We start from the raw sequence: 55,929 nt of genomic DNA on the forward strand, positions 1-55,929 counted from the left end.
GCAGAGAGGTCACACCCGTTCCCATACCGAACACGGAAGTTAAGCTCTCTAGCGCCGATGGTAGTTGGGACCTTGTCCCTGTGAGAGTAGGACGTCGCCAAGCAACTAAAACACGAGTCATTTGACTCGTGTTTTTTCGTGTTTCTTTTTATAATTCATAGTAATTTAAAAAATCTTTACTTAAAGAATCGTCCTTTTGATTAAAGACAGGGAAATGTGGCTAGGATAGTGAATAAGCAAAAGAGTTGCAAATTTTTTTAATACGTATATAATTATAGTCAAAGATAGTCAAAGTCAATAAAGGTGGCGGATAAATGAGAAATATATCTGATATCATTGAGAAATATCTAAAGCAAGTTATTGACTTAAGCAATAATAATGCGATTGAAATCAAGAGGAATGAGGTCGCTGATCGATTCGATTGTGTGCCGTCTCAAATCAATTATGTAATCAATACCCGTTTTACGTTAGAAAGAGGATTCGTAGTAGAAAGTAAACGAGGTGGAGGAGGTTACATTCGCATTATAAAAGTCAAACTGCATGATGATATAGACATTATTGATCAAATGCTTCATATGATTGATCATAGCGTTGCACAAGGAAATGCAGAAAGCATGATTATACGTTTAATAGAAGAGGGTATTATAACAAATCGTGAAGCTAAACTTATGTTAAGCGTACTAGATCGTTCTGTATTATTAATGGATGTTCCTTCTCGAGATGAACTTAGGGCTCGAATATTATGCGCAATGTTAAGAACACTGAAATATAAATAAATATAACTTTTGTTAAGAATAATAACTAAGATAATGCAGTTTAATATTGTAGGGATTTTGAAAGATGACATGTGCTTTTACTAAATGGATTAAGGAAAGAGAACAATCTAGTAATGTATGAAAAGTATCATGAGATAGATCGTTCCTGTTGTAAAGGTGGGGGATAGCGATGACTTGTCAAAACTGTAATATAAGACCAGCAACTTTACATTATACAAAAGTAATCAACGAAAAAAAGGCGGAAGTTCATCTTTGCGAGCAATGTGCAGAACAAAGTGGCTATACGTCTTTCTTTCAATCACCGCAGTCTAATTTTTCATTCCATGACCTATTAGCCGGATTATTGCATGGTGAACCAACAATGTTTGAAGAAGGGCAAGATGCATTTTCAAATACAAATATATCAAAATGTCCAAATTGTAAGATGACATATGAACAATTTACAAAAGTGGGACGTTTTGGATGTGCTGCTTGTTACGATACATTTAAGGGGCATTTAAAACCATTGTTAAAACGTCTTCACGGTGGGCATACAGATCATTGTGGAAAAATTCCTGAACGTATAGAAGGAAATATCTACTTAAAGAAAGAATTAGATGAACTAAAACTCAATCTGAAACAATATGTACAGAAAGAGGATTTTGAGAAAGCGGCTGAAGTACGAGATAAAATTCGATCTCTTGTAAATCAGCTTAGTGAGCATAGAGAGGGGGAATAGTTCTATGTCACTGGACAGAATCATGAATGAAGCGATTAGTCCATGGATGAAGGGGGATGGCCCTGATTCTGATATTGTTTTAAGTAGTCGAATTCGTTTGGCTCGTAATTTTAAAAAATATCAATTCTCTACTATGCAAAACGAGGAAGAAGCTAAACAGATTCATGAGTTATTTAAGAAGAAGTTTATAAATAAACCTGTAGAACCTTTTGGGGAGTTTGAACTATTAAAAATGAATGAATTAAATCCTCTTCAAAGGAGAGTTTTAGTTGAGAAGCATTTAATTAGTCCAAATCTTGCAGGAACAGAATACGGAGCATGCCTACTATCAGAAAGTGAACATATAAGTATCATGCTTAATGAAGAGGATCATGTTAGGATTCAGTGCCTATTTTCAGGTTTACAGTTATCAGAGGCGCTTCAAAGTGCCAATCAAATAGATAACTGGATCGAGGAACAAGTTGAATATGCTTTTGATGAATCGCTTGGATATATTACGAGTTGCCCCACTAACGTCGGTACAGGATTAAGGGCTTCGGTAATGATTCATTTGCCGGGACTGGTTTTAACGAAAAGAATTAACCGTATTATACAAGTAATTCAAAAATTAGGGTTAGTAGTAAGAGGAATATACGGTGAAGGTAGCGAAGCGTTAGGTAATATATTTCAAGTGTCAAATCAAATGACACTAGGGAAATCAGAAGAAGATATTATTGCAGATTTAAAGAGTGTCATTCAACAAATCATTCATCAAGAAAAAATGGCTAGAGAATTAATTGTACAAAATTCAAGTATTGAGCTTGAAGATAAAGTATATCGTTCTTACGGAATACTAGCTAACAGTCGTTTAATTCAATCTGCAGAAGCAGCCACTTGCTTATCAGATGTACGACTTGGTATTGACTTAGGATATATACAAGGTATATCGAGAAATATTTTAACTGAGTTAATGGTTCTTACTCAGCCAGGCATTTTACAACAATATGCAGGAGGACCTCTAGGACCAGAAGAAAGAGATTATCGAAGAGCAACCTTAATCCGTGAGCGATTACGAATTGAACAAAATTAAGCGCAAGTAGGAGGCGATTTCTATGATGTTTGGAAGATTTACAGAACGAGCACAGAAAGTATTAGCTTTATCTCAAGAGGAAGCAATTCGCATTGGGCATAATAATATTGGAACAGAACATATTTTACTTGGGCTTGTACGCGAAGGTGAAGGAATTGCAGCAAAAGCGTTAATTGCTCTTGGATTAAGTCCAGAGAAAGTTCAAAAAGAGGTAGAAGCATTAATTGGACGTGGAACGGAAGCTTCTCAAACAGTACATTACACACCTCGTGCTAAAAAAGTTATTGAGTTGTCTATGGACGAAGCTCGTAAATTGGGCCATTCCTACGTTGGAACAGAACATATTTTACTTGGTTTAATCCGTGAAGGTGAAGGTGTAGCAGCACGTGTTTTAAATAATTTAGGTGTAAGCCTAAATAAAGCAAGACAACAAGTGTTACAACTCCTTGGAAGTAATGAAGCTAGTTCAGGTCACCAAGGTGGTTCATCAACAAATGCGAATACACCTACACTTGACAGTCTAGCACGTGATTTAACAGTTGTTGCACGTGAAAATCGTTTAGATCCTGTTATTGGACGTAGTAAAGAAATTCAACGTGTAATTGAAGTGTTAAGCCGTAGAACAAAAAACAATCCAGTATTAATTGGAGAACCTGGTGTAGGTAAGACAGCAATTGCGGAAGGATTAGCACAGCAAATTGTAAATAATGAAGTTCCTGAAACTTTAAGAGATAAGCGTGTTATGACATTAGATATGGGTACAGTTGTTGCTGGAACAAAATATCGTGGTGAATTTGAGGATCGTTTAAAGAAAGTGATGGATGAGATTCGCCAAGCTGGTAACATCATTCTATTTATTGATGAGCTTCATACGTTAATTGGTGCAGGAGGGGCGGAAGGTGCAATTGATGCATCGAATATTTTAAAACCATCTTTAGCACGTGGTGAATTACAATGTATTGGTGCAACAACTTTAGACGAATATCGTAAATATATTGAAAAAGATGCAGCATTAGAAAGACGTTTCCAACCAATTCATGTTGATGAACCAAACTTAGAGGAATCAGTTCAAATTTTAAAAGGTTTACGTGACCGTTATGAGGCGCATCACCGCGTATCTATTACAGATGATGCAATCGATGCGGCTGTAAAACTTTCAGATCGTTACATTACAGACCGTTTTTTACCTGATAAAGCAATCGATTTAATTGATGAGGCTGCATCAAAAGTGCGCTTACGTTCTTATACAACACCGCCAAACTTAAAAGAGCTTGAAGTGAAGCTTGAGGAAATTAGAAAAGAAAAAGATGCAGCTGTACAAAGCCAAGAATTTGAAAAAGCTGCTTCCTTACGTGATATGGAACAACGTTTACGTGAAAAGCTAGAAGATACAAAGCGTCAGTGGAAAGAGAAACAAGGACAAGAAAACTCAGAAGTAACAGTAGAAGATATTGCAAATGTCGTTTCCACATGGACACGTATTCCAGTTTCTAAACTTGCACAAACAGAGACAGATAAATTATTAAACTTGGAATCAATTTTACATGATCGTTTAATTGGGCAGGATGAAGCAGTTGTAGCTGTGGCAAAAGCTGTTCGTCGTGCGAGAGCGGGATTAAAAGATCCGAAACGTCCAATTGGCTCATTTATTTTCCTAGGACCTACTGGTGTAGGTAAAACAGAACTAGCAAGGGCATTAGCGGAATCTATGTTCGGTGATGAGGATGCAATGATCCGCATCGATATGTCTGAGTACATGGAAAAGCATTCTACTTCTCGTTTAGTTGGATCTCCTCCAGGATATGTTGGATATGAAGAAGGTGGACAATTAACAGAGAAAGTTCGTCGTAAGCCATATTCAGTTGTCTTATTAGATGAAGTAGAGAAAGCTCATCCTGATGTGTTTAATATTTTACTACAAGTATTAGAAGATGGCCGTTTAACAGATTCTAAAGGACGTACAGTTGATTTCCGTAATACAATTGTTATTATGACGTCTAATGTTGGTGCAGACGCATTAAAACGTAATAAACATCTTGGATTTAACGTACAAGATGAGAGCCGCGATTATTCAGATATGAAAGGTAAAGTAATGGATGAATTGAAAAAAGCATTTCGTCCAGAATTCTTAAACCGTATTGATGAAATTATCGTGTTCCATATGCTTGAGAAAAAACATATTCAAGAAATTGTAACTCTTATGGTGAATCAGTTAGTGAATCGCTTAAAAGAACAAGAGATTGAATTGCACTTAACAGAAGGAGCAATTTCAGCAATTGCTGATAAAGGATTTGATCGAGAGTACGGTGCTCGTCCGCTTCGTAGAGCAATTCAAAAACATGTAGAAGATAGACTATCAGAAGAACTGTTAAAAGGTGCTATTGAGAAAGGACAAAAAGTTATCTTTGATATAGAAGGAGAATCATTTGTCATTCATAGTGCGGAAAAGGTAAAATAAGTATAGACAAACAAAGAGGGCTACGCGATAGCCCTCTTTCTTGTACGAGAAGGATAAACGTTTGTAGATGAAAGTGAAGTGAACTATAAAAGATATGGCTAAAAAGAAAACAAAATTTACATGTCAAGAATGTGGTTATCAGTCGCCAAAATATATGGGGAAATGTCCTGGATGTGGTCAATGGAATACGCTTGTTGAAGAGATGGAACCAGTTGTATCATCAAGACGCCTTAATTATGCCAATGCAATTCAATCAGAAGTAACAAAACCAAGACGCTTAACAGAGGTAGAAACAAAGTCTGAGGCGCGTATTGAAACGAAATTTCAAGAGTTTAACCGTGTACTTGGTGGCGGGATTGTAGATGGATCTTTAGTACTTATTGGTGGAGACCCTGGGATTGGGAAATCAACATTGTTATTACAAATTTCATCGCAATTAGCAGATTCTTCATATGATGTACTATACATATCAGGTGAGGAGTCAGCAAAGCAGATCAAACTTCGTGCAGATCGTTTGCATGTAAAGGGTAGTAATCTATTTGTTGTAGCAGAGACTGATTTACAGAGAATTGCAGCGCACATTGAAGAGATGAATCCAGCTTTTGTTGTTATTGACTCCATTCAGACGATACATTTACCTGAAGTGACGTCAGCCCCAGGGAGTGTAACGCAAGTACGTGAATGTACAGCGGAATTAATGAAACTTGCAAAGACGAAAGGGATTCCTATTTTTATCGTCGGACATGTGACAAAAGAAGGGGCAATTGCAGGACCACGTATGCTAGAACATATGGTTGATGCAGTTCTTTACTTTGAAGGAGATCGTCACCATACATATCGTATTTTACGAGCTGTGAAGAACCGTTTTGGTTCCACAAATGAAATGGGTATCTTTGAAATGAAGGAACTAGGTCTTGCAGAAGTACTAAATCCTTCTGAAATTTTCCTTGAGGAACGTCCAGTTGGAGTTGCAGGATCCACAGTGGTTGCTTCAATGGAAGGAACAAGGCCGGTTTTAGTAGAAATACAAGCATTAATCTCCCCTACTAGTTTTGGAAATCCTCGAAGAATGGCGACGGGAATTGATCATAACCGCGTTTCACTTATTATGGCAGTGCTAGAAAAAAGAACAGGTTTATTGTTGCAAAATCAAGACGCATATTTAAAAGTTGCGGGTGGCTTGAAATTAGATGAACCAGCAATCGATTTAGCTGTCGCCTTAAGTATTGCTTCAAGTTTCAGAGATAAAGCTACTGCACCAGCCGATGCGGTAATAGGAGAAGTAGGCCTAACTGGAGAAATAAGAAGAGTATCAAGAATTGAACAACGTGTACAAGAAGCAGCGAAATTAGGATTTCAACGTGCTATTATTCCTAGAAAAAATTTGGGAGGATGGACAATTCCAGATGGGATTGAGGTAGTAGGTGTTTCTAATTTAGGAGAAGCGCTTCGTTTGACATTAGGAGGCTAGGCTATGGAGGAAAACAAGCAACGTGTCAAAAGTATGATTAATATTCTACAGCTTGTTGCCCCAGGAACACCACTACGCGAAGGGATAGATAACGTACTTCGTGCACAAACTGGAGGGCTAATTGTTCTTGGGTATAATGAGCAGATTAAAAGTATTGTTGATGGAGGATTTCACATTAATTGTGCATTCTCACCGGCTAGTTTATATGAATTAGCAAAAATGGATGGGGCACTTATTTTAAATGAAACTGGGAGCAAAATTTTAATTGCAAATGCACAATTAGTTCCAGATCCATCCATTGATTCTATTGAAACAGGTATGCGTCACCGAACGGCAGAGCGTGTAGCAAAGCAGACGGCTAGCCTTGTTGTGGCTATTTCACAAAGACGTAATGTAATTACACTATATCAAGGGAACTTACGTTATACACTAAAAGATATAGGTGTAATTTTAACAAAGGCAAACCAAGCTATTCAAACGTTAGAAAAATATAAAGCTGTATGGAATGATGGGATTACGAATTTGGGCATTCTAGAATTTGAAGAGGTCGTTACAATGTCCGAGGTAGTTCACGTTTTACATAGTGTTGAAATGGTACTGCGTATTAAAAATGAAATAGTGAGCTACATTCATGAGTTAGGAACGGAAGGGAGGTTAATTCGTTTACAACTTACAGAATTACTAGCCGACTTAGAAGCAGAGGCAGCGTTATTAATTAAGGATTATTATCAAGAAAAAACGCAGGATCACCATCAAATTTTGAAAAAGTTACAAGATCTTGCAAATACACAGCTTTTAGAGGATAGCGATTTAGTTAAATTGCTCGGCTATCCAGGGCAAATGAGCTTAGAAGAAAGCGTGACACCGAGGGGATACCGAATCGCAAGCAAAATTTCTCGTGTTCCACCACTTATCATTGAAAATTTAATTAATCGATTTAAAACATTGCAAGGTGTTTGTCGTGCAACTATTAATGAATTGGATGATGTGGAAGGAATTGGGGAAGTTAGGGCGAAGAAAATACGGGAGGGCCTAAAAAGAATTCAAGAGCATCTCTATATGAGTAGACACAATTAAGAATATTACATTGATTCCATAATATAACGACACTAGAACATTTTTGTTATATGATATGGTATATTGGTAAATAAAACTATTTACAAAAAAACACGTCCGCTTTTGCATTCGGCGTTTTGATTAGCAAAACAATGGTTAATAATGAGTAGGAGGTGGTTGGATGTTAAAAAGGATCGTACAGCTCTTCTTTTTAGTGATCGGGGGAGCGTTAGGGATTTTTCTAATCCCAAAAGTTATTAATGTATTGGACGTCGGTGCTGTTCCTTGGCTTGAGGGATCGTACGTTCGTGCAATTATTGGTGCAATTATTTTATTTTTAACAACATTTTGGCTTGTGGATTATATTGTTCAACTTATTAAACATATCGAAGAAGCCCTTGTAAAGGCACCGGTAGCGGATGTTTTATTTGGTACATTAGGGTTGATCTCTGGTCTTATTGTTGCATATTTAATTTTGATACCAATTCGTGAATTCACGATTCCAGTCATTAGTACAGTATTACAAGTGTTCTTTACTCTTTTACTTGGTTATTTAGGATTCCAAGTAGGATTTAAAAAGAGAAATGAATTGCTAGGATTATTTACATTACCCCAGCGCGGAGGTAAGAAGAAAAACAATAGCGAGAACGAAGAGGTAGAGGTAGAAGAATCTACAACTCATTGGAAAATTCTCGATACAAGTGTAATTATTGATGGACGTATTGCAGATATTTGCCAAACGAAGTTTTTAGAAGGAACAATTGTGATTCCACAATTCGTATTAGAAGAGCTTCAGCATATTGCCGATTCTTCTGATGCTTTAAAGCGTAATCGTGGTCGCAGAGGATTAGACATTTTAAATCGTATTCAAAAAGAGCTACCAATTCCGGTGGAAATTTATGAAGGCGATTTTGAGGATATCCAAGAGGTGGATAGCAAGCTTGTAAAGTTAGCTAAAATCACTGGTGGAACTGTTGTAACAAATGATTTCAACTTAAACAAAGTTTCTGAACTACAAGGAGTAACAGTGTTAAACATTAACGATTTAGCAAATGCAATTAAACCAGTCGTACTCCCTGGTGAAGAATTAAGTGTTTATGTTGTGAAAGATGGTAAAGAACAAAATCAAGGTGTTGCATACTTAGATGATGGCACGATGATTGTAGTAGAAGACGGTAGAGAATATGTCGGCTCGCAACTTAATGTACTAGTTACAAGTGTGTTACAAACATCGGCTGGTCGTATGATTTTCGCAAAACGTAAATTATTAGAAAAAGCATTATAAGTAGAGGATTATTAATATGTATACATTAATTATTCCGGCAGCGGGTCAAGGGAAACGGATGGGTGCTGGTAAAAACAAGTTGTTCTTACTTATAAATGGAGTACCTATCATTGTGCATACATTACGTGCTTTTGAAAAAGATAAAGCATGTAAACGTATTATCATGGCAATTAACGAAGAGGAACGTCCTTATTTTGAGGAGTTAATGCAGAAGTACCCGGTTGAAAAGCAGGTGCAATTTATTCAAGGCGGGGCCGAAAGACAAGATAGTGTGTATAATGCTCTTCAGTATGTGAGCGGAGTTGAGTATGTTCTCGTACACGATGGTGCGCGCCCGTTCGTAACGAATAAGATGATGCAAGATGTATTAACTGTAGCAGAGAAATATGGTGCTTCCATTTGTGCAGTGCCAGTGAAGGATACAATTAAGAAAGTAGAACAGGGTGTTGTTGTTGAAACGGTAGAACGTTCTCAGCTTAAAGCGGTTCAAACACCGCAAGGATTTTCTGTTCCTCTTTTATTAGAAGCTCATAGAAGTGCAAAGCAAAGTTGTTTTCTTGGTACAGATGATGCAAGTCTCGTAGAACGTGTCGGGAAGCAAGTAGGCGTAGTAGAGGGGAGTTACTATAATATTAAAGTGACGACTCCCGAGGATTTACTAATTGCTGAAAGTTTCCTTCATGTTCAGAAGAAATAGAAGTGATGGTATTATAGTAAAGAAAAGCTCGGCAGTTGCCGAGCTTTTCTTTATAGAGATAGCAATATAATATAGAATTCATAAAGTAGTTTAGATTGAGGAGGATGTAAAGAATGTTTCGAATTGGACAAGGTTTTGATGTACATGAATTTGCGGAAGGTAGACCGTTAATTATCGGCGGAATTACAATTCCTCATGAAAAAGGATTAATCGGTCACTCGGATGCAGATGTATTGTTACATACGATTGCTGACGCATGTCTAGGAGCAATTGCAGCAGGAGATATTGGAAAACATTTTCCTGATACAGATCCTGCCTTTAAAGATGCGGATTCAGCTGTATTGTTACAAAAGGTTTGGGAATTTGTGCGTGAACAAGGTTATGAGCTAGGGAACCTAGATTGTACAATTATTGCCCAAAAGCCAAAAATGGCACCGCATATTGAAAGCATGCGTAAACGCATTAGTGAACTACTAGAAACGTCTATTGATAATATTAATGTAAAGGCAACAACAACAGAAAAATTAGGATTTACAGGTAGAGAAGAAGGGATTGCTTCTCAAGCGGTTGTTTTATTACAGAAAAAATAGTGGTTTTTAATTCGTAAGATGGATAATCACGTTTTTTTGGTGTACAATTATAGAATGTGTTGACATTAAGATTGGAAGGTGTACCAACTATGGAAAAGCAAGTGAGAGTGCGCTATGCGCCAAGTCCAACAGGACACTTACATATCGGAAATGCGCGTACGGCATTATTTAATTATTTATTTGCTCGTCATCAAGATGGTAAGTTTATTATTCGTATTGAAGATACTGATGTGAAACGTAATGTTGCTGGTGGAGAAGAAAGCCAATTAAAATACTTGAAATGGCTCGGTATGGACTGGGATGAAGGTGTTGATGTTGGTGGTGAATTTGGACCATATCGTCAAACAGAGCGTTTAGATATTTATAAAAAATTATATGAAGATTTATTAGAGCGTGATTTAGCTTACAAATGTTATATGACAGAAGAAGAGCTAGAGGCAGAGCGTGAAGGACAAATCGCTCGTGGTGAAACACCGCGTTATGCAGGAAACCACCGTGATTTAACTGAGGAGCAAATTAAAGGATTTGAGGCTGAAGGCCGTATTCCAAGTATTCGCTTCCGTGTGCCGGCTGATAGCGACTACACGTTTAAAGATATCGTAAAAGATGAAGTTGCATTCCATTCAAATGATTTTGGTGATTTCGTTATCGTGAAAAAAGATGGAATTCCAACTTATAACTTTGCGGTAGCGGTAGATGATCACTTAATGGAGATTACACACGTACTTCGTGGTGATGATCATATTTCAAACACGCCAAAACAAATGATGATTTATGAAGCTTTCGGTTGGGATATTCCGAAGTTCGGTCATATGACTTTAATTGTAAACGAAAGCCGTAAAAAGCTAAGTAAGCGTGACGAATCTATTATTCAATTTATTGAGCAATATAAAGAGCTTGGGTATCTTCCAGAAGCAATCTTTAACTTTATTGCATTACTAGGTTGGTCACCAGTAGGTGAAGAAGAAATCTTCTCTCAAGATGAGTTTATCAAAATGTTTGATGCAGCTCGTTTATCAAAATCACCTGCATTATTTGATTCTCAAAAACTAAAATGGATGAACAACCAATATATGAAAAAACAAGATTTAGATACGGTTGTTGAACTAAGCTTACCGCATTTAGTGAAAGCGGGTCGCGTAGGTGAAAACTTAAGCGAACAAGAACAAGCATGGGTTCGTGATGTAATTGCTTTATATCATGACCAAATGAGCTTTGGAGCTGAAATTGTAGAGCTTTCTGAAATGTTCTTTAAAGATCATGTTGATCATGAAGAAGAGGGACAAGAAGTATTGAAGGGTGAACAAGTACCTGAAGTACTTCGTACATTTGCCGATCAATTAGAAGCTTTAGAAGCAATGGAGCCAGCAGCAGTTAAGGCGGCTATTAAAGCAGTTCAAAAGGAAACAGGACATAAAGGTAAAAACCTATTTATGCCAATCCGTGTTGCTACTACTGGACAAACACATGGTCCAGAGCTTCCTAACGCTATTGCTCTTCTTGGAAAAGAAAAAGTTTTAAATCGTATTCAAAAAGTAATTGGTTAACATTTTCTAGGTTTAGCAATATAATAAGTATACCTAAAATCTAATAAGGAAAAGCGACGAGAAGGAGAAGTAGAAAATCAGGCTTTTTACAGAGAGAACCACCCTTAGGCTGGAAGTGGTTTATAAGCGGATTTTTGAAATGCCCCTTCGAGTCTTCTGTTGAACAGCGAAGTATTTCGCGGAACGTCTTAGGGCGCAAAGTAAACAGAAGCGGTGTAAACCGTTATCATGGATGAGTTTGAGGCTTCTTTAGCCTAAACAGAGTGGAACCGCGCTTAAAAGGCGTCTCTGTCTATATGACAGAGGCGTCTTTTTTTTATACCATGTAAATGGGTGTGAGTATAAGTTTTATCCCCTTGTATAAAGATTTAGGGGAAGTTAGGGGAAGTTAGGGGAAGTTAGGGGAGTTAGTTCACTCGAAAAAAGCAGCCCATAAAGGGGAGGGAACATCGATGTTTAAGAGGCTTCGGGAAGATATTGAAGTCGTTTTTGAACAGGATCCAGCGGCACGAAGTTATTTTGAAGTCATTTTAACTTACTCTGGATTACATGCAGTTTGGGCCCATCGAATTGCACATGCTTTTTATAAAAGGAATTTTTTCTTTATGGCACGTTGGATTTCGCAAGTTAGTCGTTTTTTTACTGGCATTGAGATTCATCCAGGAGCAACTATTGGTCGTCGTTTTTTCATTGATCATGGAATGGGGGTTGTAATTGGAGAAACGTGTGAAATTGGCGAAAACGTAACAATTTATCAAGGTGTCACATTAGGTGGTACAGGTAAAGAAAAAGGAAAGAGGCACCCTACAATTCAGGATAATGTATTAATTGCAACAGGTGCTAAAGTACTAGGTTCTATTACTGTTGGAGAGAATTCTAAAATTGGTGCAGGATCTGTCGTGTTGAAGGAAGTTCCTGCGCATTCTACAGTTGTAGGTATACCTGGCCGAGTCGTTATTCAAAATGGAGTAAAGATTGGTCAAGAATTAAATCATTCTGATCTTCCGGATCCGATTTTTGATAAATTAAAGGTTATGGAAGCAGAACTTGATAAATTGAGAAAGCAACTCGAAGTAAAGGTAGAAAGGAAGGATAAAAATGACTATTCACATTTATAATACGTTAACGCGTCAAAAAGAAGAGTTTATGCCATTAGAAGAAAATAAGGTAAAGATGTATGTGTGCGGACCTACAGTGTATAACTACATTCACATTGGGAATGCAAGACCACCTATGGTATTTGATACAGTACGCCGTTACTTAGAATATAAAGGATATGATGTGCAGTATGTATCTAACTTTACTGACGTGGATGATAAATTAATTAAGGCGGCAAATGAATTAGGTGAAGATGTGCCAACAATTGCAGATCGTTTTGTTGAAGCTTACTTTGAAGATGTAACGGCACTAGGTTGCAAACATGCAACGGTTCACCCACGTGTAACGGAAAATATGGATATCATTATTGAATTTATTCAAGAACTTGTGAATAAAGGGTATGCATATGAATCAGAAGGTGATGTGTACTTTAAAACGAAAGAATTCGAAGGTTACGGTAAATTATCACATCAACCAATTGCAGACTTACGTCACGGTGCACGTATTGAAGTAGGAGAAAAGAAACAAGACCCTCTTGACTTTGCTTTATGGAAAGCTGCGAAAGAAGGAGAAATCTTCTGGGAAAGCCCTTGGGGGAAAGGACGCCCAGGGTGGCATATTGAATGCTCAGCAATGGCGCGTAAATATTTAGGGGATACAATTGATATTCATGCTGGTGGTCAAGATTTAGCATTTCCTCATCATGAAAATGAAATTGCGCAGTCTGAGGCGTTGACAGGAAAAACATTTGCACGTTATTGGATGCATAATGGATATATTAATATTAATAACGAGAAGATGTCTAAGTCGCTTGGAAACTTCATTTTAGTTCACGATATCATTAAACAATATGATCCGCAGTTAATCAGGTTCTTTATGCTGTCGGTACATTACCGTCACCCAATTAACTTTAGCGAAGATTTATTGCAAAGTACGAATAATGGACTAGAAAGAATTAAAACAGCTTACGGTAACTTAAAGCATCGTATGGAAAGTAGTACAGATTTAACGGACCATAATGAAAAATGGTTAGCTGAAATGGAAAAGTTCCAGGTTGCATTCGAAGAAGCGATGGATGATGATTTCAATACGGCTAATGCGATTACTGAATTATATAACGTAGCAAATCACGCAAATCAATATTTGTTAGAAGAACATACTTCTAAAGTTGTAATTGAAGCGTATGTAAAACAACTTGAAACATTATTTAGTATTTTAGGATTAGAATTAGCACAAGAAGAGTTGCTTGACGAAGAAATTGAAGCACTAATCCAAAAGCGTATTGAAGCTCGTCAAAATCGTGACTTCGCATTATCTGATCAAATTCGCGATGATTTAAAAGGACGTAATATTATTTTAGAAGATACCGCTCAAGGTACAAGATGGAAAAGAGGATAAGAATGATTGATGCAAAGCAATTGAACAGCTTAGCGTTAGCATATATGGGTGATGCGGTATATGAACAATATATCCGCTATCACCTCCTTCAAAAAGGGAAAGTTCGCCCTAATCAATTACATCGCTTAGGGACGGGCTTTGTTTCGGCAAAAGCACAGGCGAAAGTTGTTTATCATTTATTAGAGACGGCATTTTTGACAGAAGAGGAAGAGGCGGTATTAAGAAGAGGGCGTAATGCGAATTCGGGTACTGTTCCGAAAAATACAGATGTACAAACATATCGACACAGTACAGCCTTTGAAGCGCTAATCGGTTATCATCACTTGTTGAATAATCGTGAAAGATTGGACGAGATTGTATATAAGGCGATTGACGTTTTGGAAGAAAAGGAAGGGAGCACATCATCATGAGTAGTGAATATATTATCGGACGTAACCCTGTAATTGAAGCTTTAAGAGCGGGGCGAGATATTAATAAAATTTTGGTAGCGGAAGGTGCTGCCAAAGGACAAGTGCAGATTGTACTAGCATTAGCAAAAGAGAATAAGGTTATTTTGCAACACGCACCAAAGAAGAAATTAGATCAATTGGTTGAGGGAAATCATCAAGGTGTAATTGCTCAAGTAGCTGCATATCAATATGCTGAGTTAGAGGATTTGTTTAAATTAGCAGAAAAACGTAATGAAGATCCGTTCTTCTTAATTTTAGATGAAATTGAAGACCCGCATAACTTAGGTTCTATTATGCGTACCGCGGATGCAACAGGGGCTCATGGGGTTATTATTCCCAAAAGAAGAGCGGTGGGACTTACAGCGTCAGTTGCGAAAGCGTCGACTGGGGCAATTGAATATATTCCTGTTGCACGTGTAACAAATTTATCGCGTACAATTGATGAATTAAAAGAACGTGGACTTTGGATTGCTGGTACAGATGCCAAAGGGAAAACAGATTACCGTAATTTAGATGGTAATATGCCAATCGGACTAGTAATTGGTAGTGAAGGAAAAGGTATGAGTCGTATTATTGGTGAAAAGTGTGATTTCCTAATTACTTTACCGATGGTCGGTAAAGTTACATCCTTAAATGCTTCAGTAGCCGCAAGTTTGTTAATGTATGAGGTATATCGTAAACGTCACGAAATTGGTAAATAAAAAATGAACGATATTTTAATCGTTGACGGTTACAACATTATCGGAGCTTGGGGAGACTTGAAGAAACTGCGGGATGTAGATTTACAATCATCAAGAGACGCGCTTATTGATAAGATGGCGAATTATCAAGGCTATACAGGCACAAAGGTAATGATTGTCTTTGATGCCTATACAGTCTATGGTATTGAAAAAAAGATGAAACAATCGCGGGTGGAAGTAATATTCACGAGAAAGAATCAAACTGCAGATGAAAAGATAGAACAACTTGCGATTGAGCTTAGAAATATAAATACACAAATATACGTTGCAACTTCGGATTATACGGAGCAATGGATTATATTTGCGCAAGGTGCACTTCGAAAATCTGCGCGTGAATTAGAGTTAGAAGTGCAAGCGATGGAACAACAAGTAAGAAGGCGTACAAAAGACACGAAAGAAAAGCAACCCGCCATGCGAAAGATATTTAGTGAAGATATTACAGAAAAATTAGAAAAATTAAGAAGAGGAGAGCGTTGAAGCATTGACGCTCTTTATCTTTTTACTGTATAATATTGCTAAATATATAGCGGTCGGAGGGATCAAGGTGGAAGCAGGCTTCGTAAGTGTAGGCGACGTTACATTTCGTGATTTAGAGGATGAGGCAATCGTTGAGTTAGTTCGAAAAGGTAATACTGACGCTCTAGAATATTTAATTCACAAATATAAGAACTTTGTTCGCGCGAAATCAAGATCTTATTTCTTAGTGGGTGCCGATCGAGAAGATATTGTTCAAGAAGGCATGATTGGATTGTTTAAAGCCATTCGTGATTATAAAGGGGACAAGCTGTCTTCGTTCAAAGCATTTGCTGAACTGTGTATCACTCGACAAATTATTACCGCTATTAAAACAGCAACAAGGCAAAAACATATTCCGTTAAATTCGTATGTGTCTTTAGATAAGCCAATTTACGATGAGGAATCTGATCGAACATTATTAGATGTTATTTCGGAATCGAAAGTAACTGATCCAGAAGAGATGATTATAAGTCAGGAAGAATATACAGACATAGAATCAAAAATATCTGAATTATTAAGCGATTTAGAAAGAAAAGTGCTCTCTTTATACTTAGATGGTCGTTCCTATCAAGAAATTTCAGAACAGTTAAACAGGCATGTGAAATCTATTGATAACGCATTGCAGCGTGTGAAAAGGAAATTAGAAAGATATATGGAGATGAGAGAGAGTACAACTTTAAATTCATAGCAAGTGCCGCAGGTGTAAAATAATTCACCTGTTTTCTTTTTGTTAAGAGAGTGAAAGTCATGACATTGACATTGTCTTTTGTTGTATGATACATTTTTAGGGACAATGTTACAAGGTTGGTGTAACTAATGAGGAAAAAAGTTGTACTCTCATGTGAAGAGTGTAAAAATCGAAACTACTCTACGATGAAAGATACGAGCTCAGTAGAGCGACTTGAGATAAAGAAGTTTTGTAAAACATGCAATAAGCATACAGTTCACAAAGAAACAAAATAAATAATTGAAATAATACACTGGAGGTCCCGCAGATGCGTTTAACGAACTTTTTCGGCGATGTAGGTCGCGAAATGAAAAAAGTAAGTTGGCCTAAAAAAGATGAATTACTCCGCTCAACAACGACTGTTATCGCGACAGTTGTGTTCTTTGCGATTTTCTTCGCAGTGGTTGATATGGGCATTTCTTCTTTAATTCGGTTAATTCTTGGTTAATTCTTGAATAAGAAGCACTTATCCATGATATAATGTTATTTATAAGAACTGTGTAAAAGCCCGGTGAACGGGTTTTTTCATTTGCGCAAAAAAATGTACGTCAGGGAGGGAAGGACGCTCGTCCTAAATGAATGGAAAAAAGTTGGTATGTTGTCCATACTTATTCTGGATATGAAAATAAAGTAAAAGCAAACCTAGAGAAACGTGTAGAATCAATGGGTATGCAAGATAAAATTTTCCGTGTTGTTGTCCCGGAAGAAGTAGAAGTAGAAATGAAAAATGGTAAAGAAAAAATAACAAAAAGAAAAGTGTTCCCAGGTTACGTATTAGTAGAACTAATCATGACTGACGATTCTTGGTATGTTGTTCGTAATACGCCAGGTGTAACAGGTTTTGTCGGTTCTTCTGGTTCAGGATCTAAACCATCACCTCTATTAGAAGAGGAAGTTGTTACCATCATGAAGCATATGGGAATGGACAATGAAGTGGTTGATTTCGAATTTGAACTTCATGAAACAGTGCGTGTAAATGAGGGGCCATTCGCGGATTATACAGGCGCGATTGAAGAAATTGATGTGGAAAAGAAAAAAGTTAGCGTGCTTGTAGACATGTTCGGTCGCGAGACTCCGGTTGAACTTGATTTCCATCAAATTGAAAAATTATAAAATGAAACTTGAAATGAATTGTAAAAAGTGATAATATCTTTTAAGTCAGTACGTCTTCGGTAACGGAGACGTTTTTTGAAAAAGATTTTATCATTATGATAAAATATGAAGTGGGAGGGCAAATCACTGCCCAATTGACCACATCACGGACTTAAGGAGGTGTGTCTCGTGGCTAAAAAGGTAATTAAAATGGTAAAACTTCAGATTCCTGCAGGTAAAGCTAATCCAGCTCCGCCGGTTGGTCCAGCATTAGGACAAGCAGGTGTTAACATCATGGGCTTCTGTAAAGAGTTTAACGCTCGTACAGCTGATCAAGCTGGTCTTATCATCCCTGTTGAAATTACGGTATTTGAGGACCGTTCATTCACTTTCATTACTAAAACTCCTCCTGCTGCTGTTCTTCTTAAGAAAGTAGCTGGTATTGAGTCTGGTTCTGGTGAACCAAACCGTAATAAAGTGGCAACTGTTAAGCGTGATAAAGTACGCGAAATCGCTGAAACTAAAATGCCTGACCTAAACGCTGCTAGTGTAGAAGCTGCAATGCGTATGGTTGAAGGTACTGCGCGCAGTATGGGCATCGTTATCGAAGACTAATTCGATTTGTTTTTTGTAAAAAAGGTTGCGGGTCTGGAATTCCAATTCGCAACCTTTATTATCGTAAATGATTATCATTTTTAAATAAATGGATGGGCGCACATCCTCGGGGGTTCCCGGAATGAAGGCGTAAACGTGGGAGGTTATTCCGCTAAAACCACATTCAAGGAGGAAACAAACATGGCTAAAAGAGGTAAAAAGTACGTTGAAGCTGCGAAGCTTGTTGATCGTGCATCTGCTTACTCTGCAACAGAAGCAGTAGAATTAGTAAAGAAAACAAACACAGCTAAATTTGATGCAACTGTAGAAGCTGCATTCCGTTTAGGTGTTGACCCTAAGAAAGCTGACCAACAAATTCGTGGTGCAGTTGTTCTTCCACACGGTACTGGTAAAGTACAACGTGTATTAGTATTCGCTAAAGGCGAAAAAGCAAAAGAAGCTGAAGCTGCTGGCGCTGAATTCGTAGGCGATGCTGATTACATCGGTAAAATCCAAAAAGGTTGGTTCGATTTCGATGTAGTAGTAGCAACTCCTGACATGATGGGTGAAGTTGGTAAACTTGGTCGTGTATTAGGACCTAAAGGTTTAATGCCAAACCCTAAAACTGGAACAGTTACTTTCGATGTAACTAAAGCTGTTAACGAAATCAAAGCTGGTAAAGTTGAATACCGCGTTGATAAAGCTGGTAACATCCACGTTCCAATCGGTAAAGTATCTTTCGAAGATGCTAAATTAGTAGAAAACTTCAAAACAATTGCTGACACGCTACAAAAAGCTAAGCCAGCTGCTGCAAAAGGTACTTACATGAAGAACGCAACTGTTGCTTCTACAATGGGACCTGGCGTACGCGTAGACGTTTCTACACTTGCGTAAAAATTGGAAGTTGACTTCATAAAGAAGTTTTAATATAATCATTTATGTTGTGAATTTTAATAGTGTACCGTAGACAGTAGGAGTCGATTCGACTTAATTCCCTACCTAGGTGTTAATATACGAAGCGGAATCTTTTTTCTGTGACTATATGCCTCCATGTCTACAAGTTGGGCATGGAGGTTTTTAGTGCACTTTCGGTACATCTTCTATATAATCTACAGGAGGTGTAATAACATGAGCAAAGTAATCGAAACTAAACAACAAGTTGTAACTGAAATCGCTGAAAAACTTCGCGCGAGTAAATCTACAATTGTTGTTGACTACCGTGGTTTAACAGTTTCTGAAGTAACAGAATTACGTAAAAATTTACGTGAAGCTGGCGTTGAGTTCAAAGTTTACAAAAACTCTTTAACTCGTCGTGCTGCAGAGTCTGCTGAAATGGCTGAGTTAAACGAATTCTTAACAGGACCAAACGCAATCGCGTTCAGTAACGAGGATGTAGTTGCTCCTGCGAAAGTATTAAACGACTTCGCTAAAAATCATGAAGCTTTAGAAATTAAAGCGGGCGTAATCGAAGGTAAACTTGTAACACTTGATGAGGTTGAAGCTATCGCTACTCTTCCATCACGTGAAGGCTTACTTTCTATGCTTCTTAGCGTTCTTCAAGCTCCAATCCGTAATCTTGCACTTGCTACTAAAGCAGTTGCAGATCAAAAGGAAGAGCAAGGCGCTTAATTTTTTAAAAGATAATTACTTGTTATCTATAAAACAATACAAACCTATTTAAGGGAGGATATTTACAATGACTAAAGAACAAATCATTGAAGCAGTTAAATCTATGACTGTATTAGAACTTAACGACTTAGTAAAAGCTATCGAGGAAGAATTCGGCGTAACTGCTGCTGCTCCTGTAGCTGTAGCTGGTGGCGCTGGTGAAGCTGCTGCTGAGCAAACTGAATTTGACGTAGTACTTGCAAGTGCTGGCGCTCAAAAAATCAAAGTTATCAAAGCTGTACGTGAAATCACTGGTCTTGGCTTAAAAGAAGCTAAAGAATTAGTTGACAACACTCCAAAAGCAATCAAAGAAGGCGTTACTAAAGAGGAAGCTGAAGAAATGAAAGCTAAACTTGAAGAAGTTGGCGCTGCTGTAGAAGTTAAGTAATTAACTTTTGGTGCTTTAAAAAAAGCTCGCTCTCATGCGAGCTTTTTTTTTAACTGTAAAGAAAAGAGGTGGCCATATGGCAGACCATTATTTTTCTAACGACCCTTCTAGTAAAAGTGATCGTAAACGATGGGAATTTACACTTCGTGAATCTCGATTTACTTTTTTATCTGACCATGGGGTGTTCTCGAAAAACGAAGTGGACTTTGGTTCTCGTCTTTTAATTGAAGCGTTTCAAATGCCAGATGTTAAAGGTAATGTGTTAGACGTAGGATGTGGGTACGGTCCAATCGGTTTGTCGTTAGCGAAAGAGTTTCAAGATCGTGAAATTCACATGGTGGATGTGAATGAAAGGGCCTTGGGACTTGCAAAAGAAAATGCCGCTAATAACAGAATTGAAAATATACGTATTTTGCAAAGTAGTGTCTATGAAAATGTAGATGGCAAGTATGCTGCTATTCTATCTAATCCTCCAATTCGTGCTGGTAAAGATATCGTGCATGAGATTTTAGAAAAGGCTGTGGAGTATTTAGTTTCAGGTGGAGAATTGTGGATTGTTATTCAAAAGAAACAAGGTGCGCCATCTGCGCTGAAAAAACTAGAAGAAGCATTTTCTGAAGTTGAAGTTGTAGAAAAGAAAAAAGGATATTATATCATAAAATCAAAAAAGCGTTGACGGTTATTTTTGGCTATGTTAACATTATACAATGCCAATATATGATTTTCTGCGTTGAGAAAGATGTATATTTTTGTTTCTCTTGGAAAAGATAGTAAAATCAGCAGATTATGAAACAGAATGATGGTTTTCTTATAGAAGCCATTTTTCTTTTTTGAGCAGGTAGAAAGACTCAACGTATCTATCTTTAAGAGAAAAAAAACTACGCTAATAGCAGTAGTTGTATTTATTTGTGATTTTTGCACAAATTTTTTTGTGCATTTATAATACTCATGATTTGAGGGGTGAAGCAGTTGACAGGTCAACTAGTTCAATACGGACGCCACCGCCAACGAAGAAGTTATGCCCGTATTAGTGAAGTATTAGAGTTACCAAATCTTATCGAAATTCAAACCTCTTCTTATCAGTGGTTTCTTGATGAGGGTTTGCGAGAAATGTTCCAAGACATTTCTCCGATCGAAGACTTTACGGGAAATCTATCGCTTGAATTTATCGACTACAGCTTAGGTGAACCTAAATACTCTGTAGAAGAATGCAAAGAGCGTGATGTGACGTATGCAGCACCACTTCGTGTAAAAGTGCGTCTAATCAACAAGGAAACTGGTGAAGTAAAAGAACAAGATGTGTTCATGGGAGATTTCCCACTCATGACAGAGACTGGAACATTCGTAATTAACGGTGCAGAACGTGTTATCGTTTCCCAGCTAGTTCGCTCTCCAAGCGTATACTATAGTGGCAAAGTGGATAAAAACGGAAAACGCGGTTTTACTGCTACTGTAATTCCAAACCGCGGAGCTTGGTTAGAGTATGAAACAGATGCTAAGGATGTTGTATATGTGCGTATTGACCGTACGCGTAAACTTCCTGTAACTGTTTTGTTACGCGCATTAGGGTTTGGCTCTGATCAAGAAATCACCGAGCTTTTAGGTGATAACGAATACTTAAGCAATACGTTAGAAAAAGACAACACAGATAGCACAGAGAAAGCATTGCTTGAAATTTATGAGCGTCTACGCCCTGGTGAACCACCAACAGTAGAAAATGCAAAGAGCTTACTTGTGTCTCGTTTCTTTGATCCGAAGCGCTACGATTTAGCAAATGTAGGTCGCTATAAGATCAACAAAAAGCTACACATTAAAAACAGATTGTTTAACCAACGTTTAGCTGAAACACTGGTGGATCCAGAAACTGGTGAAATTTTAGCGGCAGAAGGAACAGTCTTAGATCGTCGTACACTGGATCGTATTCTACCTTACTTAGAGAAAAACATAGGATTCAAAACAGCGAAACCGATGGGCGGAGTGGTAGCAGGCGATGTTGAGCTGCAATCTATTAAGATCTATGCTCCAGAATCAGAAGGCGAACGATCTATAAACGTAATTGGGAATGCAAATATTACTCGTGATATAAAAAACATCACACCAGGTGATATTCTTGCTTCTATTAGCTACTTCTTTAACTTGCTATATAAAGTAGGGGATACAGATGATATTGACCACTTAGGAAATCGTCGTCTGCGTTCTGTAGGAGAGTTACTACAAAACCAATTCCGTATCGGTCTTTCTCGTATGGAACGTGTTGTTCGTGAGAGAATGTCGATTCAAGATACAAATGCAATTACACCACAAGCGTTAATTAACATTCGCCCGGTTATTGCATCTATTAAAGAGTTCTTCGGAAGTTCTCAGTTATCTCAGTTCATGGATCAAACAAACCCATTAGCAGAGTTAACTCACAAACGAAGACTATCTGCATTAGGGCCCGGTGGTTTAACGCGTGAGCGCGCAGGCTTTGAAGTGCGTGACGTTCACTACTCTCACTATGGTCGTATGTGTCCAATCGAAACACCAGAGGGACCAAACATCGGTTTGATTAACTCATTATCTTCGTTTGCGAAAGTAAATGAGTTTGGTTTCATTGAAACGCCATACCGTCGTGTTGACCCAGAAACTGGTCTTGTAACAGGGCAGGTTGATTATTTAACAGCAGATGAAGAAGATAACTATGTTGTAGCCCAAGCGAATATGAAATTATCTGAAGTAGGGGAATTCCTTGATGAAGATATCGTAGCTCGTTTCCGTGGTGAAAACATTGTCACAAATAAAGAACGCATCGACTACATGGATGTATCTCCAAAACAAGTAGTGTCGGCAGCGACAGCTTGTATTCCGTTCTTAGAAAACGATGACTCTAACCGCGCACTTATGGGAGCGAACATGCAACGTCAGGCGGTTCCGTTAATAAATCCGGAATCTCCGATTGTAGGTACAGGTATGGAGTACGTATCAGCAAAAGACTCAGGTGCTGCAGTAATCTGTAAACAGCCTGGTGTTGTTGAGCGCGTAGAAGCACGTGAAGTTTGGGTACGTCGCTATGTAGACGTTGACGGTCAAACAGTAAAAGGCGACTTAGATCGCTACAAAATGCAAAAATTCATTCGTTCTAACCAAGGAACTTGCTACAACCAACGTCCAATCGTAAGTGTTGGAGACCAAGTTGTAAAAGGTGAAATCCTTGCGGATGGTCCTTCTATGGAACTAGGTGAACTAGCGCTTGGACGTAACGTGCTTGTTGGCTTTATGACATGGGACGGTTATAACTATGAGGATGCGATCATCATGAGTGAGCGCCTTGTAAAAGATGATGTGTACACTTCTATCCATATTGAAGAATATGAATCAGAAGCTCGTGATACGAAGCTTGGACCAGAAGAAATTACACGTGATATCCCGAATGTTGGAGAAGATGCACTTCGTAATCTTGACGAGCGCGGTATTATTCGCGTCGGTGCTGAAGTAAAAGATGGAGATCTACTTGTTGGTAAAGTAACGCCAAAAGGTGTAACAGAATTAACGGCAGAAGAACGTCTATTACATGCAATCTTCGGTGAGAAAGCACGTGAAGTACGTGATACATCACTACGTGTACCACACGGTGGTGGCGGTATTATCTTAGACGTAAAAGTGTTTAACCGTGAAGATGGCGATGAATTGCCACCAGGCGTGAATCAACTTGTACGTGCATATATCGTTCAAAAGCGTAAAATTTCTGAAGGTGACAAAATGGCCGGTCGTCATGGTAACAAAGGTGTTATTTCCCGTATTTTACCGGAAGAAGATATGCCTTACTTACCAGATGGTACGCCAATCGATATCATGTTAAACCCATTAGGGGTACCATCTCGTATGAATATCGGTCAGGTATTAGAGCTTCATCTTGGTATGGCAGCAAGATACCTTGGTATTCACATTGCAACACCGGTATTCGATGGTGCTCGTGAGGAAGATGTATGGGGCACAATTGAAGAAGCTGGTATGGCAAATGACGCGAAAACAATCCTGTATGACGGACGTACTGGTGAGCCATTCGATAACCGTGTATCTGTTGGTGTCATGTATATGATCAAACTTGCGCACATGGTTGACGATAAGCTTCATGCTCGTTCTACTGGACCATACTCACTTGTAACGCAGCAACCTCTTGGAGGTAAAGCTCAGTTCGGTGGACAGCGTTTCGGTGAGATGGAGGTTTGGGCACTTGAAGCTTATGGTGCCGCTTATACTCTTCAAGAAATCTTAACAGTGAAGTCTGATGATGTTATTGGACGTGTTAAGACGTATGAAGCAATTGTTAAAGGTGAAAATGTTCCAGAACCAGGCGTTCCTGAATCATTCAAAGTATTGATTAAAGAACTGCAAAGTTTAGGTATGGACGTTAAAATGATGTCGATCAACGATACAGAAATTGAAATGCGTGATACGGAAGATGATGATCATCAATCAGCAGATAAATTGAATGTTGAAGTTGAGACAACTAAGGAATAATTGGGATAACCTGTAGACTAAAAGGGAGGTAGGCCCCTTGATAGATGTAAATAACTTTGAATATATGAAGATTGGACTTGCTTCACCTGACAAGATTCGTTCTTGGTCATACGGTGAAGTTAAGAAACCAGAAACAATTAACTATCGTACGTTAAAGCCTGAAAAAGATGGCTTGTTCTGTGAGCGTATTTTCGGACCACAAAAGGACTGGGAATGTCATTGCGGAAAATATAAACGTGTACGTTATAAAGGTGTAGTTTGTGATCGATGTGGCGTTGAAGTAACGCGTGCAAAAGTTCGTCGTGAACGTATGGGTCATATCGAATTAGCTGCTCCTGTATCTCATATTTGGTATTTCAAAGGTATCCCGAGCCGCATGGGACTTGTCTTAGACATGTCCCCTCGCGCGCTTGAAGAAGTAATTTATTTCGCTTCTTATGTTGTAACAGAAAGTGGAGATACACCACTTGATAAGAAGCAATTACTTTCTGAAAAAGAATACCGTGCATATCGTGATCGATATGGCAGTACATTCCATGCTGCTATGGGTGCAGAAGCGATTAAAAAATTACTGCAAGACATCGATTTAGATAAAGAAGTAGACTTCTTAAAAGAAGAATTAAAAACAGCGCAAGGACAACGCCGTACTCGTGCTATTAAACGTCTAGAAGTATTAGAAGCATTCCGTAACTCTGGAAATCACCCATCTTGGATGATCTTAGAGGTTCTTCCAGTTATCCCACCAGAACTACGCCCGATGGTACAGTTAGATGGTGGACGTTTTGCTACTTCTGACTTAAACGACTTATATCGTCGTGTAATTAACCGTAACAACCGTTTAAAACGTCTATTGGACTTAGGTGCACCAAGCATCATCGTTCAAAACGAAAAACGTATGTTACAAGAAGCTGTAGACGCATTAATCGATAATGGTCGCCGTGGCCGTCCAGTTACTGGACCAGGTAACCGTCCATTAAAATCACTATCTCACATGCTTAAAGGTAAACAAGGACGTTTCCGTCAAAACTTATTAGGTAAACGTGTTGACTACTCTGGCCGTTCTGTAATCGTTGTAGGACCGAACTTAAAGATGTACCAATGTGGATTGCCAAAAGAAATGGCACTTGAATTGTTTAAACCTTTCGTTATGAAAGAGTTAGTTGGAAAAGGATTAGCGCACAACATTAAGAGTGCTAAACGTAAAATCGAGCGTGTACACCCTGAAGTTTGGGACGTTTTAGAATCTGTGATCAAAGAGCATCCAGTACTTCTAAACCGCGCACCAACACTTCACCGTCTTGGTATCCAGGCGTTTGAACCTACACTAGTAGAAGGTCGTGCAATCCGTCTTCACCCACTTGTATGTACTGCATACAACGCGGACTTTGACGGTGACCAAATGGCGGTTCACGTTCCGTTATCATCAGAGGCACAAGCAGAAGCTCGTATTCTTATGTTAGCGGCACAAAACATCTTGAATCCAAAAGACGGAAAACCAGTTGTTACTCCATCTCAAGATATGGTATTAGGTAACTATTACTTAACACTTGAGCGCGAGGGTGCAATCGGTGAAGGTATGGTCTTCAAAGATGCAAACGAAGCAATACTTGCATACCAAAATGGATATGTACATCTGCACACACGTGTTGCAGTTGCTGCGAGTTCGGTAAATAATGTAACGTTTACTGAAGAGCAAAAGAGTAAGCTTCTATTAACAACAGTTGGTAAATTAATATTTAACGAAATCTTACCAGAGTCGTTCCCTTATATTAATGAACCAACAAACTCAAACCTTGAAAAAGAAACACCAGCGGAATATTTCGTTGAAAAAGGTGCGAACATTAAAGAAATTATTGCTAGTCGCGAAGAAGTGGCGCCATTTAGCAAGAAAATCCTTGGTAACATTATTGCGGAAGTATTCAAACGTTTCCAAATTACGGAAACATCTCGCATGCTTGACCGTATGAAAAACTTAGGATTTAAATACTCTACAAAAGCTGGTATTACAGTTGGGGTATCAGACATTCTTGTATTAGGCGAAAAAAATGAAATTCTCCATGAAGCACAAGCAAAAGTAGATAATGTAATTAAACAATTCCGTCGCGGTTTAATCACGGAAGAAGAACGTTACGATCGCGTTATCTCTATTTGGAGTAATGCAAAAGATGTTATCCAAGGAAAACTGATGAAATCCTTGAATAAACGCAACCCAATCTTCATGATGAGTGATTCCGGTGCCCGTGGTAACGCATCGAACTTTACTCAGCTTGCTGGTATGCGTGGTCTGATGGCCAATCCATCTGGTCGTATCATTGAGCTTCCGATCAAATCAAGTTTCCGTGAAGGTTTAACAGTGCTTGAGTACTTCATCTCTACGCATGGTGCGCGTAAAGGTCTTGCCGATACAGCACTTAAAACTGCCGATTCTGGTTACTTAACACGTCGTCTTGTAGACGTTGCACAAGATGTAATTGTTCGTCAAGATGATTGTGGAACAGATCGTGGTTTACTAATTGGTGCGATTAAAGAGGGTAATGAAGTTATTGAGTCACTATATGATCGTCTTGTTGGACGTTTTGCGAGAAAAACTGTAAAACATCCTGAAACAGGTGAAGTATTAATTGCTGAAAATCAATTAATTACTGAAGATATTGCTCATATCGTTGAAAAGTCGGGTGTTGAAACTGTAAATATTCGTTCAGCGTTTACGTGTAATACTCGCCATGGTGTATGTAAGAAGTGTTACGGTCGTAACTTAGCAACTGGTACAGACGTAGAAGTAGGAGAGGCGGTAGGTATTATCGCAGCTCAATCTATCGGTGAGCCAGGTACACAGTTAACGATGCGTACGTTCCATACAGGTGGGGTTGCCGGAGATGATATCACACAAGGTTTACCTCGTATCCAAGAGATCTTCGAAGCTCGTAATCCGAAAGGTCAGGCAGTTATCAGTGAAATCGACGGTGTTATCGCAGCGATCAACGATGTTAAAGATCGCCAAGAAGTAGTTGTACAGGGTGAAGTTGAAGCTCGTACGTATGCTATTCCTTACGGTGCTCGTCTGAAAGTAACTCTAGGACAGCCAATTAGCCACGGTAAAGAGTTAACAGAAGGTTCTATCGATCCGAAGGAATTACTAAAAGTAACGGACATTACAGCAGTTCAAGAATACTTATTACGTGAAGTTCAAAAAGTATACCGTATGCAAGGGGTAGAAATTGGTGACAAACACGTAGAAGTAATGGTACGTCAAATGCTACGTAAAGTTCGTGTAAGTGATGCGGGTGAAACAGATGTATTACCAGGAACATTACTAGACATCCATCAGTTTACTGATGCGAATGCGAAGGTGTTACTGAAAGGTAAACAACCAGCAACAGCTAGACCGGTTCTACTTGGTATTACTAAAGCTTCACTTGAAACTGATTCGTTCTTATCTGCAGCATCGTTCCAAGAAACAACTCGTGTTCTAACAGATGCAGCAATTAAGGGTAAACGCGATGAGCTTCTAGGATTGAAAGAGAATGTTATTATCGGTAAGCTTGTTCCTGCTGGAACAGGTATGAATCGTTATCGCCAAGTGGATCTTGTAAAAACAACACAAGATAACATGAATGTAGAAAACGATGAAGTTTATGTGGAACAGTAAAATTTTCCGTCGTAAATTTTGTATAAAAACAGCTAATCCTAGTTGACATTGTATGAGACAAAATGTTACTATAATCAAGGTTGCTCCTGAACGATACTTTGGAGGATATTTATATGTCTTATCAAAAAGTGTCAAATGCTGAAAATGTAGTCGTTGGTCATAAACGAACATTGGAAGCAATCAAAAATGGTATAGTTAAAGAAGTTGTTATTGCGGAAGATGCTGATGTGCGGTTAACCCATGTTATCATTCGTACTGCCTTGCAACATAACATACCCATAACCAAAGTTGAATCAGTTCGTAAGCTTGGAAAAGTTTCGGGGATTCAAGTGGGAGCTTCAGCAATAGGAATAATAAGTTAAAACTGTTTTTGTGAGGAGAGAGCATTTGCTCTTCCTTGCAAAAACTTTGTTTTCAACTAATAATGAACCACCTGGATATGTGGTCATACAAACATGCGAAGGGAGGATAATCAAATGCCTACTATTAACCAATTAGTGAGAAATGGTCGTACTGATAAAGTATGGAAGTCTAAATCACCTGCGTTAAACAAAGGTTTTAATTCTTTAAAGAAAAAATCAACTGATATCTCTGCACCTCAAAAACGTGGTGTGTGTACTCGTGTTGGTACAATGACTCCGAAGAAACCGAACTCAGCGTTACGTAAATACGCTCGTGTACGTTTAACAAATGGTATTGAAGTTACAGCTTACATCCCAGGTATCGGTCATAACCTACAAGAGCATAGCGTAGTATTAATTCGCGGTGGTCGAGTAAAGGATTTACCAGGGGTACGTTACCACATCGTTCGTGGTGCGCTTGATACAGCTGGTGTTGACAAACGTATGCAAGGACGTTCTAAATATGGTACTAAGCGACCAAAACCTGCTAAAAAATAATAAACTTATAATGAAAGGAGGAACTCAATATGCCTCGTAAAGGACCTGTTGCGAAACGTGACGTGTTACCAGATCCAATGTACAATTCTAAGCTTGTAACACGCCTAATCAACAAAATGATGGTTGACGGTAAAAAAGGTAAATCTCAAACAATTCTTTATAATGCTTTCGAGATCGTTCGTGAACGTTCAGATAAAGAACCAATGGAAGTCTTCGAGCAAGCTCTTAAGAACATCATGCCTGTTCTTGAAGTACGCGCTCGTCGTGTTGGTGGTGCTAACTACCAAGTTCCGGTTGAGGTTCGTCCAGAACGCCGTACAACTTTAGGTCTTCGCTGGTTAGTAAACTATGCTCGTCTTCGTGGTGAAAAAACTATGGAAGAGCGTCTAGCTTACGAAATCTTAGATGCATCTAACAACGCTGGTGCAGCTGTTAAGAAACGTGAAGACACTCATAAAATGGCAGAAGCTAACAAAGCATTTGCTCATTACCGTTGGTAGGATTCAACGTAAAATAAATGTAAGCATAAACCGCTTTATTTGTCGCTTATGGAAGTGTGGAGAGGGAGAATGCCTCTCCCTTTCGTTGGGCGCTCGTTTTACATAATGAGGGTACTGGACACTGGCATATGTAACAATATAAAGTGGCTTTTTTGCTACTTAAAATAAAATAATCCAATCCATATATGGAAGGAGCAAGACACCAAATGACTAGAGAGTTCTCTTTAGAAAACACTCGTAATATTGGTATCATGGCTCACATCGATGCTGGTAAAACAACAGCAACTGAGCGTATTCTGTATTACACAGGACGTATTCATAAAATCGGTGAAACTCATGAAGGTGCATCTCAGATGGACTGGATGGAGCAAGAGCAAGAACGTGGTATCACAATTACTTCTGCTGCAACTACAGCACAATGGAAAGGTCACCGTGTAAATATCATTGACACTCCAGGACACGTAGATTTCACAGTAGAAGTAGAACGTTCTTTACGCGTACTTGATGGCGCAGTAGCAGTACTTGATGCACAATCTGGTGTAGAACCACAAACAGAAACTGTTTGGCGTCAGGCTACTACTTATGGTGTACCTCGTATCGTATTCGTTAACAAAATGGATAAGATTGGTGCAGATTTCTTATACTCTGTAGGAACAATCCACGATCGTTTACAAGCAAACGCACATCCAATTCAGTTACCAATCGGTGCTGAAGATGAGTTCAATGGTATCATTGACCTTGTTGAAGAGTGTGCTTACATGTACGCTAACGATTTAGGAACAGACATCGAGCGTGTCGAAATTCCTGAAGAGCACAAAGAATTAGCTGAAGAATACCGTGGAAAACTTATTGAAGCGGTAGCTGAGCTTGATGAAGAAATGATGATGAAGTACCTAGAAGGTGAAGAAATCACTGTAGAAGAGCTTAAAGCTGGTATCCGTAAGGCTACAACTTCTGTTGAATTCTTCCCAGTAATCTGTGGTTCTGCATTCAAAAATAAAGGTGTTCAAATTCTGTTAGACGCAGTTATTGACTACTTACCGTCTCCATTAGATGTACCTGCTATTAAAGGTACTCTTCCGGATACAGAAGAAGCTATAGAGCGTAAGTCTAGCGATGAAGAACCATTCGCAGCTCTAGCATTCAAAATCATGACTGACCCTTATGTTGGTAAGTTAACGTTCTTCCGTGTGTATTCTGGTGTGTTAAACTCTGGATCATACGTGAAAAACTCAACTAAAGGTAAGCGTGAGCGTGTAGGTCGTATCCTACAAATGCACGCTAACAGCCGTGAAGAGATTTCAACAGTTTACGCTGGTGATATCGCTGCTGCTGTAGGTTTAAAAGATACTACTACTGGTGATACTCTTTGTGACGAGAAGAGCCTTGTTATCCTTGAGTCTATGGAATTCCCAGAGCCAGTTATCTCTGTAGCTATCGAACCAAAATCTAAAGCTGACCAAGATAAAATGGGTACAGCATTATCTAAGCTTTCTGAAGAAGATCCAACATTCCGTGCTCACACTGACCAAGAAACTGGCCAAACAATCATCGCTGGTATGGGTGAACTTCACCTTGATATCATCGTTGACCGTATGCGCCGTGAATTCAAAGTGGAAGCAAACGTTGGTGCTCCTCAGGTAGCATACCGTGAGACCTTCCGCGCTGCTGCGAAAGTTGAAGGTAAGTTCGCTCGTCAATCTGGTGGTCGTGGACAATTCGGTCACGTTTGGATTGAGTTTGAACCTAATGAAGAAGGTAAAGGATTCGAATTCCAAAACAAGGTTGTCGGTGGTGTAGTTCCACGTGAATACATCCCAGCTGTTGGAGCGGGTCTTGAAGACTCACTTAAAAATGGTGTACTAGCTGGTTATCCACTAGTTGACATTAAAGCTGCGTTAGTTGACGGATCTTACCATGATGTTGACTCCTCTGAGATGGCGTTCAAAATCGCTGCATCTATGGCGCTTAAAGCTGCGGTTTCTAAATGTAGCCCAGTAATTCTTGAGCCAATGATGAAAGTTGAAGTTGTAATTCCTGAAGAGTACATGGGTGACATTATGGGTGACGTAACATCTCGTCGTGGACGTGTAGAAGGTATGGAAGCTCGCGGTAACGCACAAGTTGTTCGCGCTATGGTTCCACTTTCTGAAATGTTCGGTTATGCAACGGCATTACGTTCTAACACTCAAGGACGCGGAACATTCTCAATGACATTTGATCATTATGAAGAAGTACCGAAGTCTGTTTCTGAAGAAATTATTAAAAAAAATAAAGGTGAATAATTGATTTTTATCGATTGTTCAAGTATAACTACTTATGTAAGCTTAGAAAGTGAGGCTTATGTCTCGCTTTCTAGTCTAAATATAAAATAACCTATATAAACTAAGGAGGAATTTAGAATGGCTAAAGCTAAATTCGAACGTTCTAAACCCCATGTTAACATCGGTACAATCGGCCACGTTGACCATGGTAAAACTACATTAACTGCTGCGATCACTACAGTTCTTGCAAAAGCTGGTGGTGCTGAAGCACGCGGATACGATCAAATCGACGCTGCTCCAGAAGAAAGAGAGCGCGGAATCACAATCTCAACTGCACACGTTGAGTACGAAACTGAAACTCGTCACTATGCACACGTTGACTGCCCAGGTCATGCTGACTATGTTAAAAACATGATCACTGGTGCTGCTCAAATGGACGGCGGTATCTTAGTAGTATCTGCTGCTGATGGCCCAATGCCTCAAACACGTGAGCACATCCTTCTTTCTCGTCAAGTAGGTGTTCCTTACATCGTTGTATTCTTAAACAAATGCGACATGGTAGACGACGAAGAATTATTAGAATTAGTTGAAATGGAAGTTCGCGACCTATTATCTGAATACGGATTCCCAGGCGACGATATTCCTGTAATTAAAGGTTCTGCTCTTAAAGCTCTTCAAGGAGAAGCTGAGTGGGAAGAAAAAATCATCGAATTAATGGCTGAAGTTGATGCTTACATCCCAACTCCAGAACGTGAAACTGACAAACCATTCTTAATGCCTATCGAGGATGTATTCTCTATCACAGGTCGTGGTACAGTTGCAACTGGTCGTGTTGAGCGTGGAATCGTTAAAGTTGGTGACGTAGTAGAAATCATCGGTCTTGCTGAAGAGAATGCTAATACAACTGTAACTGGTGTAGAAATGTTCCGTAAGCTTCTTGACCAAGCTCAAGCTGGAGACAACATCGGTGCTCTACTTCGTGGGGTTGCTCGTGAAGACATCCAACGTGGACAAGTTCTTGCTAAAACTGGCTCTGTAAAAGCACACGCTAAATTCAAAGCTGAAGTTTTCGTATTATCTAAAGAAGAAGGTGGACGTCATACTCCATTCTTCGCTAACTACCGTCCACAGTTCTACTTCCGTACAACTGACGTAACTGGTATCATCCAATTACCAGAAGGTACTGAAATGGTAATGCCTGGTGACAACATCGAAATGACTATCGAACTTATCGCTCCAATCGCTATCGAAGAGGGAACTAAATTCTCTATTCGTGAAGGTGGACGTACAGTAGGTTACGGTGTAGTTGCTACAATCGTTGCTGAGTAGTCTTTAATTAGATTATTAAAAACTCAAGGGATTCTCCCTTGAGTTTTTTTATTGCTTATTACTATAGAAGAAAGAGATGCATTTTCTATTTTTGAATGAGTTTCTTCTATAGTATATAAAACGAAGGTGACACCCAAAAACTGTAAGTTAAATAAGAGTAGATGAAAACTTGATATTCTTTAAAGTGCCATGTATAATAGCAAAAGTAGAGAAAAGCAGATGCAAACAAAAAGATGCTTGCATCTAGACGAATAACATTGTATAATAGACAATGTTGGTCTTTGACTGCGATGAAGTGGAAGGTTGCTGACACACCCGGCCGCTTTGCCATGGCATGGTGTGGGGAAATTTCCATGGAGAAGGTCTATTTTAGAAATAGGCGAACGAAGGAGGGAAAATAATGGCAAAAGAAAAAATTCGTATCCGTTTAAAAGCTTATGATCACCGTATTCTTGATCAATCAGCTGAGAAAATTGTAGAAACAGCTAAGCGTTCTGGGGCAACAGTTTCTGGTCCGATCCCATTACCAACTGAGAAGACTATTTACACAATTCTTCGTGCTGTTCATAAGTACAAAGATTCTCGTGAACAATTCGAAATGCGCACGCACAAACGTCTAATCGACATCGTGAGTCCTACTCCACAAACAGTAGATTCATTAATGCGTTTAGATTTACCATCTGGTGTAGATATCGAAATCAAATTATAATTTATATAACTTAAAAATGTAGGAGGTGTAACTCATGACCAAAGGAATCTTAGGAAGAAAGATCGGTATGACTCAAGTATTTGCTGAGAACGGTGAGTTAATCCCAGTAACGGTAATCGCTGCTAATCCAAACGTTGTTCTTCAAAAGAAAACAACTGAAACTGATGGCTACAACGCAATTCAGTTAGGATTTGAAGATAAACGTGAAAAGTTAACTAACAAACCTGAACAAGGCCACACTGCTAAAGCATCTACAACTCCTAAGCGCTTCATTCGCGAAATCCGCGATGCAGACGTGGACGGATTAGAGGTTGGTCAAGAGGTAAAAGTTGAAGTTTTCGCTGCAGGTGAAATCGTTGACGTAACAGGAATTTCTAAAGGTAAAGGTTTCCAAGGTGTTATTAAACGCCACGGACAATCTCGCGGACCTATGTCTCATGGTTCTCGCTATCACCGTCGTCCAGGTTCAATGGGGCCAGTTGCTCCGAACCGTGTATTCAAAGGCAAAAAACTTGCTGGACGTATGGGTGGAGACCAAGTTACTATCCAAAACTTAGAAATCGTTCAAGTTGACACTGAGCGCAACTTATTACTAGTAAAAGGTAACGTTCCAGGTGCTAAGAAATCTCTTGTAGTTGTTCAAGGCGCTGTGAAGGTTAGCAAATAATTCACAATAGGAAGGAGGAATTCCAATGCCAAAAGTTACTGTATATAACCAAACTGGTTCACAGGTTGGTGAAATCGAATTAGCTGAAGCTATTTTCGGTATCGAACCAAATGAAGCTGTACTATTTGAAGCTGTAATGATGCAACGTGCATCTTTACGTCAAGGTACACACAAAGTAAAAACTCGCTCTGAAGTTCGCGGTGGTGGTCGTAAACCATGGCGTCAAAAAGGAACTGGACGTGCTCGTCAAGGTTCTATCCGCTCTCCTCAATGGCGTGGTGGTGGTACGGTATTCGGACCTACACCAAGAAGCTATGCGTACAAACTTCCTAAGAAAGTTCGTCGTTTAGCAATCAAATCTGCATTAGCTACTAAAGTAGTTGAGAACAACATTGTAGTTCTTGAAGACCTAGTGTTAAATGCACCAAAAACAAAAGACATGGTAGCAGTACTTAAAGGATTAACTGTTGAGAAGAAAGCTCTTATCGTAACTGCTGATGCAAACGAATCTGTAGAGTTATCTGCTCGCAATATCCCAGGAGTAACAGTAATCACTGCTGATGGCGTAAACGTGCTAGATGTGCTTCATCATGATAAGCTAATCATGACAAAAGCGGCAGTGGAAAAAGTAGAGGAGGTGCTTGCATAATGAGAGATCCTCGTGATATCATTAAGCGCCCAGTTATCACTGAACGTTCTATGGAAATGATGGCTGAAAAAAAATACACGTTCGACGTGGACGTTAAATCTAATAAAACAGAAGTTAAAGACGCGATAGAAGCGATCTTTGGTGTTAATGTAGACAAAGTAAATATCATGAACTACAAGCCGAAAGCAAAACGCGTTGGTCGTCACGCTGGTTTTACTAGCCGTCGTCGTAAAGCAATCGTTAAGCTAACTGCTGACAGCAAAGAAATCGAAATCTTCCAAGGCGTTTAATTCTTACTAAAGAAGGAGGGAAATTGAGATGGGAATTAAAAAGTATAATCCAACTACTAACGGTCGTCGTAACATGACTACGAATGATTTCGCTGAAATCACGACCGACAGACCGGAAAAGTCTTTACTTGCTCCTTTAAGCAAAAAGGCTGGTCGTAATAACCAAGGTAAAATTACTGTACGTCATCAAGGTGGCGGACATAAGCGTCAATACCGTATCATCGACTTTAAGCGTAACAAAGATGGAATTCCAGGACGCGTTGCTACGATCGAATATGATCCAAACCGCTCTGCGAATATCGCATTAATTAATTACGTTGACGGTGAAAAACGTTACATTCTTGCTCCTAAAACTTTAGAAGTGGGTATGGAAGTTGTGTCTGGCCCTGAAGCTGACATTAAAATCGGTAACGCATTACCATTAATCAACATTCCAGTAGGTACTGTTGTTCATAACATCGAGCTTAAGCCTGGTCGTGGCGGACAATTAGTTCGTTCTGCTGGTACATCTGCTCAAGTACTTGGTAAAGAAGGAAAATACGTACTTGTACGTTTAACTTCTGGTGAAGTACGTTTAGTATTATCTGCTTGTCGCGCTTCAATCGGTCAAGTTGGTAACGAACAACACGAACTTATCAAAATCGGTAAAGCAGGTCGCTCTCGCTGGTTAGGTAAGCGTCCAACAGTTCGTGGTTCTGTAATGAACCCGGTTGATCACCCACACGGTGGTGGTGAAGGTCGCTCTCCAATCGGACGTAAGTCTCCAATGTCTCCATGGGGTAAACCAACTCTTGGATTCAAGACTCGTAAGAAAAACAAAGCGTCTGATAAATTTATCGTTCGTCGTCGTAAAAAATAATGGGATTGTAGTACGGTTCGCTTCAAGAACCGTACGCCAATCACGAAGGGAGGCACCAAAATGGCTCGTAGCTTAAAAAAAGGACCATTTGTCGATGATCACTTAATGAACAAAATGGAAAAATTAGTTGCATCTGAGCAAAAACAAGTTGTTAAAACTTGGTCTCGCCGTTCAACAATCTTCCCTCAGTTCATCGGACATACAATTGCTGTATATGATGGTCGTAAACATGTACCTGTGTACATCACTGAGGATATGGTTGGCCATAAGTTAGGTGAATTCGCACCAACTCGTACGTATAAAGGTCACCTTGCTGACGATAAGAAAACTAGAAGATAATGAGAGGAGGCACTTCAATGCAAGCTAAAGCAGTAGTGAGAACAGTTCGTATTGCTCCTCGTAAGGTTCGTTTAGTAGTAGACTTAATCCGAGGTAAGCAAGTGGGTGAAGCGATTGCTATCCTTAACCACACACCAAAAACTGCTTCTCCAGTTGTAGAAAAAGTTTTAAAATCTGCAATCGCAAATGCAGAGCACAATTATGAGATGGATATTAACAACCTAGTTGTTGAAAAAGTCTTCGTTGACGAAGGTCCAACGTTGAAACGTTTCCGTCCACGTGCAATGGGTCGTGCAAGCCAAATTAACAAACGCACAAGCCACATCACAGTTGTGGTATCAGAAAAGAAGGAGGGATAATCGATGGGTCAGAAGGTTAATCCAATTGGTCTTCGTGTCGGTATTATCCGCGACTGGGAATCTCGTTGGTTCGCTGAGAAAGATTATGCTACGTTATTACATGAAGACATCAAAATCCGTGAGTACATTACTGTACGCTTAAAAGATTCTGCTGTTGCTAAAGTAGAAATCGAACGTGCAGCAAATCGTGTAAATGTTACAATTCACACTGCGAAACCTGGTATGGTAATTGGTAAAGGTGGTACTGAAGTTGAAGCACTTCGTAAAGCTCTTAACCAATTAACAGGCAAGCGTGTACACATCAACATTTTAGAAGTTAAGAGAGCTGATCTTAACGCTAAATTAGTAGGCGAAAACATCGCTCGTCAATTAGAAAACCGTGTATCATTCCGTCGTGCACAAAAGCAAGTTATTCAACGTGCTATGCGTGCAGGAGCAAAAGGTATTAAAACACAGGTTTCTGGTCGTCTTGGCGGAGCTGATATCGCTCGTGCAGAATCTTACAGTGAAGGAACTGTTCCACTTCATACACTTCGCGCTGATATTGACTATGCAGCAGTTGAAGCTGATACAACATACGGTAAATTAGGCGTAAAAGTATGGATCTACCGTGGAGAAGTCCTTCCTACAAAAAAGAAAGCTTCTGAGGAAGGAGGAAAATAATATGTTAATGCCTAAACGCGTAAAATATCGTAGAGAGCATCGTGGTAAAATGCGTGGTCGTGCAAAAGGTGGAACTGAAATCGCTTTTGGTGAATTCGGTTTACAAGCACTAGCTGCTTCATGGATTACAAACCGTCAAATCGAAGCTGCTCGTCGTGCAATGACTCGTCAAATGAAACGTGGCGGTAAAGTATGGATTAAAATTTTCCCTTCTAAACCTTACACTGCAAAACCTCTAGAAGTACGTATGGGTTCCGGTAAAGGGGCACCAGAAGGCTGGGTAGCAGTAGTAAAACCTGGGAAAATTATGTTTGAAATCGCGGGTGTATCTGAAGAGGTAGCACGCGAAGCATTACGTCTTGCAGCTCACAAATTACCAGTGAAATGTAAATTCGTAAAACGTGAAGTAAATGGTGGTGAATCTAATGAAAACTAATGATATTCGTGAATTAACCACTGCCGAAATCGAAACAAAAGTTAAAGCTTTAAAGGAAGAGTTGTTTAATCTTCGCTTCCAACTTGCTACAGGACAATTAGAGAATCCAACTCGCATCCGTGAAGTACGTAAAGCGATTGCTCGTATGAAAACTGTAGTTTGTGAAAGAGAGATCGGAATTAATCGATAAATTGAGGGGAGGTTTGCATAGTGAGCGAACGTAACCAACGCAAAGTTTATACTGGTCGTGTTGTTTCTGACAAAATGGACAAAACGATTACAGTTTTAGTTGAAACTTACAAAACTCATTCCTTGTACGGAAAACGTGTTAAGTATTCTAAAAAGTATAAAGCCCATGATGAGCAAAACCAAGCGAAACTTGGCGATATCGTTAAAATCATGGAAACTCGCCCGCTTTCTGCTACTAAGCGTTTCCGTTTAGTTGAAATCGTTGAAGAAGCGGTTGTTATCTAAATAGACGAATCGGAATTTTTAGTCCGAAGGGAGGTTTCATAACATGATCCAACAAGAATCTCGTTTGAAAGTTGCTGACAACTCTGGTGCCCGCGAACTTTTAACAATTAAAGTATTAGGCGGCTCTGGTCGTAAATATGCTTATATTGGTGATATTATCGTTGCTACAGTAAAACAAGCAACACCAGGTGGCGTTGTTAAAAAAGGTGACGTTGTTAAGGCAGTAGTGGTACGTACGAAGAGCGGAGCTCGTCGTCCGGACGGTTCTTACATTAAATTTGATGAAAACGCAGCGGTTATCATCAAAGACGATAAGAGCCCACGTGGTACTCGTATCTTCGGACCAGTAGCTCGTGAATTACGTGATAGCAACTTCATGAAGATCGTTTCTTTAGCTCCAGAAGTTCTATAATTTAAGGTATTGCCTTGCTAAGGAGGTGCAGAATTAAGATGCATGTAAAAAAAGGTGATAAAGTTCAGGTAATCACTGGTAAAGACAAAGGAAAACAAGGTGTTATCCTTGTGGCTTTCCCAAAGCAAAACCGTGTTATCGTTGAGGGTGTTAACATCGTTAAAAAACACTCTAAGCCATCTCAATTAAATCCACAAGGTGGAATTATTACGAAAGAAGCACCTATTCACGTTTCTAATGTTATGGTATTAGATCCGAAAACAGGCGAACCTACTCGCGTAGGCTTCAAAGTAGAAGATGGTAAAAAAGTGCGTATTGCAAAAAAATCTGGTGAATTATTAGATAAATAATTTTCTTAAGAAAGGAGGTCACTTCATTGAATCGCCTTAAAGAGAAGTTCCAAAAGGAAATTACTCCTGCTCTAATGAGCAAGTTTAACTATAAATCTGTGATGGAAGTACCGAAAATCGAAAAGATCGTAATCAACACTGGTGTTGGTGACGCGGTATCTAACTCAAAAGCTTTAGACAATGCAGTAGAAGAATTAACTCAAATCGCAGGTCAAAAACCTGTTGTAACTCGCGCTAAAAAATCAATCGCTGGTTTCCGTCTTCGTGAAGGTATGCCAATCGGTGCGAAAGTAACTTTACGCGGTCAGCAAATGTATGAGTTCTTCGACAAATTAGTATCAGTTTCTTTACCACGTGTACGTGATTTCCGTGGTGTTTCTAAGAAATCATTCGATGGTCGTGGGAACTACACATTAGGTGTTAAAGAGCAACTAATTTTTCCTGAGATTGATTATGATAAAGTAAGTAAAGTCCGAGGTATGGACATCGTAATCGTTACTACAGCGAAAACTGATGAAGAAGCTCGTGAACTTTTAACACAATTCGGTATGCCATTCCAAAAATAATGGAAGCCAACGCTAAGTAGAGGAGGCGAAAACGTGGCTAAAAAATCTATGATCGCGAAACAAAAGCGTACTCCTAAGTTTAAAGTACAAGAGTATACACGTTGCGAACGCTGCGGTCGTCCGCATTCTGTATACCGCAAATTTAAGCTTTGCCGTATTTGTTTCCGTGAACTTGCATATAAAGGTCAAATTCCTGGTGTTAAAAAAGCTAGTTGGTAAAACCCACAAATGGGAAGGAGGTAAAACACATGGTGATGACAGATCCAATTGCAGACATGCTTACTCGCATCCGTAATGCGAACATGGTACGTCATGAGAAATTAGAGGTTCCTGCTTCTAAAATCAAAAAAGAGATCGCTGATCTTTTAAAACGTGAAGGTTTCATTCGTGATGTAGAATACATCGGGGATAACAAACAAGGTATCCTTCGTATTTTCCTGAAATATGGTGCAAACAATGAACGTGTAATCACTGGATTAAAACGTATCAGTAAACCTGGCTTACGCGTTTACGCAAAAGCTGATGAAGTACCTCGTGTACTTAACGGATTAGGTATCGCTCTTGTTTCTACATCTAAGGGAGTAATGACGGACAAAGACGCTCGTCAATTACAAACTGGTGGAGAAGTAGTAGCATACGTTTGGTAATATATATTTAAAACGAACGGAGGTGTGACCACATGTCTCGTATTGGTAAAAAGATTCTTGAAATCCCTGCAGGTGTTACTATTACAGTTGCAGAAGACAATACTGTAACAGTAAAAGGCCCTAAAGGTGAATTAACTCGTACTTTCAAAACTGATATGTCTATCAAAATTGAAGAAAATACACTAACAGTTGAGCGTCCATCTGAACAGAAGGAACACCGTGCATTACACGGTACAACTCGTGCTTTAATCGGAAACATGGTTGAAGGTGTAACTACAGGTTTTGCACGCGGACTTGAATTAGTCGGTGTTGGTTACCGTGCTCAAAAACAAGGTGATAAACTTGTTTTAAGCGTAGGTTATTCTCATCCAGTAGAAATGACTCCAGAAGCAGGACTTGAAGTTGAAGTACCTGTACCAACTAAAATCGTAATTAAAGGTATCGACAAGCAACGTGTTGGCGAATTTGCTGCTAACATCCGTGCTGTACGTGCTCCTGAACCATATAAAGGTAAAGGTATTCGTTACGAAGGCGAAGTTGTTCGTCGTAAAGAAGGTAAAACTGCTAAGTAAACCCGTTAGGTGAAAGAAAGGAGTGACAAGAATGATCACTAAAGCTGCTAAAAATGCGACTCGTAAGAAAAGACATGCACGTGTACGTGCTAAACTTACTGGTACTGCAGAACGTCCACGTTTAAACGTGTACCGTTCTAACCAACATATTTACGCTCAAGTTATTGATGATGTAAATGGTGTAACATTAGTAAGTGCATCTACTCTTGATAAAGACCTTGCTCTTAACGGTACTAGCAATACTGAAGCTGCTACGAAAGTTGGAGAATCAGTTGCTAAGCGTGCTGTAGAGAAAGGCGTTAAAGAAGTAGTATTTGATCGCGGTGGTTACTTATACCATGGCCGTGTTAAAGCTCTAGCTGAAGCTGCTCGTGAGGCTGGATTACAATTTTAATGGTCAAAGGAGGGAAAATTGATGCAACGCATTGACCCAAGTAAATTAGAACTTGAAGAACGTGTAGTTACGATAAATCGTGTCGCGAAAGTTGTTAAGGGTGGTCGTCGTTTCCGCTTTGCTGCACTAGTTGTAGTTGGCGATAAAAACGGTCATGTTGGATTCGGTACTGGTAAAGCACAAGAGGTACCAGATGCGATCCGTAAAGCTATCGAAGACGCTAAGAAAAACCTAATCGCAGTACCATTAGTTGGTACAACAATTCCACATACAATCAACGGTCATTTTGGAGCGGGTGAAGTATTCTTAAAACCTGCTGCTGAGGGTACTGGTGTTATTGCTGGTGGACCTGTTCGTGCGGTACTAGAATTAGCTGGTGTACAAGATATTCTTTCGAAATCTCTTGGTACTAACACACCAATCAACATGATTCGCGCTACTGTGAACGGATTAAGCGAACTTAAGCGCGCTGAAGATGTTGCAAAATTACGCGGTAAATCTGTAGAAGAGCTACTAGGTTAAGGAGGGAAAACAAATGGCGAAAAAGTTAGAAATTACCCTCACTCGTAGTGTAATTGGTCGTCCACAAGATCAACGTGCGACGGTAGAAGCTTTAGGTCTTAAAAAGTTGAATTCAACTGTAGTTAAGGAAGAAACTCCTGCTATTCTTGGTATGATCAACAAAGTTTCTCACCTTATAACTGTAAAAGAAGCTTAAGGATAACTCATTAATATAAGGAGGTGCCTGGGAATGAAACTTCATGAATTAAAACCTGCAGAAGGTTCTCGTAAAGTACGTAACCGTGTCGGTCGTGGTATCGGTTCTGGTAACGGTAAAACTGCTGGTAGAGGTCATAAAGGACAAAACGCACGTTCTGGCGGCGGTGTTCGTCTTGGCTTCGAAGGTGGTCAAACTCCACTATTCCGTCGTTTACCAAAACGCGGCTTCACAAACATTAACCGTAAAGAGTTTACTATTGTAAACTTATCAACGTTAAATCGTTTTGAAGATGGTACAGAAGTAACACCTGAATTATTGCTGGAAACTGGCGTTATCAGCAAATTAAACGACGGTGTTAAAATTCTTGCAAGCGGAGCAGTAGAGAAAAAATTAACTGTTAAAGCGCACAAGTTCTCTTCAAGTGCTAAAGAAGCAATTGAAGCAGCTGGCGGATCAGTTGAGGTGATCTAATGTTTCGTACAATCTCCAACTTTATGCGCGTTGCTGAGATAAGACGTAAAATATTATTCACTTTAGCGATGTTAGTCGTATTCAGAATTGGCACGTTTATCCCAGTGCCATTTACAAATGGAGACGTACTGAAAGCACAAGATCAATTAAATGCCTTAGGTATCCTAAATACATTTGGCGGTGGCGCCTTGAAGAACTTCTCCATCTTCGCGATGGGAATCATGCCGTATATTACAGCATCCATCATCGTGCAATTATTGCAGATGGATGTTGTTCCTAAATTTTCGGAATGGTCGAAGCAAGGCGAAATGGGCCGTCGTAAACTAACGCAATTCACGCGTTACTTTACAATTGTTCTTGCGTTTATTCAGGGGTTTGGTATGTCAATCGGTTTTAACGGTATGGTAGGTGGGCAATTAATTTTGAATCCAGGTTGGAGCACTTATTTATACATTGCTACGGTACTGACTGCTGGTACTGCATTTTTAATGTGGTTAGGTGAACAGATTACATCTAAAGGTGTAGGTAATGGTATTTCCATTCTTATCTTTGGTGGTATTGCCGCAGCGATCCCAAGTGTTATATCTCAAGTGTATCAACAACAGTTTCAAAATATCGGAGATCAATTGTTCATGAGTATCGTTAAAGTTGCGTTGATTTTACTAGCTGTGCTAGCAGTTATTGTTGGTGTTATTTTCATTCAACAGGCTGTTAGAAAGATCCCAATTCAATACGCGAAGCGTGTAACAGGAGGGAATGGGAATCATGCTGGAGCACAAAACACTCATTTACCACTTAAGGTAAATAGTGCGGGTGTTATTCCAGTCATTTTTGCTGTTTCATTCTTAATTACGCCTCCAACTATTGCACAGTTCTTCCCGAAACATGATGTATCGCAGTGGATTATTGCAAACTTTAACTATTCTCACCCAGTGGGAATGATCATATATGTTGCGCTCATTGTGGCCTTCACATACTTCTATGCATTTGTTCAGGTTAATCCAGAGCAAATGTCAGAGAATCTAAACAAGCAAGGTGGATATGTTCCAGGTATTCGTCCGGGTAAGAATACAGAACAATATCTAACAAAAATCTTGTATCGTTTGACCTTTGTGGGATCAATTTTCCTAGCAGCGATTGCAATCTTACCAGTTATCTTTACGAAATTGGGAAATCTTCCTCCATCTGCACAGATTGGCGGAACGAGTATGTTAATCGTTGTCGGCGTTGCTTTAGAAACAATGAAGCAGCTAGAAAGCCAATTAGTAAAACGCCATTACAAAGGGTTTATCAAGCAGTGAGTAAGTGGGAAGAATTATCTTCCCTACATGCTCATGTACTGAGGGGGAACAAGGATGAACTTAATTTTAATGGGGCTTCCTGGTGCTGGTAAAGGTACACAAGCCGAACAGATTGTTGCCAAGTATAACATCCCTCACATCTCAACGGGAGATATGTTCCGTGCAGCTATGAAGGCTGAAACTGAACTTGGTTTACAAGCAAAATCTTTTATTGATAAAGGTGCGCTTGTTCCAGATGAAGTTACAATCGGAATTGTTCGTGAACGTTTAAGTCAAGAAGACTGTATTAAAGGATTCTTATTAGATGGTTTCCCACGAACTGTTGCACAAGCATCAGCTCTTGAAGAGATTATGAAAGATCTTGGCAAAAAAATCGATTATGTTTTAAACATTAATGTGGATTCAGGGTTGTTATTAACACGCCTTACAGGTCGTCGCATTTGTAAAGAGTGCGGTGCGACTTACCACTTAGAATTCAATCCGCCAGCAAAAGCTGATGTGTGCGATAAATGTGGTGGCGAATTATATCAACGCTCTGATGACAATGAGGAAACTGTAGCAAATCGTTTAGATGTAAATATTAAGCAAACAAAACCTTTGCTTGATTTCTACGGGGAGCTTGGTTACTTAGAAAGCATTAATGGTGAGCAAGATATCAATAAAGTATTTGCTGATATCGATGTTCTCATCGGGTGCTTAGCGTAATGATCATCTGCAAAACTCCTCGCGAGATAGAAATCATGCGAGAAGCTGGCAGGATCGTTGCTTTAACTCATCAAGAGTTGAAACAACATATTACTCCAGGAATTACAACGAAAGAGCTCAATCAAATAGCGGAAAAGACGATTCGAAAATATGGTGCTATGCCATCTTTTAAAGGATATAACGGATTTCCGGGGAGCATATGTGCTTCTGTAAATGAAGAGCTTGTACACGGGATTCCAGGGAAGCGTAAGCTCGAAGAGGGCGATATCATCAGTATCGATATTGGTGCGAAATACAATGGGTACCATGGAGATTCTGCATGGACGTATCCAGTTGGAAACATTTCTGAATCTGTTCAAAAGTTACTTGATGTCACAGAAAAATCGTTGTATCTTGGTCTAGAACAAGTAAAACCAGGCGAAAGATTATCAAATATCTCACATGCGGTTCAAACCCATGCTGAAGAGAATGGATTCTCGATCGTTAGGGAGTATGTTGGTCACGGAATCGGGCAAGACTTACATGAGGACCCTCAAATCCCGCACTATGGTCCACCAAATAGAGGCCCTAGATTAAAGCCGGGAATGGTCATCTGTGTTGAGCCGATGGTGAATCAAGGAAGACGATATGTAAAAACACTATCTGATGACTGGACAGTGGTAACGGTAGATGGTAAATGGTGTGCCCACTTTGAGCACACGATTGCTCTTACAGAAGCAGGATACGAAATCCTTACCACTTTATAAGTAGCTGGCTCTCCGGGATTTCAGAGCAGTGTAAAATGTTACTGATTTGAAGAAGGGAGAACTATTGAATGGCTAAAGATGATGTAATTGAAGTCGAAGGTACCGTTCTTGAAACGTTGCCAAATGCTATGTTCAAAGTAGAATTAGAGAATGGGCATGTCGTATTGGCTCACGTTTCTGGTAAAATCCGTATGAACTTCATTCGTATTTTACCAGGAGACAAAGTTACGGTAGAATTATCTCCGTACGATTTAAATCGTGGTCGTATTACGTACCGTTTTAAATAATATAGCACTCCGTAATCTTTAAGGAGGTTCGAGACATGAAAGTAAGACCGTCAGTTAAACCAATCTGCGAAAAATGTAAAGTTATTCGTAGACGTGGAAAAGTAATGGTTATTTGTGAAAACCCTAAACATAAACAAAAACAAGGTTAATCAGAAGGAGGTGCATTCAGAATGGCACGTATCGCAGGTGTAGATATTCCTCGTGACAAGCGCGTTGTTATTTCTTTAACTTACGTATTCGGCATTGGTCGCCCAACTGCTGAAAAAATTCTTACAGAAGCTGGTATTTCTTCGGAAGCACGAGTTCGTGATTTATCGGAAGATGAATTAGGACGTATCCGTGATATCATCGATCGTATTAAAGTTGAGGGAGACCTTCGTCGTGAAGTATCTCTTAACATTAAACGTCTAATGGAGATCGGTTCTTACCGTGGTCTTCGTCACCGTCGTGGTTTACCAGTTCGTGGTCAAAACTCTAAAAACAATGCTCGTACGCGTAAAGGTCCACGTCGTACAGTAGCAAATAAAAAGAAATAATAAGTAAAGGAGGTTGAACTAACAATGGCACGTAAAACAAACACTCGTAAAAAACGTGTGAAAAAGAATATTGAAGCTGGTATAGCTCATATTCGTTCTACTTTCAACAACACAATCGTAACACTTACAGATACTCACGGTAACGCACTTTCTTGGTCTAGTGCTGGTGCACTTGGTTTCCGTGGATCTCGTAAATCTACTCCATTCGCTGCGCAAATGGCTGCTGAAGCTGCTTCTAAAGTTGCAATGGAGCATGGTTTAAAAACTTTAGAGGTTACTGTTAAAGGTCCTGGTGCTGGTCGTGAAGCTGCAATTCGTGCTCTTCAAGCGGCAGGTCTAGAAGTAACAGCAATTAGAGATGTTACTCCAGTTCCTCATAATGGATGTCGTCCACCAAAACGTCGTCGTGTGTAATTTTTCTGTATAGAATTTTCCCTTTTGTCTATAATGGATATGATGCATTATCGAGAAATTTCGTACAGAAACATCGCTTGTTGTGCACAATCGGGAACTGCCTAAGGGGGACTTTCGGTTAAACAGAGGTTTTTTCCTTTGTTTAACCGGGGTTTCGACGTTTTGAAGGAGGGTTTAGTTAATGATTGAAATCGAAAAACCGAAAATCGAAACGGTTGAACTTAACGAAGATGCTAAGTATGGCAAATTCGTGATTGAACCGCTTGAGCGTGGATATGGTACTACTTTGGGTAACTCCTTACGTCGTATTCTTTTATCCTCACTCCCTGGTGCCGCTGTAACTGCTATCCAAATCGATGGCGTTTTACACGAATTTTCAACAGTAGAGGGCGTAGTAGAAGATGTTACTACGATGATTTTAAACTTGAAAAAGTTAGCTCTTAAAATCTACTCTGAAGAAGAGAAGACGTTGGAAATCGATGTACAGGGCGAAGGTATTGTCACAGCTGCTGATATTACTCACGATAGTGATGTTGAAATCTTAAATCCAGATTTACACATTGCGACGTTAGCAAAAAATGCGCATTTCCGCATGCGTTTAACTGCAAAGCGTGGCCGTGGGTATACGCCAGCTGATGCAAATAAAAGCGAAGATCAACCAATAGGAGTAATTCCTATTGATTCTATTTATACTCCAGTATCACGTGTGACTTACCAAGTGGAAAAGACACGTGTCGGACAAGTGGCTAATTATGATAAGCTTACGCTTGATGTATGGACGGATGGAAGCATCGGGCCAAAAGAAGCTATCTCTTTAGGTGCCAAAATCTTAACTGAGCATTTAAATATCTTTGTTGGTTTAACTGACGAAGCACAAAATGCTGAGATTATGGTCGAGAAGGAAGAAGATCAAAAAGAAAAAGTTCTTGAGATGACTATCGAAGAACTGGATCTTTCTGTTCGTTCTTATAATTGCCTAAAACGTGCAGGAATTAATACTGTACAAGAGCTTGCGAACAAAACAGAAGAAGATATGATGAAAGTTCGTAACTTAGGACGTAAATCCTTAGAAGAAGTTAAACATAAACTTGAGGAATTAGGTTTAGGTTTACGTAAAGACGACTGAGGATTTAAACCCATCAACAAAGGAGGGAACTACGAATGGCATACAGAAAATTAGGCCGTACAAGTGCGCAACGTAAAGCTATGTTACGTGATTTAGCTACTGATTTAATTATCAACGAGCGCATCCAAACGACAGAAACTCGTGCAAAAGAACTTCGTTCTGTAGTGGAAAAAATGATCACTTTAGGTAAACGCGGAGATCTTCATGCTCGTCGTCAAGCAGCAGCTTTCATCCGTAATGAGGTTGCTAACGCTGAGACTGGTCAAGATGCACTTCAAAAATTATTCGCTGATGTAGCTCCACGCTATGCTGAGCGCCAAGGCGGATACACTCGTATTGCAAAAATTGGTCCACGTCGCGGAGACGCAGCACCAATGGTAATTATCGAGCTAGTATAATGATAATTAAAAGGGCAAGACAGTTCTTTTCAAGTAACTGGTCATGGCCCTTTTTTTTTAAATATAGAAAATGGGCTAACTTGGCGAAAGAAAGGGTGCCTTGTATTGAAAAAAGAGAAACTTCGGACAGAAAATATATCATTTCAATATCCTGGGGCAGCCTCTTATGCATTAAAAGATGTTTCATTTTCCTTATATGAAGGAGAATGGGTATCTGTCATTGGACAAAATGGTTCAGGGAAGTCTACACTTGCAAAGTTATTGAATGGTTTGTTTTTGCCGGAATCAGGGACAATTACTGTAAATGATACAATGGTTTTATCTGAGGAAACAGTATGGGATGTTCGAAAGCAAATTGGAATGGTATTTCAAAATCCGGATAATCAATTTGTTGGAACAACGGTACAAGATGACGTTGTATTTGGCTTAGAGAATATCGGAATGCCAAGAGAGCTGATGATAGAAAGACTAGAGCAGGCTCTGCAACTTGTCCGTATGGAAGACTTTCTAAATGAAGAACCGCATTCGTTATCTGGCGGACAAAAGCAGAGGGTGGCAATAGCAGGTGTTTTAGCACTTCAGCCATCTATTTTAATACTAGATGAAGCAACGTCAATGTTAGACCCTCAAGGTAGACGTGAAGTAATAGAAACGGTTAGAAAGCTTGTTAATCAAAAGGGTATCACTGTGTTATCAATTACACATGATTTAGAAGAAGCTGCACAGTCAGACCGTATTATTATTTTAAATAAGGGAGAAATATTAGAGGAAGGGATACCAACGCAAATTTTTAAATCCTCTCATATGCTCCGAGAAATTGGATTAGATGTACCTTTTTCAGTGAAAATAGCAGAATTATTAAAAAGAAATGAAATTCTCTTACAAAATACGCATCTTACAATGGAAAGCTTGGTGAACGAACTTTGGAGATTACATTCCAAAAAGTAGAACATCGTTATCAATATAAAACTCCATTTGAAAGACGTGCACTTTATGATGTAGACGTGTCGTTTCCAAGTGGGGGCTATTATGCCATTATCGGTCATACTGGTTCAGGCAAGTCAACGATGATTCAACATTTAAATGGTTTATTGCAGCCGACAAATGGTACGGTTCAAATTGGTGAACATTTAATTTCAGCAGGAAAGAAAGAGAAGAAACTTAAGCCGCTACGAAAAAAAGTAGGGGTTGTCTTTCAGTTCCCAGAACATCAGTTATTTGAAGAAACAGTTGAGAAGGATATTTGTTTTGGGCCTACTAATTTTGGGGTGTCTGAAGAAGTAGCAAAGCAAAAGGCGAAAGATGCAATCCAGCTTGTTGGATTGGACATAGATTTATTAGCACGTTCTCCGTTTGAATTAAGTGGTGGGCAAATGAGGCGAGTTGCAATAGCGGGCGTACTTGCGATGGAACCCGAAGTACTTGTATTAGATGAACCTACAGCAGGGCTTGATCCGAAAGGACAGCACGAACTTATGGAGATGTTTTATAATTTGCATAAGGAACAGGGGCTTACAGTCATTCTTGTTACCCATAATATGGAGGACGCCGCTAAGTATGCAGATCAAATTGTGGTCATGCATAAAGGAACGGTCTTTTTGCAAGGAAGAGCGGAGGAAGTATTTTCACATGCGGATGAATTAGAACAAATTGGTGTGGATCTTCCGATGTCTTTAAAGTATAAACGTGCAATTGAAGAGAAGTTTGGTATTTCAATTTCGAAGGCTACCTTATCTTTAGAGGATCTTACTTATGAAGTTGTACAGGTGTTACGAAAAGGTGGTCATGAATCATGCAGCAGTTGATTATTGGGAGATACGTTCCAGGTCAGTCACTCATTCATCAACTTGATCCTCGTACGAAGCTGTTGATTGTCTTTTTATATGTATTTGTTGTTTTCTTAGCAAATAATGCGATTTCATATGGGTTTTTATTCTTATATGCACTCATTGCTTTATTTTTTGCAAAAGTGCCGATTCGTTATGTACTTTCGGGCTTAAAACCAATTTTATGGATTTTTCTTTTTACATTTTTCCTGCATATTTTTACAAATAAAGAAGGGGAAGTACTATTCCAGCTTGGTTGGTTTTCGATACATGAAAAAGGGTTAGAGCAAGGAATCTACATTTCTATACGATTTTTCGTTATTATTTTAATGACGACATTATTAACGTTAACAACGACACCAATTGAGATTACAGATGGTTTAGAGACGTTATTAAAGCCGTTGAAGCGTATGAAAGTTCCTGTTCATGAAATCGCATTAATGATGTCAATTTCTCTTCGATTTATCCCCACATTAATGGATGAAACGAGTAAAATCATGAAAGCGCAGGCGTCACGTGGTATTGATTTTGCTGGGGGACCGATAAAAGATAGGATGAAAGCTATTATCTCACTACTCGTTCCATTATTTATCAGTGCTTTTAAGCGTGCAGAGGACTTAGCGATTGCGATGGAATCTCGTGGATATAAAAGTGGCGAAGGACGTACTAAATTTAGGCAACTACGCTGGAAAATAAGTGATACAGTAACAATTGTAAGCTTACTTTGTTTAGCTTGTATTTTGGCATGGGTGCGGTCGTAATGGAGAATAGAGAAATGGAAAGAATAAAATGTACAGTTGCATATGATGGCATTCATTTTTGTGGTTACCAAATTCAACCACAGCATCGGACTGTTCAACAAGAAATAGAGAAAGCATTGCAGAAGTTGCATAAAGGAGAACTTGTTCGTGTGCAGGCATCAGGCAGAACGGATTCTACCGTTCACGCCAAAGGACAAGTGATACACTTTGATACACCTTTGTCTCTTGAAGAGTGGCAATGGAGTAATGCTTTAAATACAATGTTGCCGGATGATATTATTATCAGGCAGGTAGAGAAGAAAACAGAAGAATTTCATGCACGTTACGGTGTTGAGAAAAAAGAATATCGCTATCGTGTATTATTATCAAAGACTGCGGATGTATTCCGTAGAAATTACGTATATCAATATCCATATCCGCTCGAAATAAACTCTATAAGAAAAGCGATTCCTTATTTTATTGGAACGCATGACTTTACTTCTTTTTGTTCGGCAAAAACTGACAAAAAAGATAAAGTGCGAACAATTTATGAAATCGAATTAATTGAGCAAGACGATGAATTAATTTTTCGCTTTGTAGGTAATGGATTTTTATATAATATGGTCAGAATTATTGTTGGTACGTTACTTAGCGTAGGCCAAGGAAAGCTTGATCCTGATAGTATTCCAGAGATTTTAGCGAAACAAAATCGCCAGTTTGCTGGAAAGATGGCTCCAGGTCATGGACTTTACTTATGGCAGGTAAACTATAACAACTAATCCTGGTGTAACATTTGCTTGACATTAGAAACGCAAAAGTATATCATAACATATGGTATTGTTTCTAAAACCACGATTAGCCCCGGAAGGAAATCGTGTTTAAGATAAACAATAGATTTTTTCTATGGAAAAGATAACGAGGAGGGAAACACATGCGTACGACTTTTATGGCAAAAGCTAACGAAGTTGAGCGTAAATGGTATGTGGTTGATGCTGAAGGTCAAACTTTAGGTCGCCTATCTACTGAAGTAGCATCCATTTTACGTGGTAAACACAAACCTACATTTACACCACACGTTGACACGGGTGATCATGTAATTATTATTAACGCTGAGAAAATTCATTTAACAGGTAATAAATTAAACGATAAAATTTACTACCGTCACACTAACCACCCAGGTGGACTTAAGCAAAGAACAGCTCTAGAAATGCGTACAAACTACCCTGTACAAATGTTAGAGCTTGCAATTAAAGGCATGCTTCCAAAAGGACGTTTAGGACGTCAAGTGTCTAAGAAATTAAACGTGTATGCTGGAGCAGAGCATCCACACCAAGCACAACAACCAGAAGTTTACGAACTTCGCGGATAATTAATTAAAGGAGGGCTTACTTTGGCACAGGTTCAATACTATGGCACTGGACGTCGTAAGAGTTCAGTAGCGCGCGTACGCCTAGTTCCAGGCGAAGGACGCGTTATCATTAACGGTCGTGATTTTGAAAACTATATCCCATTTGCTGCATTACGTGAAGTAGTGAAACAACCTCTAGTTGCAACAGAAACTTTAGGTAACTACGATGTACTTGTAAACGTAAATGGTGGTGGATACACTGGTCAAGCTGGTGCTATTCGTCACGGTATTTCTCGCGCTTTATTAAAAGCTGATCCAGAATACCGTCTAACACTAAAACGTGCAGGTCTATTAACTCGTGACGCACGTATGAAAGAGCGTAAAAAATACGGTCTTAAAGGCGCACGTCGTGCACCTCAGTTCTCAAAACGTTAATTTTTGCGAACTTCAAACCCCAACCATTTTGGTTGGGGTTTTTTTATGTTTAATTCTTCTTTTGTAATTTTTGTAGCTTGGAATATTTTAGTGCTACCGCCGCGCGTATGCTTCTTCTTTAGAAGTTTAGACTAATACGTATTAGGGAGGTTTATAAGTACTATGAATGTCATTGTCAGCTTACAAGAAAAGCAAAAAGAAAAGCAGTTAAAATACGAGCGGAAGATGCTGCGAGAATTATCATTAAAAACATTGCGTTCAAATATTCGTGATGCCTTTCAGATGCAAGAACTTCATCGTCAGTATGAAGATTATTGTATTGAATTAGGGATAGAATCTTATTTATTAGGAGCGAGATACAGTAAATTTGGTTATCATGGTGAATCATTCTTTGATGTGAAATATAGGGCTTTAGAAGAAGAGCAACAATTAACTGAAACATTATTTCAATTTTTAACGAGTATGACTATACGCGAAATTAAGTTGCAAGACGAGGAATTGCTTTTTGAATCTTGCCAGCAGTTTATCGGCTTGTGGTGGCAGGAAGGGTATGAAAAAGGCGAAAGAAGATATCGATTAAAGCTACACTAAGACAAGCATAAACTTTCCTCTTGTCCCATATAAGTAATTAGAGGGACTAGCTGGAGGAGGAAAGGTATGAAGAGAATTCGAATTATCTCTTTTGCGCTCGCTGCGGTTGTTTTGTTTTTTTTAGTTAAACAAGAATTTCAAATTACAAAATCGTGGCGAGCTTGGAATTTACCCTTATCAGGGAAAGTGATTGTACTAGATGCTGGGCATGGTGGGCCAGACGGAGGGGCTGTTGGTGGAAAGGATATTGTAGAAAAAGATATTACGCTTGAGATTACAAAAAAGGTACAAGATTATTTACAAGAACAAGGCGCTTTAGTCATTTTAACGCGTGAAGGAGATTATGATTTAGCTAATAAAGATACAAAGTCATATAGTAGACGTAAAGCAGAGGATTTAAAAAAGCGTGTTGAAATCATTAATAAGCCTGATGTAGACTTTTTTGCGAGTATTCATTTAAATGCCCTAACTAGTAGTGGATCTAAGGGCGCACAAACGTTCTACTACCGTTCTTCGATTGAAAATGAACGGGCTGCGAAATTTATACAAGCTGAATTGAGAACAAGCTTAGAAAATACGAATCGTTCTGCTAAAACAATTCCTCACGTGTATTTATTGAAGTATGCCAAAAAACCAGGTGCTTTAATTGAGGCTGGCTTTTTATCGAACGTGAATGAAAGATATATGTTAAATTCGGAGAAATACCAGCAAAAAGTAGCGGCTGCAATATATCGTGGTATATTACGTTATTTTACGGAAAAAGGAAATCCTCCAGAATAAGGAGGATTTTTTGAGTTTCTCTCGTTAACGAAGTTTTCCGAAAATATGTTATACTGAAAATGTAAACGCATTTATTTCAAAGATAAAGAGAGATAAATTTAATTAACATTACGTTATTTTTCATACAGGGGGCTGGGCTAATTATGGTAACAAAAGAGCAGGTAGTGGAAGCATTGGAAGGGATTGTAGATCCGTTTATACATAAAACGTTAAAAGAAACAAATGCAATTAAAGAGGTAACAGTCAAGCAGGAGAAGGAACATGTAAGTGTTAAAATTGCAATTGTAAAGACAGGTACAGCGGAACAAATGCAGTTGCAGTCTGGAATTGTAAAGTTAGTAAAAGAACTTGGAGCAACAACAGTTGGACTTCGTTTTGCAGAATTTACAGAAGAGGAACTAGCCCAGTTTGCACCACCGCAAGAGGAAGAGAAAAGTGAATCCTTATTATCACCGAACTCAAATACAACATTTTTAGCAGTAGCAAGTGGAAAAGGTGGAGTAGGGAAATCGACTGTTTCAGTTAACCTTGCAATTGCTTTAGCTCGTTTAGGAAAAAAGGTTGGTATCATTGATGCGGATATTTATGGTTTTAGTGTGCCGGATATGATGGGTATAGAAAAACGCCCAATCGTAAGAGGTGATAAGATAATACCAGTGGAGCGTTTAGGCGTGAAAGTAATCTCAATGGGATTCTTTGTAGAAGATAACGCACCTGTTATTTGGAGAGGACCGATGCTTGGGAAAATGTTAAATCACTTTTTCACAGAAGTAGAATGGGGTGATTTAGATTACTTAGTATTGGATCTACCACCAGGTACGGGTGATGTTGCTCTAGATGTGCATTCGATGTTGCCGGCTTGTAAAGAGATTATTGTAACAACGCCGCATCCAACAGCGGCATTTGTAGCAGCGCGCGCTGGAGCCATGGCTTTACGTACAGAACATAGTATTCTTGGTGTTGTTGAAAATATGGCGTATTTTGAAAGTAAAGCAACTGGTGAAAAAGAGTATGTGTTTGGAAGAGGTGGAGGAGATAAATTAGCTACGGAACTCCAAACGGATGTAATTGGTCGGATTCCACTTCAACAACCTGATTGGAATAAAGAGGACTTTGCGCCGTCAGTATATGAAGATACACATACAACGGGTCTTATTTATCGTATGATAGCTGAGACAGTTATTGATAAAACAGCTGTTACACAAAAATAAAGTAGTAATGAGTGGACAATATATATTGTCCACTCATTACTATAATTTTTATTGTTGTTCTTTGTTCCCATCTTGAGAACCACCTTCACTGCCTGCGCCTTTCTTATCAGACCCACCTTTTTCGGCTTTTTGTACACCTTTACTAATGATGTCAATCATCTTAGCTTGGAAGAGTGGACTTTCGGCAGTTTCGGTTAGTACTTGCTGTAAATATTGACGATATTCTTTACTCTTCATTGTTTGTAACATAATTTTCTCTACTTCAGGATTTTTCATAATCTCTATAACACCTGATTGGTATTCAGGATCTTTTAGTAAAGTTTTCATTAAGTTTGTTTGTTCTTTTCCCATACTTTTAGCAAATTTTGATGAGAACTCAGGGTCTTTAAAGAGCTTTTCCCAGAATTGTTGCCCTTTTTCAGATACCAT

71 protein-coding genes, 1 rRNA gene and 2 other annotated features (1 of these 74 only partly in view) are annotated in these 55,929 nt (G+C 39.2%); of the genes, 71 read left to right on the forward strand and 1 reads right to left on the reverse strand.

What is annotated here, in order from left to right:
• From rrf to ACFVQC_RS28525, 71 genes are all read left to right on the forward strand, one after another.
• Positions 1-103 (forward strand): 5S ribosomal RNA (gene rrf, locus ACFVQC_RS28175); the annotation flags it as partial.
• 211 nt (positions 104-314) lie between these two features.
• A complete protein-coding gene (ctsR, locus tag ACFVQC_RS28180; protein WP_002029353.1) occupies positions 315-776 on the forward strand; it encodes a transcriptional regulator CtsR in 462 nt (153 codons plus the stop codon).
• 169 nt (positions 777-945) lie between these two features.
• Positions 946-1,494: a protein-arginine kinase activator protein McsA gene (mcsA, locus tag ACFVQC_RS28185; protein ID WP_377899937.1), complete on the forward strand. Its 549-nt coding sequence runs from the start codon at positions 946-948 to the stop codon at positions 1,492-1,494.
• A gap of 4 nt (positions 1,495-1,498) precedes the next feature.
• Entirely contained in the window at positions 1,499-2,563 is a 1,065-nt protein-coding gene (mcsB, locus tag ACFVQC_RS28190) for a protein-arginine kinase McsB (RefSeq protein ID WP_002091490.1), read from the forward strand.
• 22 nt (positions 2,564-2,585) lie between these two features.
• Positions 2,586-5,021, forward strand: a complete 2,436-nt coding sequence (gene clpC, locus ACFVQC_RS28195; protein WP_002063405.1) for an ATP-dependent protease ATP-binding subunit ClpC — start codon at positions 2,586-2,588, stop codon at positions 5,019-5,021.
• Positions 5,022-5,115: 94 nt separating this feature from the next.
• Positions 5,116-6,492: a DNA repair protein RadA gene (gene radA, locus ACFVQC_RS28200; RefSeq protein ID WP_002009817.1), complete on the forward strand. Its 1,377-nt coding sequence runs from the start codon at positions 5,116-5,118 to the stop codon at positions 6,490-6,492.
• Positions 6,493-6,495: 3 nt separating this feature from the next.
• Positions 6,496-7,569, forward strand: coding sequence for a DNA integrity scanning diadenylate cyclase DisA (gene disA, locus ACFVQC_RS28205; RefSeq protein WP_000392162.1), 1,074 nt, complete (start codon positions 6,496-6,498; stop codon positions 7,567-7,569).
• Positions 7,570-7,729: 160 nt separating this feature from the next.
• Positions 7,730-8,833, forward strand: a complete 1,104-nt coding sequence (locus ACFVQC_RS28210) for a PIN/TRAM domain-containing protein (RefSeq protein ID WP_377899939.1) — start codon at positions 7,730-7,732, stop codon at positions 8,831-8,833.
• A gap of 16 nt (positions 8,834-8,849) precedes the next feature.
• The gene (gene ispD, locus ACFVQC_RS28215; RefSeq protein ID WP_002204581.1) at positions 8,850-9,530 is read left to right on the forward strand and encodes a 2-C-methyl-D-erythritol 4-phosphate cytidylyltransferase; all 681 of its coding nucleotides are present in this window, start codon (positions 8,850-8,852) and stop codon (positions 9,528-9,530) included.
• 113 nt (positions 9,531-9,643) lie between these two features.
• Positions 9,644-10,120, forward strand: a complete 477-nt coding sequence (ispF, locus tag ACFVQC_RS28220) for a 2-C-methyl-D-erythritol 2,4-cyclodiphosphate synthase (protein ID WP_000488386.1) — start codon at positions 9,644-9,646, stop codon at positions 10,118-10,120.
• A gap of 89 nt (positions 10,121-10,209) precedes the next feature.
• On the forward strand, positions 10,210-11,667 hold the full coding sequence (gltX, locus tag ACFVQC_RS28225) for a glutamate--tRNA ligase (RefSeq protein ID WP_002113298.1): 1,458 nt from the start codon (positions 10,210-10,212) through the stop codon (positions 11,665-11,667).
• 47 nt (positions 11,668-11,714) lie between these two features.
• Positions 11,715-11,960 (forward strand) — a binding site (T-box leader).
• 159 nt (positions 11,961-12,119) lie between these two features.
• Positions 12,120-12,785 (forward strand): serine O-acetyltransferase, encoded by a 666-nt coding sequence (gene cysE, locus ACFVQC_RS28230; RefSeq protein ID WP_002113299.1) that lies wholly within the window; start codon positions 12,120-12,122, stop codon positions 12,783-12,785.
• Positions 12,766-14,163 carry a cysteine--tRNA ligase gene (cysS, locus tag ACFVQC_RS28235; protein ID WP_002091500.1) on the forward strand — a complete coding sequence of 466 codons (1,398 nt, stop codon included), beginning with the start codon at positions 12,766-12,768 and terminating at the stop codon, positions 14,161-14,163. The genes cysE and cysS overlap by 20 nt, the downstream gene beginning before the upstream one ends.
• Positions 14,164-14,165: 2 nt before the next feature.
• On the forward strand, positions 14,166-14,573 hold the full coding sequence (locus ACFVQC_RS28240; protein WP_002204579.1) for a Mini-ribonuclease 3: 408 nt from the start codon (positions 14,166-14,168) through the stop codon (positions 14,571-14,573).
• On the forward strand, positions 14,570-15,313 hold the full coding sequence (rlmB, locus tag ACFVQC_RS28245; RefSeq protein ID WP_002091503.1) for a 23S rRNA (guanosine(2251)-2'-O)-methyltransferase RlmB: 744 nt from the start codon (positions 14,570-14,572) through the stop codon (positions 15,311-15,313). Before ACFVQC_RS28240 ends, rlmB begins: the two co-directional genes overlap by 4 nt.
• A gap of 3 nt (positions 15,314-15,316) precedes the next feature.
• Positions 15,317-15,829, forward strand: coding sequence for an NYN domain-containing protein (locus tag ACFVQC_RS28250; RefSeq protein ID WP_002204578.1), 513 nt, complete (start codon positions 15,317-15,319; stop codon positions 15,827-15,829).
• A 67-nt stretch (positions 15,830-15,896) separates the two neighbouring features.
• On the forward strand, positions 15,897-16,556 hold the full coding sequence (locus tag ACFVQC_RS28255) for an RNA polymerase factor sigma-70 (RefSeq protein ID WP_002009799.1): 660 nt from the start codon (positions 15,897-15,899) through the stop codon (positions 16,554-16,556).
• Positions 16,557-16,684: 128 nt separating this feature from the next.
• Positions 16,685-16,831, forward strand: a complete 147-nt coding sequence (gene rpmG / locus ACFVQC_RS28260; RefSeq protein ID WP_012260172.1) for a 50S ribosomal protein L33 — start codon at positions 16,685-16,687, stop codon at positions 16,829-16,831.
• A gap of 32 nt (positions 16,832-16,863) precedes the next feature.
• Positions 16,864-17,043, forward strand: a complete 180-nt coding sequence (secE, locus tag ACFVQC_RS28265) for a preprotein translocase subunit SecE (RefSeq protein WP_002009797.1) — start codon at positions 16,864-16,866, stop codon at positions 17,041-17,043.
• A gap of 131 nt (positions 17,044-17,174) precedes the next feature.
• Positions 17,175-17,708, forward strand: a complete 534-nt coding sequence (gene nusG / locus ACFVQC_RS28270) for a transcription termination/antitermination protein NusG (RefSeq protein WP_002009795.1) — start codon at positions 17,175-17,177, stop codon at positions 17,706-17,708.
• Positions 17,709-17,876: 168 nt separating this feature from the next.
• Complete coding sequence (gene rplK / locus ACFVQC_RS28275; protein WP_001085872.1) at positions 17,877-18,302, forward strand: 50S ribosomal protein L11; 426 nt, start codon at positions 17,877-17,879, stop codon at positions 18,300-18,302.
• 180 nt (positions 18,303-18,482) lie between these two features.
• A complete protein-coding gene (gene rplA / locus ACFVQC_RS28280) occupies positions 18,483-19,175 on the forward strand; it encodes a 50S ribosomal protein L1 (RefSeq protein ID WP_002009792.1) in 693 nt (230 codons plus the stop codon).
• Between the two features lie 49 nt (positions 19,176-19,224).
• Positions 19,225-19,370: a sequence feature (ribosomal protein L10 leader region), on the forward strand.
• Between the two features lie 39 nt (positions 19,371-19,409).
• Positions 19,410-19,910, forward strand: a complete 501-nt coding sequence (rplJ, locus tag ACFVQC_RS28285; RefSeq protein ID WP_341307904.1) for a 50S ribosomal protein L10 — start codon at positions 19,410-19,412, stop codon at positions 19,908-19,910.
• A 67-nt stretch (positions 19,911-19,977) separates the two neighbouring features.
• Positions 19,978-20,337, forward strand: a complete 360-nt coding sequence (gene rplL / locus ACFVQC_RS28290) for a 50S ribosomal protein L7/L12 (protein WP_002009788.1) — start codon at positions 19,978-19,980, stop codon at positions 20,335-20,337.
• A 76-nt stretch (positions 20,338-20,413) separates the two neighbouring features.
• A complete protein-coding gene (locus ACFVQC_RS28295) occupies positions 20,414-21,013 on the forward strand; it encodes a class I SAM-dependent methyltransferase (protein ID WP_016103300.1) in 600 nt (199 codons plus the stop codon).
• A gap of 293 nt (positions 21,014-21,306) precedes the next feature.
• The gene (gene rpoB, locus ACFVQC_RS28300) at positions 21,307-24,837 is read left to right on the forward strand and encodes a DNA-directed RNA polymerase subunit beta (protein WP_002159608.1); all 3,531 of its coding nucleotides are present in this window, start codon (positions 21,307-21,309) and stop codon (positions 24,835-24,837) included.
• A gap of 37 nt (positions 24,838-24,874) precedes the next feature.
• Positions 24,875-28,486 carry a DNA-directed RNA polymerase subunit beta' gene (gene rpoC, locus ACFVQC_RS28305; protein ID WP_002091510.1) on the forward strand — a complete coding sequence of 1,204 codons (3,612 nt, stop codon included), beginning with the start codon at positions 24,875-24,877 and terminating at the stop codon, positions 28,484-28,486.
• 113 nt (positions 28,487-28,599) lie between these two features.
• A complete protein-coding gene (locus ACFVQC_RS28310) occupies positions 28,600-28,848 on the forward strand; it encodes a 50S ribosomal protein L7ae-like protein (protein WP_000121833.1) in 249 nt (82 codons plus the stop codon).
• Positions 28,849-28,962: 114 nt separating this feature from the next.
• Positions 28,963-29,385, forward strand: coding sequence for a 30S ribosomal protein S12 (rpsL, locus tag ACFVQC_RS28315; protein ID WP_001142341.1), 423 nt, complete (start codon positions 28,963-28,965; stop codon positions 29,383-29,385).
• A gap of 29 nt (positions 29,386-29,414) precedes the next feature.
• Positions 29,415-29,885, forward strand: a complete 471-nt coding sequence (gene rpsG / locus ACFVQC_RS28320) for a 30S ribosomal protein S7 (protein WP_002063416.1) — start codon at positions 29,415-29,417, stop codon at positions 29,883-29,885.
• 206 nt (positions 29,886-30,091) lie between these two features.
• Positions 30,092-32,170, forward strand: a complete 2,079-nt coding sequence (gene fusA / locus ACFVQC_RS28325) for an elongation factor G (RefSeq protein WP_002159606.1) — start codon at positions 30,092-30,094, stop codon at positions 32,168-32,170.
• A gap of 117 nt (positions 32,171-32,287) precedes the next feature.
• On the forward strand, positions 32,288-33,478 hold the full coding sequence (tuf, locus tag ACFVQC_RS28330; RefSeq protein ID WP_002159605.1) for an elongation factor Tu: 1,191 nt from the start codon (positions 32,288-32,290) through the stop codon (positions 33,476-33,478).
• A 400-nt stretch (positions 33,479-33,878) separates the two neighbouring features.
• Positions 33,879-34,187, forward strand: coding sequence for a 30S ribosomal protein S10 (rpsJ, locus tag ACFVQC_RS28335; protein WP_001040595.1), 309 nt, complete (start codon positions 33,879-33,881; stop codon positions 34,185-34,187).
• Between the two features lie 34 nt (positions 34,188-34,221).
• Complete coding sequence (gene rplC, locus ACFVQC_RS28340; protein WP_000160209.1) at positions 34,222-34,854, forward strand: 50S ribosomal protein L3; 633 nt, start codon at positions 34,222-34,224, stop codon at positions 34,852-34,854.
• 25 nt (positions 34,855-34,879) lie between these two features.
• Complete coding sequence (gene rplD, locus ACFVQC_RS28345) at positions 34,880-35,503, forward strand: 50S ribosomal protein L4 (protein WP_001127261.1); 624 nt, start codon at positions 34,880-34,882, stop codon at positions 35,501-35,503.
• Positions 35,503-35,793, forward strand: a complete 291-nt coding sequence (gene rplW / locus ACFVQC_RS28350) for a 50S ribosomal protein L23 (RefSeq protein ID WP_001205557.1) — start codon at positions 35,503-35,505, stop codon at positions 35,791-35,793. The genes rplD and rplW overlap by 1 nt, the downstream gene beginning before the upstream one ends.
• A gap of 28 nt (positions 35,794-35,821) precedes the next feature.
• Entirely contained in the window at positions 35,822-36,652 is an 831-nt protein-coding gene (gene rplB / locus ACFVQC_RS28355; RefSeq protein WP_002159604.1) for a 50S ribosomal protein L2, read from the forward strand.
• Between the two features lie 60 nt (positions 36,653-36,712).
• The gene (gene rpsS, locus ACFVQC_RS28360; RefSeq protein WP_000124452.1) at positions 36,713-36,991 is read left to right on the forward strand and encodes a 30S ribosomal protein S19; all 279 of its coding nucleotides are present in this window, start codon (positions 36,713-36,715) and stop codon (positions 36,989-36,991) included.
• Positions 36,992-37,008: 17 nt separating this feature from the next.
• Positions 37,009-37,350 (forward strand): 50S ribosomal protein L22, encoded by a 342-nt coding sequence (gene rplV / locus ACFVQC_RS28365; protein ID WP_002009773.1) that lies wholly within the window; start codon positions 37,009-37,011, stop codon positions 37,348-37,350.
• 3 nt (positions 37,351-37,353) lie between these two features.
• Complete coding sequence (rpsC, locus tag ACFVQC_RS28370) at positions 37,354-38,013, forward strand: 30S ribosomal protein S3 (protein ID WP_002009771.1); 660 nt, start codon at positions 37,354-37,356, stop codon at positions 38,011-38,013.
• 1 nt (position 38,014) lies between these two features.
• Entirely contained in the window at positions 38,015-38,449 is a 435-nt protein-coding gene (gene rplP / locus ACFVQC_RS28375) for a 50S ribosomal protein L16 (RefSeq protein ID WP_002091521.1), read from the forward strand.
• Entirely contained in the window at positions 38,439-38,639 is a 201-nt protein-coding gene (rpmC, locus tag ACFVQC_RS28380; RefSeq protein ID WP_002091523.1) for a 50S ribosomal protein L29, read from the forward strand. The genes rplP and rpmC overlap by 11 nt, the downstream gene beginning before the upstream one ends.
• A gap of 20 nt (positions 38,640-38,659) precedes the next feature.
• Positions 38,660-38,923 (forward strand): 30S ribosomal protein S17, encoded by a 264-nt coding sequence (gene rpsQ, locus ACFVQC_RS28385; protein ID WP_002091526.1) that lies wholly within the window; start codon positions 38,660-38,662, stop codon positions 38,921-38,923.
• 43 nt (positions 38,924-38,966) lie between these two features.
• Positions 38,967-39,335, forward strand: a complete 369-nt coding sequence (gene rplN / locus ACFVQC_RS28390) for a 50S ribosomal protein L14 (RefSeq protein WP_002063420.1) — start codon at positions 38,967-38,969, stop codon at positions 39,333-39,335.
• A gap of 38 nt (positions 39,336-39,373) precedes the next feature.
• Positions 39,374-39,685, forward strand: coding sequence for a 50S ribosomal protein L24 (rplX, locus tag ACFVQC_RS28395; protein ID WP_000558201.1), 312 nt, complete (start codon positions 39,374-39,376; stop codon positions 39,683-39,685).
• A gap of 26 nt (positions 39,686-39,711) precedes the next feature.
• Positions 39,712-40,251: a 50S ribosomal protein L5 gene (gene rplE / locus ACFVQC_RS28400; RefSeq protein WP_002091528.1), complete on the forward strand. Its 540-nt coding sequence runs from the start codon at positions 39,712-39,714 to the stop codon at positions 40,249-40,251.
• Between the two features lie 33 nt (positions 40,252-40,284).
• A complete protein-coding gene (gene rpsN / locus ACFVQC_RS28405) occupies positions 40,285-40,470 on the forward strand; it encodes a 30S ribosomal protein S14 (protein ID WP_001085700.1) in 186 nt (61 codons plus the stop codon).
• A 29-nt stretch (positions 40,471-40,499) separates the two neighbouring features.
• Positions 40,500-40,898, forward strand: coding sequence for a 30S ribosomal protein S8 (rpsH, locus tag ACFVQC_RS28410; protein WP_002091529.1), 399 nt, complete (start codon positions 40,500-40,502; stop codon positions 40,896-40,898).
• A 32-nt stretch (positions 40,899-40,930) separates the two neighbouring features.
• The gene (rplF, locus tag ACFVQC_RS28415) at positions 40,931-41,470 is read left to right on the forward strand and encodes a 50S ribosomal protein L6 (protein WP_002063425.1); all 540 of its coding nucleotides are present in this window, start codon (positions 40,931-40,933) and stop codon (positions 41,468-41,470) included.
• Positions 41,471-41,501: 31 nt separating this feature from the next.
• Complete coding sequence (gene rplR / locus ACFVQC_RS28420) at positions 41,502-41,864, forward strand: 50S ribosomal protein L18 (protein ID WP_002009761.1); 363 nt, start codon at positions 41,502-41,504, stop codon at positions 41,862-41,864.
• 21 nt (positions 41,865-41,885) lie between these two features.
• Positions 41,886-42,386, forward strand: a complete 501-nt coding sequence (gene rpsE / locus ACFVQC_RS28425) for a 30S ribosomal protein S5 (RefSeq protein WP_002063426.1) — start codon at positions 41,886-41,888, stop codon at positions 42,384-42,386.
• Positions 42,387-42,399: 13 nt separating this feature from the next.
• On the forward strand, positions 42,400-42,582 hold the full coding sequence (rpmD, locus tag ACFVQC_RS28430; protein WP_001085231.1) for a 50S ribosomal protein L30: 183 nt from the start codon (positions 42,400-42,402) through the stop codon (positions 42,580-42,582).
• A gap of 33 nt (positions 42,583-42,615) precedes the next feature.
• Positions 42,616-43,056 (forward strand): 50S ribosomal protein L15, encoded by a 441-nt coding sequence (rplO, locus tag ACFVQC_RS28435; protein ID WP_002009754.1) that lies wholly within the window; start codon positions 42,616-42,618, stop codon positions 43,054-43,056.
• On the forward strand, positions 43,056-44,357 hold the full coding sequence (secY, locus tag ACFVQC_RS28440; RefSeq protein ID WP_002091534.1) for a preprotein translocase subunit SecY: 1,302 nt from the start codon (positions 43,056-43,058) through the stop codon (positions 44,355-44,357). The genes rplO and secY overlap by 1 nt, the downstream gene beginning before the upstream one ends.
• A gap of 54 nt (positions 44,358-44,411) precedes the next feature.
• The gene (locus ACFVQC_RS28445) at positions 44,412-45,062 is read left to right on the forward strand and encodes an adenylate kinase (RefSeq protein WP_002091536.1); all 651 of its coding nucleotides are present in this window, start codon (positions 44,412-44,414) and stop codon (positions 45,060-45,062) included.
• Entirely contained in the window at positions 45,062-45,808 is a 747-nt protein-coding gene (gene map, locus ACFVQC_RS28450; protein WP_341037955.1) for a type I methionyl aminopeptidase, read from the forward strand. The genes ACFVQC_RS28445 and map overlap by 1 nt, the downstream gene beginning before the upstream one ends.
• A gap of 68 nt (positions 45,809-45,876) precedes the next feature.
• Complete coding sequence (gene infA, locus ACFVQC_RS28455) at positions 45,877-46,095, forward strand: translation initiation factor IF-1 (protein ID WP_001029884.1); 219 nt, start codon at positions 45,877-45,879, stop codon at positions 46,093-46,095.
• Between the two features lie 35 nt (positions 46,096-46,130).
• Positions 46,131-46,244 (forward strand): 50S ribosomal protein L36, encoded by a 114-nt coding sequence (gene rpmJ / locus ACFVQC_RS28460; protein WP_000868344.1) that lies wholly within the window; start codon positions 46,131-46,133, stop codon positions 46,242-46,244.
• A 21-nt stretch (positions 46,245-46,265) separates the two neighbouring features.
• Positions 46,266-46,631 carry a 30S ribosomal protein S13 gene (gene rpsM, locus ACFVQC_RS28465; RefSeq protein WP_002159602.1) on the forward strand — a complete coding sequence of 122 codons (366 nt, stop codon included), beginning with the start codon at positions 46,266-46,268 and terminating at the stop codon, positions 46,629-46,631.
• A gap of 24 nt (positions 46,632-46,655) precedes the next feature.
• Complete coding sequence (rpsK, locus tag ACFVQC_RS28470; RefSeq protein ID WP_002009745.1) at positions 46,656-47,045, forward strand: 30S ribosomal protein S11; 390 nt, start codon at positions 46,656-46,658, stop codon at positions 47,043-47,045.
• Between the two features lie 181 nt (positions 47,046-47,226).
• Positions 47,227-48,171: a DNA-directed RNA polymerase subunit alpha gene (locus ACFVQC_RS28475; protein ID WP_002009743.1), complete on the forward strand. Its 945-nt coding sequence runs from the start codon at positions 47,227-47,229 to the stop codon at positions 48,169-48,171.
• A 35-nt stretch (positions 48,172-48,206) separates the two neighbouring features.
• Positions 48,207-48,569 carry a 50S ribosomal protein L17 gene (rplQ, locus tag ACFVQC_RS28480; protein ID WP_000331490.1) on the forward strand — a complete coding sequence of 121 codons (363 nt, stop codon included), beginning with the start codon at positions 48,207-48,209 and terminating at the stop codon, positions 48,567-48,569.
• Between the two features lie 105 nt (positions 48,570-48,674).
• Complete coding sequence (locus ACFVQC_RS28485) at positions 48,675-49,517, forward strand: energy-coupling factor ABC transporter ATP-binding protein (protein WP_377899942.1); 843 nt, start codon at positions 48,675-48,677, stop codon at positions 49,515-49,517.
• Entirely contained in the window at positions 49,493-50,374 is an 882-nt protein-coding gene (locus ACFVQC_RS28490; protein ID WP_377899944.1) for an energy-coupling factor ABC transporter ATP-binding protein, read from the forward strand. The genes ACFVQC_RS28485 and ACFVQC_RS28490 overlap by 25 nt, the downstream gene beginning before the upstream one ends.
• The gene (locus ACFVQC_RS28495; protein WP_377899945.1) at positions 50,362-51,156 is read left to right on the forward strand and encodes an energy-coupling factor transporter transmembrane component T family protein; all 795 of its coding nucleotides are present in this window, start codon (positions 50,362-50,364) and stop codon (positions 51,154-51,156) included. Before ACFVQC_RS28490 ends, ACFVQC_RS28495 begins: the two co-directional genes overlap by 13 nt.
• Positions 51,157-51,170: 14 nt before the next feature.
• The gene (gene truA / locus ACFVQC_RS28500; protein WP_002124694.1) at positions 51,171-51,914 is read left to right on the forward strand and encodes a tRNA pseudouridine(38-40) synthase TruA; all 744 of its coding nucleotides are present in this window, start codon (positions 51,171-51,173) and stop codon (positions 51,912-51,914) included.
• Positions 51,915-52,066: 152 nt separating this feature from the next.
• Positions 52,067-52,504 carry a 50S ribosomal protein L13 gene (gene rplM / locus ACFVQC_RS28505; RefSeq protein ID WP_002029337.1) on the forward strand — a complete coding sequence of 146 codons (438 nt, stop codon included), beginning with the start codon at positions 52,067-52,069 and terminating at the stop codon, positions 52,502-52,504.
• A 21-nt stretch (positions 52,505-52,525) separates the two neighbouring features.
• Positions 52,526-52,918 carry a 30S ribosomal protein S9 gene (gene rpsI, locus ACFVQC_RS28510; RefSeq protein WP_000079986.1) on the forward strand — a complete coding sequence of 131 codons (393 nt, stop codon included), beginning with the start codon at positions 52,526-52,528 and terminating at the stop codon, positions 52,916-52,918.
• A gap of 162 nt (positions 52,919-53,080) precedes the next feature.
• Positions 53,081-53,509 carry a DUF2521 family protein gene (locus tag ACFVQC_RS28515; protein ID WP_002113330.1) on the forward strand — a complete coding sequence of 143 codons (429 nt, stop codon included), beginning with the start codon at positions 53,081-53,083 and terminating at the stop codon, positions 53,507-53,509.
• Positions 53,510-53,575: 66 nt separating this feature from the next.
• Complete coding sequence (gene cwlD, locus ACFVQC_RS28520) at positions 53,576-54,289, forward strand: N-acetylmuramoyl-L-alanine amidase CwlD (protein ID WP_002113331.1); 714 nt, start codon at positions 53,576-53,578, stop codon at positions 54,287-54,289.
• A 143-nt stretch (positions 54,290-54,432) separates the two neighbouring features.
• Entirely contained in the window at positions 54,433-55,500 is a 1,068-nt protein-coding gene (locus tag ACFVQC_RS28525) for an Mrp/NBP35 family ATP-binding protein (protein ID WP_377899948.1), read from the forward strand.
• Between the two features lie 48 nt (positions 55,501-55,548).
• On the opposite strand, the gene gerD is transcribed toward ACFVQC_RS28525, so the two are convergent.
• A protein-coding gene (gene gerD / locus ACFVQC_RS28530) for a spore germination lipoprotein GerD (protein WP_377893318.1) crosses the window boundary here: on the reverse strand, positions 55,549-55,929 show its 3' portion. The gene runs 237 nt beyond the window's last position; only the last 381 of its 618 coding nucleotides appear in the window; its start codon lies beyond the right edge, outside the window — the gene reads right to left on this strand; its stop codon occupies positions 55,549-55,551.

Origin of the sequence: Bacillus sp. NPDC057893, assembly GCF_042796455.1 — a bacterium.
In the GTDB taxonomy this organism is placed as follows: Bacteria; Bacillota; Bacilli; order Bacillales; family Bacillaceae_G; genus Bacillus_A.

What these genes read in the sequence shown, in the direction of transcription:
- ACFVQC_RS28525 (WP_377899948.1), top strand. Translation starts at nt 54,433, where the DNA reads ATGGTAACAAAAGAGCAGGTAGTGGAAGCATTGGAAGGGATTGTAGAT.
- fusA (WP_002159606.1), top strand. Translation starts at nt 30,092, where the DNA reads ATGACTAGAGAGTTCTCTTTAGAAAACACTCGTAATATTGGTATCATG.
- ispF (WP_000488386.1), top strand. Translation starts at nt 9,644, where the DNA reads ATGTTTCGAATTGGACAAGGTTTTGATGTACATGAATTTGCGGAAGGT.
- rpsL (WP_001142341.1), top strand. Translation starts at nt 28,963, where the DNA reads ATGCCTACTATTAACCAATTAGTGAGAAATGGTCGTACTGATAAAGTA.
- rplV (WP_002009773.1), top strand. Translation starts at nt 37,009, where the DNA reads ATGCAAGCTAAAGCAGTAGTGAGAACAGTTCGTATTGCTCCTCGTAAG.
- rplF (WP_002063425.1), top strand. Translation starts at nt 40,931, where the DNA reads ATGTCTCGTATTGGTAAAAAGATTCTTGAAATCCCTGCAGGTGTTACT.
- rpmC (WP_002091523.1), top strand. Translation starts at nt 38,439, where the DNA reads ATGAAAACTAATGATATTCGTGAATTAACCACTGCCGAAATCGAAACA.
- ctsR (WP_002029353.1), top strand. Translation starts at nt 315, where the DNA reads ATGAGAAATATATCTGATATCATTGAGAAATATCTAAAGCAAGTTATT.
- rpsJ (WP_001040595.1), top strand. Translation starts at nt 33,879, where the DNA reads ATGGCAAAAGAAAAAATTCGTATCCGTTTAAAAGCTTATGATCACCGT.
- rplA (WP_002009792.1), top strand. Translation starts at nt 18,483, where the DNA reads ATGGCTAAAAGAGGTAAAAAGTACGTTGAAGCTGCGAAGCTTGTTGAT.
- ispD (WP_002204581.1), top strand. Translation starts at nt 8,850, where the DNA reads ATGTATACATTAATTATTCCGGCAGCGGGTCAAGGGAAACGGATGGGT.
- ACFVQC_RS28250 (WP_002204578.1), top strand. Translation starts at nt 15,317, where the DNA reads ATGAACGATATTTTAATCGTTGACGGTTACAACATTATCGGAGCTTGG.
- rpsC (WP_002009771.1), top strand. Translation starts at nt 37,354, where the DNA reads ATGGGTCAGAAGGTTAATCCAATTGGTCTTCGTGTCGGTATTATCCGC.
- rpsK (WP_002009745.1), top strand. Translation starts at nt 46,656, where the DNA reads ATGGCACGTAAAACAAACACTCGTAAAAAACGTGTGAAAAAGAATATT.
- rplQ (WP_000331490.1), top strand. Translation starts at nt 48,207, where the DNA reads ATGGCATACAGAAAATTAGGCCGTACAAGTGCGCAACGTAAAGCTATG.
- rplB (WP_002159604.1), top strand. Translation starts at nt 35,822, where the DNA reads ATGGGAATTAAAAAGTATAATCCAACTACTAACGGTCGTCGTAACATG.
- ACFVQC_RS28515 (WP_002113330.1), top strand. Translation starts at nt 53,081, where the DNA reads ATGAATGTCATTGTCAGCTTACAAGAAAAGCAAAAAGAAAAGCAGTTA.
- mcsB (WP_002091490.1), top strand. Translation starts at nt 1,499, where the DNA reads ATGTCACTGGACAGAATCATGAATGAAGCGATTAGTCCATGGATGAAG.
- map (WP_341037955.1), top strand. Translation starts at nt 45,062, where the DNA reads ATGATCATCTGCAAAACTCCTCGCGAGATAGAAATCATGCGAGAAGCT.
- rplO (WP_002009754.1), top strand. Translation starts at nt 42,616, where the DNA reads ATGAAACTTCATGAATTAAAACCTGCAGAAGGTTCTCGTAAAGTACGT.
- rpsS (WP_000124452.1), top strand. Translation starts at nt 36,713, where the DNA reads ATGGCTCGTAGCTTAAAAAAAGGACCATTTGTCGATGATCACTTAATG.
- ACFVQC_RS28445 (WP_002091536.1), top strand. Translation starts at nt 44,412, where the DNA reads ATGAACTTAATTTTAATGGGGCTTCCTGGTGCTGGTAAAGGTACACAA.
- secY (WP_002091534.1), top strand. Translation starts at nt 43,056, where the DNA reads ATGTTTCGTACAATCTCCAACTTTATGCGCGTTGCTGAGATAAGACGT.
- radA (WP_002009817.1), top strand. Translation starts at nt 5,116, where the DNA reads ATGGCTAAAAAGAAAACAAAATTTACATGTCAAGAATGTGGTTATCAG.
- rplM (WP_002029337.1), top strand. Translation starts at nt 52,067, where the DNA reads ATGCGTACGACTTTTATGGCAAAAGCTAACGAAGTTGAGCGTAAATGG.
- ACFVQC_RS28240 (WP_002204579.1), top strand. Translation starts at nt 14,166, where the DNA reads ATGATTGATGCAAAGCAATTGAACAGCTTAGCGTTAGCATATATGGGT.
- rpmJ (WP_000868344.1), top strand. Translation starts at nt 46,131, where the DNA reads ATGAAAGTAAGACCGTCAGTTAAACCAATCTGCGAAAAATGTAAAGTT.
- secE (WP_002009797.1), top strand. Translation starts at nt 16,864, where the DNA reads ATGCGTTTAACGAACTTTTTCGGCGATGTAGGTCGCGAAATGAAAAAA.
- rplJ (WP_341307904.1), top strand. Translation starts at nt 19,410, where the DNA reads ATGAGCAAAGTAATCGAAACTAAACAACAAGTTGTAACTGAAATCGCT.
- rplD (WP_001127261.1), top strand. Translation starts at nt 34,880, where the DNA reads ATGCCAAAAGTTACTGTATATAACCAAACTGGTTCACAGGTTGGTGAA.
- rpsH (WP_002091529.1), top strand. Translation starts at nt 40,500, where the DNA reads ATGGTGATGACAGATCCAATTGCAGACATGCTTACTCGCATCCGTAAT.
- ACFVQC_RS28310 (WP_000121833.1), top strand. Translation starts at nt 28,600, where the DNA reads ATGTCTTATCAAAAAGTGTCAAATGCTGAAAATGTAGTCGTTGGTCAT.
- ACFVQC_RS28295 (WP_016103300.1), top strand. Translation starts at nt 20,414, where the DNA reads ATGGCAGACCATTATTTTTCTAACGACCCTTCTAGTAAAAGTGATCGT.
- nusG (WP_002009795.1), top strand. Translation starts at nt 17,175, where the DNA reads ATGGAAAAAAGTTGGTATGTTGTCCATACTTATTCTGGATATGAAAAT.
- rplP (WP_002091521.1), top strand. Translation starts at nt 38,015, where the DNA reads ATGTTAATGCCTAAACGCGTAAAATATCGTAGAGAGCATCGTGGTAAA.
- disA (WP_000392162.1), top strand. Translation starts at nt 6,496, where the DNA reads ATGGAGGAAAACAAGCAACGTGTCAAAAGTATGATTAATATTCTACAG.
- clpC (WP_002063405.1), top strand. Translation starts at nt 2,586, where the DNA reads ATGATGTTTGGAAGATTTACAGAACGAGCACAGAAAGTATTAGCTTTA.
- rpmG (WP_012260172.1), top strand. Translation starts at nt 16,685, where the DNA reads ATGAGGAAAAAAGTTGTACTCTCATGTGAAGAGTGTAAAAATCGAAAC.
- rplX (WP_000558201.1), top strand. Translation starts at nt 39,374, where the DNA reads ATGCATGTAAAAAAAGGTGATAAAGTTCAGGTAATCACTGGTAAAGAC.
- rplN (WP_002063420.1), top strand. Translation starts at nt 38,967, where the DNA reads ATGATCCAACAAGAATCTCGTTTGAAAGTTGCTGACAACTCTGGTGCC.
- gltX (WP_002113298.1), top strand. Translation starts at nt 10,210, where the DNA reads ATGGAAAAGCAAGTGAGAGTGCGCTATGCGCCAAGTCCAACAGGACAC.
- rpsE (WP_002063426.1), top strand. Translation starts at nt 41,886, where the DNA reads ATGCAACGCATTGACCCAAGTAAATTAGAACTTGAAGAACGTGTAGTT.
- ACFVQC_RS28475 (WP_002009743.1), top strand. Translation starts at nt 47,227, where the DNA reads ATGATTGAAATCGAAAAACCGAAAATCGAAACGGTTGAACTTAACGAA.
- infA (WP_001029884.1), top strand. Translation starts at nt 45,877, where the DNA reads ATGGCTAAAGATGATGTAATTGAAGTCGAAGGTACCGTTCTTGAAACG.
- cwlD (WP_002113331.1), top strand. Translation starts at nt 53,576, where the DNA reads ATGAAGAGAATTCGAATTATCTCTTTTGCGCTCGCTGCGGTTGTTTTG.
- truA (WP_002124694.1), top strand. Translation starts at nt 51,171, where the DNA reads ATGGAAAGAATAAAATGTACAGTTGCATATGATGGCATTCATTTTTGT.
- rplW (WP_001205557.1), top strand. Translation starts at nt 35,503, where the DNA reads ATGAGAGATCCTCGTGATATCATTAAGCGCCCAGTTATCACTGAACGT.
- cysE (WP_002113299.1), top strand. Translation starts at nt 12,120, where the DNA reads ATGTTTAAGAGGCTTCGGGAAGATATTGAAGTCGTTTTTGAACAGGAT.
- rlmB (WP_002091503.1), top strand. Translation starts at nt 14,570, where the DNA reads ATGAGTAGTGAATATATTATCGGACGTAACCCTGTAATTGAAGCTTTA.
- mcsA (WP_377899937.1), top strand. Translation starts at nt 946, where the DNA reads ATGACTTGTCAAAACTGTAATATAAGACCAGCAACTTTACATTATACA.
- cysS (WP_002091500.1), top strand. Translation starts at nt 12,766, where the DNA reads ATGACTATTCACATTTATAATACGTTAACGCGTCAAAAAGAAGAGTTT.
- ACFVQC_RS28210 (WP_377899939.1), top strand. Translation starts at nt 7,730, where the DNA reads ATGTTAAAAAGGATCGTACAGCTCTTCTTTTTAGTGATCGGGGGAGCG.
- rplL (WP_002009788.1), top strand. Translation starts at nt 19,978, where the DNA reads ATGACTAAAGAACAAATCATTGAAGCAGTTAAATCTATGACTGTATTA.
- rpmD (WP_001085231.1), top strand. Translation starts at nt 42,400, where the DNA reads ATGGCGAAAAAGTTAGAAATTACCCTCACTCGTAGTGTAATTGGTCGT.
- rpsM (WP_002159602.1), top strand. Translation starts at nt 46,266, where the DNA reads ATGGCACGTATCGCAGGTGTAGATATTCCTCGTGACAAGCGCGTTGTT.
- tuf (WP_002159605.1), top strand. Translation starts at nt 32,288, where the DNA reads ATGGCTAAAGCTAAATTCGAACGTTCTAAACCCCATGTTAACATCGGT.
- rplC (WP_000160209.1), top strand. Translation starts at nt 34,222, where the DNA reads ATGACCAAAGGAATCTTAGGAAGAAAGATCGGTATGACTCAAGTATTT.
- rpsG (WP_002063416.1), top strand. Translation starts at nt 29,415, where the DNA reads ATGCCTCGTAAAGGACCTGTTGCGAAACGTGACGTGTTACCAGATCCA.
- rplR (WP_002009761.1), top strand. Translation starts at nt 41,502, where the DNA reads ATGATCACTAAAGCTGCTAAAAATGCGACTCGTAAGAAAAGACATGCA.
- ACFVQC_RS28495 (WP_377899945.1), top strand. Translation starts at nt 50,362, where the DNA reads ATGCAGCAGTTGATTATTGGGAGATACGTTCCAGGTCAGTCACTCATT.